The sequence below is a fragment of the Ruminococcus turbiniformis genome (assembly GCF_020687545.1).
GTDB lineage: Bacteria > Bacillota > Clostridia > Lachnospirales > Lachnospiraceae > Mediterraneibacter > Mediterraneibacter turbiniformis.
Genome location: NZ_JAJEQX010000002.1, coordinates 115,344 through 173,014 on the forward strand (window position 1 = coordinate 115,344; position 57,671 = coordinate 173,014).

The window sequence follows — 57,671 nt, forward strand, 5'->3', positions numbered from 1 at the left end:
TCATATTATCTTAACCACCTATAATCCTCATCCAGCATGGAATACGTCAGCCGCCTGTAATATTCGCGGTCTGACAGAATCTTACGGAGTCCTTTTACCGCGCACAGCTCCGGCTCCTCCACAGTCATCACCGGAACGCCGACGCTCTCCCTTAAGTATGTAGAAAGCCCCTTCAGATTCGCAAGCCCTCCCGTAAGGCAGATTCCCTGTTCCTCAATGGATCTGCGCACCGTGGGAGGCGTCCGGTCAATCATGGAACGAATCGCGCGGACGCATTCTTCCAGCGGTTCCTTCACAGCCGCGCGCACCAGACTGATGGGAACGTCTGCCTGGGCGGGAACCCCGCTCATCAGATCTCTTCCATACACGGTAAGCGCGCTGTCCGTGCTCTGATCGAACACACCGAACTCTCTTCTTAAGCGCTCCGCAGTGAGATTCCCGATCAGGAACTCCCTGTTGTGCCGCACCAGCGCGGCAATGGCATTGTCCAGATCCTCCCCGCCTGTTTTTAAAAGCCGGTTCATCACCATTCCGCCCGAGGAGAGCACGGAGAGCTCCGTTGTTCCCCCGCCGAAATTGGCGACGAAAATTCCTTTCGTGCTGATCACGTCCATGCCGAAACCGATCGCGTCCGCCAGGCCTCTCTCCACGATCCTGACCGACTTGGCCCGCGCCTCCGAGTGAAACACAAGATCATAAAACGCCTTTTTTTCCACTTCTGTCACGTCCGTCGGAACAGCAATCACATACTGGGCGCCCCGGACTGACCTGCGCTCTCTTCCCAGCAGGCTCCCGAGAAGATACTGCATGTCATCAAAATGAGAGATGACCCCGTTCTTCATCGGGAAGATCACCTCGATGCCTTCCGGCGATTTTTCGAACATTTCATATGCCTCATCGCCGATGGCAAATATATATTTCCCGTCTTTCATTGCAATGACGTCTTTCGCACGCCATATTCTGTCCTTTTTCCTGTCAAACACCTTGATCTCGTAAGTCCCGAGATCCAGTCCATAAACATTCCCCGCCATAGACACTCCCCCTTATCCGTATACTCCCCTGGCATCTGCTCTCTTACTGAAAGAACCCCTTTTCTTTCAGACTGACAAAACACTGATTCCCTATGATAATATGGTCGAGAAGCTCAATGCCGATCAGTGCTCCCGCCTCGGAAACCCTTCTTGTAATCCGCACATCCTCCCTGCTCGGCGTGGGATCTCCGCTCGGATGATTGTGAAGAAGGATGATGGCGACCGCGTTTGCCTGAAGCGCCTCCATAAATAGCTCTCTCGGCGAGATCAGCGCCATGTCGACAGTCCCCACCGACACATTCCGCTCCGCAATCAGGCGCGACTTTGTATTCAGAAGGAGCAGTTTGAGAAATTCCCTGTCGCGGTAGCGCATATCTTCCATATAATACTTTGCGATAGTCTCCGGAGAGGAGAAGTTCAGCCCCTCTGCCGCCTCCTCCTTTGCCATCCTTCTGCTGAGTTCCAGAAGACACCGGATCTGAATGGCCTTTACCTTCCCGATCCCCCGGATCTTCATCAGACTTTCCTTCGAGAGCCGGTTCAGCCCTGTCAGTCCTTCCCCTCCTGATTCCGGATGAAGAAGCCGGCGCGCCAGGTCAAGAGAGTTTTCTCCCTGAGTCCCGGTGCGCAGAATCACCGCCAGAAGCTCCGCGTCTGTCAGATTCTCCGGACCGAAGCGCTCGCATTTTTCATAAGGACGGTCTTCGTGATACATTTCCTTGATCGTATTGTTTTTCTGCATAATTGTAACCCTGCAATCAGCGCGATGATACAATACAACGATTTATTTTAGCACAATTTAAAAATTGTGTATAGGCGTTACAGATTAAAATTCTGTGAACTGTTACCGCGATCCGTACTCCCGGATCACCGCCTCCGCTGCCTTCATCCCGTCCATGGCTGCCGACGTGATGCCGCCCGCATATCCCGCGCCCTCCCCGCACGGATATATCCACGGCACGGAAGACCGGAACTGTTCGTCTCTCGGAATGCGCACCGGGGAGGACGTTCTGCTTTCCACGCCGGAAAGGATCGTGTCCCCGTCTGCAAAGCCTCTGATCTTTCTGTCCATAGCAGTGATTCCGTCCTGCACAGACCGTGCGATTTCCTCCGGAAATATACGCCGGACATTTCCGAAACGGTATGCTCCTTTCATATTCGGGCGGACCGTTCCCGTCTCTTCGGAAACTCTGTCCAGACAGTAGTCCTCAAATCTCTGTGCCGGAATCTTTCCCTTTCCTTCCTCCCAGGCCCTTTTTTCAAGCATTCTCTGAAACTCAACTCCGGCCAGCGGATGATCCGAGCCGTAATCGTCCCGCGACACAGTTACAATGACCGCGCTGTTGGCATTCTCTCCCGCTCTTCCGTGGTAGCTCATGCCGTTTACAGCCAGATGGCCTTCTTCGGAAGACGCATTCACCACATAGCCGCCCGGGCACATGCAGAACGTATAGACGCCTCTTCCGCTCTCTGACTTTTCCGCCAGCTTATAGGAGGCCGGAGGAAGGTTCCCCCTCTCTTCCCTCCCGTACATCGCCCGGTCAATCATCTTCTGGGAGTGTTCCACTCTGACTCCCACTGCAAACGATTTTGCTTCCATGGACACGCCGCGCGCAAGCAGCATCGCAAACGTATCCCTGGCGCTGTGCCCGACCGCCAGCACCGCAGCGCCGACAGAGACACGCTCCTCTCCATTAATCACAAGACATCGCTCTTCCGGCAGGATATCCGTCACCTGACTGTGAAAACGTACTTCCCCGCCAAGCCTTATTATCTCCTCCCGCATATTCTCCACAACGCGGATCAGAATATCCGTGCCGATATGGGGCTTCTGCTCCCAGAGAATCTCCTCCGGCGCACCGAACCGCACGAACGTCTCAAGCACGAAACGGTTCCTGCCCGCCGTATCTTTCACAAGTGTATTGAGTTTCCCGTCGGAAAAGGTTCCTGCGCCACCCTCCCCGAACTGTACGTTGGAGGCCGTGTCAAGAACGCCTGTCTCCCAGAACTTCTCCACATCTGCCTTCCGCTCGTGCACCGGCGCTCCTCTCTCTATAAGAATCGGGCGGTATCCTTCCGCTGCAAGAAGATACGCACAGAAAAGTCCTGCCGGGCCGCTTCCGATCACCGCAGGACGCCCCGGCATTTTCCCGGTTCCGTGCGGCGGAAGACTGTAAGTTTTTTCCTTTGTCTTCACTGCCTTTCCCCGGGAGTGTTTCATCGCCCTCTCCTCATTTTTTATTTTACAGTCCACCATATAAACGTAAAAAAGCTCCGGCTTTTTACGCGCGTCCAGAGAACGCCTGCGTACCGAAAAATCTTCCAATTCCTTTTCCTGTATTCCAAGGGTGCGCGCGATCTTTTTCTTCAGCTGCCCCGTCGTATGCTCTACAGGAAGTTTTATCTGACTGAGTGTAAGCATCAAAGCCCTCCTCTGTTCTCAGGTAATTTTTTGTTCCGAAGACGAGTATAGTGCAATTTTCCAAAAGGGGCAAGTAAAAAATGCCGCAGGGGCATTACGGCCGTCATTTGCCGAAATGCCCCTGCGTTTAAAAATCAGGGTACTCTTTTACCCATACTTCCATTTCGCCTTCTCCTCTGTTGTTCCAGTAAGCATAGGGTATAAATGTCATTTTTATGTCTTTCAGTTTTTCATCGTGCTCTGCATACAGCTCCGGACTTTTCCAGTTCTCTCTGACGATCTTTTTTCCGTCTGCCTCAATTACGAGCGTTCCTCCAAGTATGTCTTCCCAGTGGATGCGGGGAGGCTTTGAAGTGTCAACATAAACAGAAGAAAGATATTTCCCGTTATCCGCTTCTTCCGCGGCATAAATAAGAGGGCCGCAGGCGATGCAGACTTTTCCGGCATCCTCCCTGACCTCGGGATTCGCATGGAGAAACCGGGGACGGAAAGATCCCTCTTCTTTTCCGAATAAAACCGTATAAACAGTTCCGGCTTCGCACGGAAAATATGCGTATCCTTTCTCTATGCGTATATCTGCCGGGAGATCATTTTCTCCTGACGTTTTCTCCACATGGAATGCTTCCGCGTATTCAGGGATTCGGACAGCTAATTTTGCACATCCCGAAACGCCTGCCCGTTTTACTTCTATTTCAACTTTATTGCTCCAGGGAAAATCTGTGCGGATCTCAAGTTCTGTCTCTCCTGACTCCAGCATGACGGAAACACTTCCCGCCACAAAAAGATTGAGATATAGGGTGTCTTTTTCATAGCTGTATATATATTCTCCCAGAGATGCAAGCGTCCGGGAAATATTTGCCGGGCAGCAGGCTACGCCGAACCATTTTTGCCGTATACTTTTTACATGTTCTTTTGAAGTTCTTTCCATGCAGCTTTCAGGCCAGCATGAGAGAGGATTAACATAGAAAAAGTGTTTTCCGTCCTGGCTGATACCGGCCAGAACTGTGTTGTAAAGCGCCCGCTCCATAATATCCCCATACGCCCCGTCTTTTGTGATAAGAAGCATCCTGCGGGCAAACAGTGCCAGTCCTATGGAAGCGCATGACTCTGAGTATCCGTATTCATTCGGAAGATCATAGTCTGTGGTAAAACGTTCTAAAATACCAGACGAGCCGATGCCGCCTGTCACGTACATTCGTTTTGAAACGATATTTTCCATCAGTGTCTCACAAGCGTTAAAAAGTTCCCTGTCCTTATATTTTTCAGCCAGATCTGCCATAGCACAGTAAAGGTACACGGCGCGTACCGCATGCCCTTCTGCTGTTTTCTGTTCACGAACCGGAAGATGGGCCTGAGCAAACTCGGGGCAGTAATCAGAAAGTTCCGGGAAAAGGAATTTTTGTCCGGGGCGTTTCATCTCTTCCAGAAAATAATTTTTCTCTCCGGTTCCCCGCACATCAACAAAATATTTTGCAAGCTCCAGATATCTCTTTTTCCCAGTAGCGTCATACAGCTTCACAAGCGCCAGTTCAATCTCGGGATGTCCGGGCATCCCTGTTCGCTTTCCTTCTTCTTTACCGAATGTCTCGCATACAAGGTCAGCCATGCGGCAGACAATCTCCAGAAATTTCTGTTCTTGTGTCGCGCGGGAATACGCCACGGCCGCTTCGATCATATGCCCGAGTGTATAGAGTTCATGCCCCTCTCTTAAATTTGTAAATCTGCCAAGCGGATCTTCCAGAATATAGTAAGTATTAAAATAGCCGTCCGGCTGCTGTGCGCGTCCGATCAGACTGATCAGCTCATCCGCACGTCTTTTAAGTTCTTCATCCGGCTGTTCCTCCAGGCAGTACGCCGCCGCTTCCAGCCACTTGGCGGCGTCTGAATCCTGGAACACCGCCCCGTAAAATTTTCCGTTCTTCTCTCCCGCCGCAATTCTGAAATTTTCGATACAGTGACTTTTGGGTGCTCCCTCAATCTGATCATTCATGACTTCCCACTGGTAGTTCAGAATTTCTTTCCTGACTAATTTCCTGTATTTGTTCCAGAACCGGCTGCTGATCGTTACATCTTTTATATTTGCAGTGTGGGCCTTCATCTCCTTTTCCAATCTCCTTTAGGAAATGAACTTTTTAAATTCCGGAATATGTATCACTTTTCCGCCCTCCATCGCCGACTGATGGGCGCAGATTCCCGTACCCGTCCAATACGCCCCGGCGATATCGTCGGGAACCGGCTTTCGGTTTTCCACCACCGCACGCACAAACTCATGAATCATATGCGGATGGGAGCCTCCGTGTCCCCCTCCCTGTTTAAATGAAAGGTGGGTATTCTCGTCATTATATACGGTTTCTGTTGTAAAACCTGCGATGCTTTCAGGAAGCCTGCATCCGTAATCCGGGATTTTAATTCGCTGCTCCGTGATTTCCCCTCCTCTTTTGAATCTGTCCGGGTCTCCGTCGGCGTCCGGAATTTCTTCCTGGATATTTCCTGTCCTTGTATAGAGCACCGGATCTTCTGAGGCTAATTGCTGCCATTCAAAACTTCGTTCACTTCCGTAAATGCGAAAGCATTCCGAATAGCTTCTTGCCACGCCGTAAAGAAAACGTTCCACTTCTATCGCTACATCACTTGTTTCCATCGTGACAAAAGCGGCCTCAAAGGAAAACGGGGAATGGTACTTTTCTTCAAGTTCCTTTCTAATGCGCCCTGAGCCTTTGGCATAGACTTCCTTCGGCCAGTCGTTTAAGAGCATAAAGCATGTGCCGAGCGCATGTGTGGGATGCATAAGCGGCGGAAAGCCGTTCCAGTACGAAGGCCATCCTTCCATATCCTGATAATGCGCGCACGTCATATACTGAACTCTGCCGAACATTCCCTTTTCAAGCATCTCTCTGACATAAAAATATTCCCTTCCGAACACGGTTGTCTCCATAAACATATACTGCTTTCCGGAAGAAATTCTTGCCCTGATTACATCTTCCAGTTCTTTAATACTCATTCCCATAGGTATGGTACAGCCGCAGTGTCTTCCTGAGTTTAAAGCTTTTATGGAAAACTCTGCGTGAGTAGCCGGTGGAGTGACTATATGGACGGCATCTATTTCTCCATCCTTAAGCATCTCATCATAATCTGTGTAGCAGTCGCTCTTACTAAGGCCGAATTTTTCCCGGGCTGTTTTCAAAAGTTCCGGATTGAGGTCAACAGCAGCCACAGCATAGACATCCGGATGCCTCAGATAAATAGGAATAAATTCCATTCCGAAACTGATTCCAACAATTCCTACTTTTATTTTTCCGTCTTTCATTTTCTTTGTCTCCTCTAATCAAACAGCGGCATCTCCTGGGGATAATTTCCCATATACCCGGGCCGGGCCTTAAGTCCGCCGATTCTCTCTTTTGCGTCCATCAGCTCCGGAAGATTATTCTTTGGCCTGTCCAGATAAAAATAAGAACAGCACGACCAGTCATCTTCCCTTTCAAAGAGCAGCGGGCGTCCGTCCAGCATCGGTATGTTCATAAAATCTACGGTTTCCCCTTTTGTATCAATTACCTGGGTACCTGCTTTCAGATTCTTATAAAGGAGCTGGGCGTGGTGGAAATAGTCATCCCGGTCCACCGCTCCGATCTGCTGGATCACCGCGCGGAAATCAGTCTCAAAATAGATCGGATCGGGGACATGGAACCGGTAAAAACACAATTCCATATTTACCTTATCGTAGACCGGACATCCGCTGTACAGATCATAAAAATAGTCCTGTCCCCAGGCTGTCCCGACGTAATCCTCCACTCCTGTTCCGCAGATAGTCGGATAGTCTTTGTCCCCGTCTATGTAAGCCTTAAATTCACCTTCGCCCCACCATGTATCAGAGTAAAGTTTTGTATTGCACCGTACCCCCATATTTGTTCCGAGGAATCTTCCCTTTCCTTCTACATACGGCAGCAGTTCAAAATCCCGTTTCATCCCGGTCAAGTTCTCACGGTTGAAATAAGCGTGAAAATACATCATCTGATCGGAAAACACATCGCCAAGCGTGTAGTCAATGTCATAATAAAAATGTCTGACGTCAACGGACGACTCATTGGTAACGGTTATTTTCATCCCGGTTTTAAACGGCATCGGTATGCATGTACTAAAGCTGCGGCCTTCCGGATTTGTAAAGAGCGCGTTTTTAAAAACCGCCGTTTTACCAAGTCCGACACAGAAGAAATCTCCGAGAGGGACGCTCACCGCGGGCTGATCGCTGTTATCCCAGAACATTTCCAGACGGATTCCCCTTAAAGTTTCAGGAATCTGCTCACTGATTGTAATCCATATTCTTCTGATCATTCCGCTCGTATTTTCTGCATGTGCGAGTACATGGCTTTCCCCTTTATTCAGCCGGAACCAGGGAGAACCTTTCCTGCCGTTTCCGGCTTTTCCTCCCGCACCTTTTTCCCCGTCCGGATTTTCATGGCTTGCCCATCTTGTCACAACATTTTTCGGAAATGTATAAAATTCACTGTAATTCATCATAATCAAACTTCCTCCTTTTGTTTTATCAGTCTTTCATTCCTGTCATTTTAATTCCGTCCAGATAGTACCGCTGAAGCAGCGTAAAAAGAATGACCGTCGGAATCACGGCAACTACGGAAGCCGCGAGAATCAGATTCCAGGAGATTCTAAGAGAACCCATAAGCGTTGCAATCTGAATCTGAATCGTATATTTGCTCTCATTTTGGGCGACAATCGTCGGCCACAGATAAGAGTTCCAGTTTGTCACAAAAAACGATACTCCAAGTGTAATAAACATTGGTCTTGCCAGCGGTATAAATATTTTTGTAAATGTTTTCCACACCGAACATCCGTCGATTCGCGCCGATTCATAAAGTGCATCCGGCATTTCCACAAAATACTGTCTGAACAGAAACACTCCGTATGCGTGCGGAACCATTGGAAGAATAACTCCCCAGAGTGAATTGGCAAGGCCCATTCCCCGTATAATGAAGAACAGAGGAATAATAATCACCGGAAAGGGAATCATCATTGTGCTCAGTACCCACATAAACGCCCCCTTTTTTCCCGGAAAATCCAGCCTGGCAAATGCAAACGCCGCCATCGAATGGATGATCAGCGCGAGCACCGTTACCATCGCTGCGATAAAAAAGGAGTTCCAGATACCTGTAAAAACATCCATTGTCTTAAACACCTGCCGAAAAGCGTCAAGCGTAGGATGCTCCGGGATAATCCGGTAGTCAAACACTTCATTCTCCGGTTTGAGCGCCCCGCTTATAAGCAGGATGATCGGAAAAACGGAACATACAATAAACAGTGTTCCCACAAATATCTTCAATGCAGATATTCCATATTTTTTTGCCACAGTCTTCACCTACTTAAATTTCAACAACTTCATCTGTACAACGGTGACAACCATAATAATCAGGGAGAGCGCCACAGCGATTGCGGAAGCATACCCGAATCTGTACTGTTCAAACGCAAGCTGGAAAATATAATATACTGTCACTTCCGTCGCGCCCGCCGGTCCTCCTGACGTCATCACTCTGATTTGGTCAAATACCTGGAACGATGCAATCAGCGTCGTAATTAAAATAAAAATACTTGTTCCTTTAATCAGCGGGAACGTGATTTTGAAAAATCTCTGAACCGCATTCGCGCCGTCGATTCTTGCCGCCTCATAATATTCTGCCGGTACGTCTTTTAAAGCAGACAGAAAAATAATCATATTATAGCCGAAGGCGATCCAGATTCCCACAACAGCGACACAGATCAGCGCCTGGGAGGATGAGCCGAGAAAAAGCTGTCTTTCTCCTCCGAACAGCTCCACAATTCTGTTGATATACCCGTTTCTTGAGTTGAACAGAAAGGACCAAAGTGTAGCCGCCACAATAGTGGAAATTGTATTCGGCAAATAAATCGCGACTCTGCACGCCTGCTGGCGCCGGTTCCCTCTGATTGAATTGACGAATACCGCGGCGGCAAGAGAAAGGATATATACGGCAGCCACATAAATGACCGCGTATTTTACCGTCGTAAAAAGGCTTCCCCAAAAGGTAGCATCGTCCAGCATGTGCGAATAGTTATCCAGTCCCGCAAATGTTTTCGTCCCCAGAGCGTTCCAGTCAAAAAGACTGATATACAGCGCATATATAATCGGGATGAAAATAAAAATCAGCATCAGGATCATTTCCGGCGCGATCATAAGATAGGCTGTCAGCGCTTCTTTTTTTATTCGTCTTTGTTTCTTTTTTTTCATAAGCCTAACTCTCCTGTATTCCCTCCGGGCACGGATTTGGCCGGAGGAAATACGAATCCCGCAGTTTTTGCCTTAAGGCCTTCTTGTCAGCCAAAGAACACTGAACCGCTTTCCTCCTGATATTTCAGCATATCCTCCTGCGCGATTTCAGCCGCTTCCTTTGCACTCATACTGTAAAGCGCATTCTGAATCATCGTGGAGACAATCTCTTTTGCCTCTCCCGAGAGAGCAATCTCCGGTTTTGCAGTTGAAATCACTTCATCAGAAAATACGGCCGCATTGTCATTGCTGTAATAGATGTCTTCACCTGCTTCGATTACGGAATTTCTCATGGAGTATGAGAATTTTGCCTCCGTGTCAAACTCTTTTACATGATCTACATTCAGCCACAGCCATGATATAAAGTCTTTTGCTCCGGCAATCTCTTCCTCGCTGCTCTGGTTGCTTACAAGAACATTCCATCCGCCTGAAACACTGGCGCTGTTCCCTCCTTCTTCCGGAGCCGGAAGGGGAACTACTCCGTATTTTTCCGGGTCCGCACGCAGAACTGACCAGCTTCCGTTAATCTGCATCGCAGTCTCGCCGTTCGTCAGAATTGAGATATCTGAAACGGATCTTCCGGGAGTCTCATTGCAGTTTCCTGAATCAAGCAGATCTTTCCAAAGTGAAAGCGCATTGATCACTTCCTCTGAATTGAGATTTGCCATGCCGTCCTCGGTAAACAAAGTACCTCCCTGCATCCAGACAAACGGATAAAACGTAAAGCACTGCCAGTCTCCTTTGTCAACTTCAAAGGTAAATCCTGAATAATCATCCGTGTTTAATGCGGCAGCTGCTTCTTTTAATTCCTCCCATGTAGTCGGCGGTTCGATTCCATGTTCCGCAAGAATCTCTTTATTGTAATAGAGCGCTACAAGATCACTGTCCAACGGAAGGCCGTAAATATGTCCGTCTCTTGATACTGTATCAAACGCCGAGTCTGTAAAATCCGCCCGGATCTCTTCTGTGATAATATCGTCGAGAGGTTCGCATACTCCTGCGTCCAGATACTGCGTAATAATCGCCGGGCTGCACTCGAAAATATCCGGTGCCTCATTGGTCGCAAACGCCGTTGCAAGTTTCGTCGTCGTATATTCTTCAAACGGAATGGCAAGAAACGTTACATGATATTTGTCCTGGGAATTGTTGTATTCTTCAATATATTTCTCCAGGAATGCAGTCTCATCCTCCTGTGTCCACTGATTCCAGTAAACAATTTCTACCGGCCCGTCCACACTTTGTGAAGAATCGTCTGTTTTCCCGGCCTCATTTTCCTGGCTCTGGCAGCCGGCCATTCCGATCACCATCATTCCTGCCACCAAACAGGAAATTCCTCTTTTCACATATTTTCTTAGTTCCTGGTTCTTCATATTTTTCCTCCTTGCTGCACGGGCCCTGTGCTTTATGGTTTTATTTTATCGGCTGTAATCAGTTAATAAAATACCACTTTTTTTACAGGGTGCATTTTTTTTACTTTACCATTTCCGCTTCGTCATATAATATGATTACAAATACTGTTAACTTTACAAATATTTTTGGTAGGAAAATGCAATGAAAAAACTGAATCTCTCCTTAAGAAAACAACTTGTTATCATTTTCATATTTGCTGCTTTTATCCCAATGACATTTGCCGCAGCCTTGCTGTACAAAAGCCAGTACACCCGGACTCTGGAAAAAGAACTTTCCACACAGTCTCAGATACTTAAACTCGCCGCATCTAATATTCTGCAAAAGGTAAGCTATTTTAACCGTCTCACCGCATCTGTCTATTATAATGATGAAATTTTAAGATGCCTGGAAAATGGTGTGACCCGTCCGTTAACCTGGCAGGAAAAGCAGCAGGTTCAGCCTGCAGTAGATTCCATGATGCGGACAGATGAAATGATCCTTTCCTTTTCTCTTCTCACCGTCTCCGGAGACACATTATTCTGGAATGACGGCTACAGCGGTGTCTTGTCTTCAAATATGATTGAGCCTGATTTCCTGAAGAAAATATATGAGTATAACGGGCAAGGTGTTCTCTCAGACCCGATCACATATACAAAACGGCGCAGGTATCCTTCCTCCTCTACTTCAATTTATTACGGACGTCTTCTGCGCAGTGTTGAGCGCAGTTTCCGTCCCATCGGTCTGCTGATTATGGAAATTGATATTTCTACTTTTGAAGATATCATTACATCGACAGGATTTAATACAGATGCCGCCCTTCTTCTGACCACACAGAACGGTACTTTAGTCTGGGGATATCAGGAAGAACTGATCAATTTTCAGATCGGGGATGTTATTCCGAAAGAAATAGCAGGCAGACCGGAAAATAAATTTTCTGCTCTTCGCATCGGCGGAAGCGACTACTACTGCTTTTATTCTGAAGTGGGTACACTTGAATACGGCTGTTATTCATTTCTTCCCGCATCAGCTATTCAGGAATCTGTCCAGTCCGTCAGCCTGTTTATTTTCCTGATTTTCATGGTAAACTTCGTGTGCCTTGTTCTCGTTTTTATGATGTTTACCTGGAAAATTATCACACCCGTCCGTGCGCTTTCAGTCATCATGAAAGATCAGGATTTCATGCACTATCACCCTGTTCCGCCACTTACGGCTCACAACGAGATCGGGAATCTGTTCTATGCGTTTCATGAAATGAGCCAGCGTACGTTTACTCTTGTCGAACAGCTTAAAGAACTTTCAAAGAAAGAAGCCAGCCAGCAGCTGGCGCTGCTCCACGCACAGTTAAATCCGCATTTTCTGTATAATACGCTGGATGCAATCAGCTGGATGTCTCAGAACGGACATTCTGAAAAAATTCCCGATACCGTCAGCGCGCTCTCAAACATTCTGCGGTACAGCATCATCCGGAACACGGATTTTGTAACGATCAGTGATGAGCTTTTCTGGCTGAAAAACTATGTATATATTCAAAAGATCCGTTTTCCCGATCTGTTTACGGTTGACTACAATGTTCCGCAGGAAGCGAGGAATTGCAAAATTCCCAGATTTATCCTTCAGCCGTTTATTGAGAACTCGATTCTGCACGGCTTTTCCGAGAAAAGCAGCGGCGGACGAATTATACTGAAGATTTTTTTACGTGAAAAGAGAATCTTTATTACAGTAACCGATAACGGGAAAGGAATGTCGAAATCCAGCATTTACTCTGCTTTATACAGGGAAACCAACCACATCGGTATTTACAATACTAACGAATATATCAGAAAAAAATTCGGCAGTTCTTTTGGAGTTTATATCGAATCCAAACAGAATCAGGGGACAACAGTTACTGTCTGCCTGCCGTTTCAGAAATGAGGAATACTATGAATCGTGTAATCATTGTTGATGATGAAATACAAAGTCGTACCGGGATCGCTGAAATCTTTCGCAGACATACTCCGTCATGGGAAGTCTGCGGATTATTCGCGGACGGCCTGTCCGCCCTTTACTATCTTCAGGATCATCCTGAAATTGATCTGATCGTCACTGATATCCGTATGCCCAGATTTGACGGCCTTGAACTGATCAGTAAAATCCGGGAGATTAATTCTTCTCTTCCGATTATCATTATCAGCGGATATTCAGAATTTTCATATGCAAAAAAAGCGGTTGACTATCATGTCTTCCGCTACATCTTAAAACCGGTTTCTCCGGCTGAATTTGACGCCGAGGTCACTGCTGTAGAAAATTATCTTCTTTTAGAACGCACATCTTCCGGGCAGTGTTTCCGCCCGGAAGAATATGAACAGTTTATGGATCTTCTATTCTCGGAAGCCGTGTCAAAAAGCAACGGGAAAGCTGTTCAAAAGCTTGAAGAACAGTGCGGTTTTTCCTTTTCCGGCACATGGTTTCTGCTGTTTGAAGGAAAAGAAGCATTTGAAGATCAGATGAGCGGATTCCGAATGCAGATGCACCGGTTTTGCAAAAAAATTTCCGCAGATCACTTTTATGTATTTCTTTTCTGCCAAAAAATTTACTGTGTTTTACTCAAGCAAAGCAGCATTTCCATCGAAGAGATGAAAAAACAGGTTCAGATCTTTCTCTGGAAGTTCCCGGCAGATGCGAGGATGCACGCAGGAATTTATCGAAGCGTCCCTGATGACACTTTCAGAAATGCGTTTTACAGCGGGATGTCCGCATTGAAACAGTATTTATATATATCCTCCCCTGTTCATATTTATCAGGATCAGCTGCTGTGTGCCTTTCCTCACACCTATTATCAGAACCTGCAGCTTTATCTTGAGCAGAACAGTCCGCTTGACGTAAGGGATTCCGTATATTCCTTTATGGATTATATCAAAAAATCCAGGCCTTCCTATTTTGAACTGCAATCCTGGATTAACCGGATTGTCCTGTCGGTCACTAAGTTCTGCGCTGACAATAAACTTCCGTCTTCATGTTATATCGATTATGCAGAAAGCCTGAATTTTCTTTACAATTATCATTCTCTTGAGGAAATAGAAGACTCTTTGCTTGCTCTGACGGAAAGCGCTATGAGTGAAGCCGCAAACCGTGCCGGACACTCTGAAAAATGGCTGGTCCGGCAGGTGCAGGCGTATCTGGCCGAACATGTAAAAGAAAATGTCACTCTGTCAGAGTTAGGGGAAGTTTTAGGCGTAAACTATACGTTTTTAAGCAGCGTGTACAGTTCGAAAACCGGCCAGACGATCATCGAAACACTGACCGCTTTAAAAATATCCCGTGCAAAAGAGCTTCTGATAAACACAGATAAGAAGATCTATGAAATCAGTTCCGAACTCGGATATAGTGAACCGAAGTATTTTGCCCGGAGGTTTCGCCAGATTACAGGCGTCACTCCGAAGGAATATCGGAAGATTTATTCTTCATACCAGTCCAGGTAGCGGCCGCTTTTCCCGCCGCATATCCGCTGGCCCACGCCCACTGCAGGTTGTACCCGCCGCACATTCCGTCCACGTCCAGTATCTCTCCTGCGAAGTGCAACCCCGGCACGAGAAGCGACTCCATTGTCTTTTGATCTACCTCCCGGGTGTCGATTCCCCCGCAGCACACCTGCGCCTGTTCAAAGGAATTGGTACCCGTCACCCGGACACAAAGCTCTTTGATCAGGTCGGTAAGAAGAGAAATTTCTTTCTCTGTCAGATCAGCGGCCTTCTTTTCCCTGGGGATGCCCGCCATTTTCACCCACAGGTCGGAGAGCTTTTTGTGAAACAGGCCGATCAGGAACATGGAAGCCGGTTTTTCCGGCCGGGTATTGGCGCGCGCTTTCAGAAACGCTTTCGTCTGTTCCGCCGTAAAATCCGGAAGAAAGTCAAGAACCGCGCTTGGACTTTTTTTCTCGTACAAAAGCCGGGACACGTACCGGCTCACCTGAAAAACCGGAATCCCGGAGATTCCGTAAGCGGCAAGCTGAATCTCTCCTCTGTCTTTCGCGATGCACGTTCCGTCTGACCATACGGACACTTCCCCGTCCGCTCTTACGCCGGATACCGACCGGAAGAAGTCCCCCTCGCACTGAAGCTGTACAAGCACCGGAAGAACCGGGATCAAGCGGTGTCCCAACTTTTTGGCCAGGCTATACCCGGATCCATCGGAGTCGGTAAAGGGAGCGGCTTTGGAACCCGCGCACAGAATCCCCCGGTCAGCGCGCCGGTTTTCCCTCTGTCTCAACGGTAATCGACAACGTTCCACGGGAACATCGACTGATCTGTTCTGCGCTTATCACGTCTTCGTCGATCACAGACTGGGATGTTCGCGCTCTTTGCCGGAACGAAAGAGCCGATCTGTGCCATCAGTGCGATCAGCGCCGTCTAACGCATATAGGTGGATTTTCCGGCCATATTCGGACCTGTGATGATGGAGATTCTGTGCTTTTTTCATCCAGGTATGTATCGTTTGCGATGAACATGTCGTTTGGAATCATCCGCTCCACAACAGGATGGCGTCCCTCTTTGATATCGATTACGCTCTTCTCGTTGATCTTCGGGCGGACATAATTGTTTCGCTCTGCCACAAGGGCCAGGGATGCGAACACATCCAGATTTGCCATCGCCGTCGCCGTCTGCTGAATCTGCCCCACCTCTCCCGCAATTTTGTCGCGGACACTGCTGTAAAGCTCATACTCCAGAGCGTAAAGCTTGTCCTCCGCCCCGAGAATTATCCTCCAGCTCTTTGAGCTCTGGGGTGAGAGTGCTCTCCAATCCTGAAGCAAGCGGAATTCCGGGGCTATTTCCAGCGCATCTCCAGCACAGCCGTACAGATGAGCAGGCCGCCCGCCCCTGCCATGATCCACGGAAGCGGCACCTCATCCGCCAGCGGCCCGAACACTGCCATTCCCGCCGGATAGCAGAACGCATACGCTGCGCTCATCCGCCCGAATATCCTTCCGTGAGAGGCCGCATCGCTGTTCTCCTGGAGCAGTGTGGTGATCGTCGTCTGCACTACCGTCAGGGCAATGCCGTACACTGTCATCAAAACGAGATAGAGTCCGAAATTTCCCACCGCACCCATCCCGGCCGATGCCGCGCCGAACAGCACAAGTCCCGCGGAAAGCACAGGTTTCTTCTGTTTTTTTGCCCATTGGCCTGCCGCCGCAGCCATAAGCATGCCGCCCGCCGTCATTCCGCCGAAGCCGCAGACCTCGGCTGCCGTCAGATACAGGTACGAGTTTCCATATGTTCTGCTCACAAACAGCCCGGAGAGATACCCGGCAGGGACACACAGAAACGTAACCGCTCCGTAAAGGATCAGCAGGCCTCCGGTTTCCCCGCGGACACAGGCAAAGGGGATGCCCGGACTTCGCTCTTCTCTGCATTCTGTACCGCTGCGGTTTTTGCGATTACGACGGGCCCGGTTCTGATTTCTGTGAGCCTTTTCCGGCCCGGGGACGGATACCAATGCAAGGATTCCGACACCGGCCGCAGCGGTAAAAACATCTATCAGCAGGGTCGTCCGCAGGGATCCTGCCGAAAGAACGGCTCCTGCCGCCGCAGGTGCTGCAAACTGCACAGCGGACTGCATTGCCGCGTTGATCCCGTTATACCGCATCAGATGTTCTCTCGGGACAAGCCCCGGGATCGCCGCATTCACTGCCGGCGACTGAATCCCGGCTCCGGCAGAGCGGAGGACACACATGACAAGAAGCACCCACAGCGTCGTCTGCTCTGAGGAAATACCCGGCAGCAGGCAAAACACCACGACCGTAACCGCCGCGGTCATCATATCTGCGCCGATAATAAGCCGTTTACGCCGGTATCTGTCCGCCCACTCCCCTCCCGGAAAGGAAATCAGAAACTGGGGCAGATAGGAACAGACAGAAAAAGCGGCCGCCCATGCGCCGCTTGATGTAGAAAGAGTAATATGCCAGACAACCGCCATCTGAACAATCTGCGTACCGAAAAGAGTAATACTCTGGCTTATGAAAAACAGAGCCGCTCTCTGTCTCCACCTTCCGTTTATCCGTACCCCTGTCTTTTCTTTGTCCGCCGTCTTTCTGTTCTCTTCCCCTTTATTTATTGTCCCTGTGTTCACCTTCTCTGTATTCGCTTTCTCTGTATTCGCTTTCTCTGTATTCGTCGTCTCTGTATTCAACGTCATTTTTTCCTTCCTCCTTCTGCTTCGGAGGAAGCACAAGCCGCTGTACCGGATAGCCGTATTCCGTAAGCAGCTCTCTTCTTTGAAATCCAAGATCCAGATAAGTCCTGCGCCAGCCCGTATCCGCCTTATCCCCCGCGCAGAATGTTGTCACGCTGATCTCTTTTCCCCGGAACACGCCGTCCGCAAGCCAGTTTACAAAGATTCCTTCTATGCCGGCCCCTGCACTCCGATACCGGGGATGCACCGCAAGGAAATCGATCCTTCCGTCCCCGGAAAAGCCCATGATCCCGGCAGCCTCTCCTGCGTCTCTTAAAATCACAGCGCTCCGGTTCTCAATGTGCAGATACAGGTTCTCAAGATATTCCTTTTCATCCAGCCGGGGATATCCGTCGATGGAACGATATACAAGCTCCATCCAGTCGCTGACGTCCTCCCGGACAACATACCGGATCCCATCTCCTGTCAAAATTCCCTTTTCTTTCTGCACAGTCTGCCTCATTTTGTTCTTCTGTTTCCATTCAAGAGAGATCTCAAGCTGAAGCGGGTAAAACGCACCGGCTGCTCTGAAACGAGCCGGAGTTATCTTGTACATTTTCCTGAAAACATCCGAGAACGCCTGCTGACTTTCATACCCGCTCTCCAGTGCGATTTCAAGAACCGGTTTTTCCGAAAAGACAAGCATGCGGGCCGCCTCAGTCAGGCGTCTTCTCCGAACATAACTGTGCAGCGTCATCCCGGCCGACTTTGCAAAAAGACGGTGCAGGTGGTATTTTGAGCAGCAGGTTTTCTCCGCCATCGTATCCAGATCAAGGGGTTCGTCCAGATGATCTTCGATATAGAAGATCGCCTGGGAAACCATGTCAACTGTCCGGTTCTGCATCCGCGCCTCCTCCTTTTTGACTCGATTCTATCAGAAAAACGGATCTGTTTTTTCATCATTCTTGCTCATTTTGCATCGATACAGCGCATCGTCATCTTTGTCATCAGCTTTCCCATCTTTACCGGGAAAAGATAGCAGACACTCATCTGAAGTTTCTGTACCATGCTGTGGCAGATAACAAACCGTCCGGAAAAGGCATTCTTTGCCAGCCCTCTCCCCACTTTTTCCGGATCTGCCATAAATTCTTCCGGCACCGGAAGGGATACGGAAGACTGCGTCCGCGTAAGCGGAGGATGGACTTTGGTTGACGCATAGGCAGAAATCCCGGCAAATCCTGTCACACCCACGCCGGAACTTGTAAAAATCACTCTGCCGCCTTTCCGCGCCCGCATATGCGGCAGAACGCATTTCGCCAGCCGGAGCGCCCCGTAATAATTCACGTCAAACGCCTTTTCATATACCGAAAGAGCAGCATCTTTCTCCCATACAAACGGGCAGCAGCACGCGTTGTGAACAGCCGCATCCACCTTTCCGAATGTTTCCACTGCCGCATCCACAGCTGATTGAATCTGCTTTTCCTCTCTCACATCTGTCCTGTAAAAGACCAGCCGTCCGGGGAATCTCCGGGCCAGCTTTTCAAGGCCGTCCGTCTCTGTGTCCAGTACTGCCACCCGGTTTCCATCCTCCAGGAACTGCTCCGTCATAAAATATCCGATTCCCCGGCCCGCACCTGTAACAATGATATCCGCCACTATTCTCCCGCCTTTATCTCCGCAAAAAATCTTTCTATATGGTAATATGCCTCTCTTCGGAACATGCCCTTCTTCTCCTCGGTCAGCTCCCCGGCAAAAAGCCATCGCCTTGCAAACATGCTGATCGGGGCATAATACTTAACAGCCAGATAGACGCTGTCCGATTTTGCAATAACTCCCGCCTCCATCAGCATCCGAAACACTTTCCCCTGAAAAGCCAGAGGCTTTTCAAACATCCAGCAGTCGTATATCTCCCGGACTTTTTCATTGCCATACTGTTCAATCTGCAGAAGACGCATCACTTTATTGCAAAAGTCATCCATAAGATAGTTTTCAAAAAAAGCGTCGCACACATTTCTGTAAAAGTTCCCATTTGAAGGAAAAATTCCGCCGTTCAGCCCCTCCTCGAGCCGTTTCATCATCTCCTCCGCTTTTTTCTCAAAAAGAGAGACCAGCTCGTCAAAAACAGCCTGCTTGTTCCTGAAATAATAATAAAGCGTACTTTCCTTGATCTGCACCCGTCCGCAGATATCACGGATTGACACTGCCGAAAATCCTTTTTGAGAAAACAGCTCAAGAGATACTTCGAGTATTCGCTGCCGTGTATTATTCCTCAAAACTCCACCGCCTCTTTTCTAACACTTGTTAGATACATTATATCTAACGATCGTTAGATTGTCAATAAATCACCGGAAGTGCCCAACGGCACAGGCCAGGAATGTAAGCGGTCGCCAAGTCCCCGGCCAGACCCAGACTTATAAGCGCCGTTTCTACAAAATATGGCACCATGAGCTGTACAATCTGTACATTCATGATGCCATTACTTTTATCACCTATTATTTACAGTATTATATTTCCTGTCGTGCCGCTCTCCTGCTGTTCATCTCCCGCTCTCTATTTCTGAAGCAAACTGCTCCATGCTCTTTGCGCGCGCCGCAAGCTTGAGCCATTTTTTCAGCGTGTCCAGATCCTGTTCCTGTCTGAGCTTCTCTTTTATCTCCTCCGGGATGTCACCAAGATCACTCAGGAGATCGGTTATGTCTTCTGCCCGTGCTTCGGCTTTACTGATTCTTCGGGTTTCCTGCACATCATATGCTTCAAAATTCTCAAACAGCATCGTAAAATTCCTCCGTTCGATCTGATCTGTAAATACTTCCACCTCATCTTTTGGAACATTCAGCCGCAAAAGAAGCACTGTAATAATCTTTCCAATCAGTTTCAGGACAGATTCCGGCGAATTTCTGCTCAGATTCTCAAAATACTCTGCCGGTATCTCCTTAAGTTTCTGGAAGTCAGCTGTACTGCGGAGCTTGTCAATTAGCATGATCAGTGAAAGTTCGTCGCTCTTATCCACCAGCTCCTGATTCGTGTATCTTGAAAGCGGAACAACAAGATAGCGGAAGTCCGGAATATACTCTCCCAGCACTTCGTTGAGATATACTTTTTCCCGGAAGTTCGTCGCCGCAGTCCAGTTTCCGATTCCGTCATAAAATACAATTGGAAGAATCGGGGGATATCTGAAACTTTTCTTTTTTGTGATCCCCGTGCATTTTTCTTCCTGCTCCTGCGCATAATCTGTCAGAATCTGTACAATATAGCGCAGAATGCGAAATGCCATATCATGATCCACAGCGGACTGGTGCTCAATCATTGCAATAAGGAACAACGTGTCGCTCTCTGCATTACGGTTGAGATGAATTTTCTTTACGGAGTCAGAATCTCTTCCCTCCTGCCACATCCACAGAAAGCGTTCCGAAATATCCTCTATGTCTTCCGGCTGCACATTTTCCAGAAGCTTTACATCCGTATACCCCCGCAGAAACTGCGCACATAAAATATGATTGTCAAAGATAAGCTTTGCACCGCTGTCTTTCGTCCTTGTGTTCTATATTCTTTTGTCTTTCGTTTTTTCCTCCATATACTTCTCCTTTTCATCTGAAGGAATACATAAAGAATATATGGAGGATAATCAAAATATTTTATGTCTACGCTTTTATTGTAGCAACATGATCCAGGAAAAACAAGCCCGGTTCCTCTCACATATTCACAACGTATTCTGTATTTTCTGGCTGCCTTCCATTTTTAAAAGAGGGAGTTTCCGACGGTTCCATCCGGACCGAATATCCTGAGCAGCTCGCGGAGATGATTGTGCTTCTGACAAATATCTGGATGAATCCCATGATCTTCGGAAGTACGGAGGAAGAAACGTACAAAAAAGTCATGGTATATAATCAGATGATGTGCGGACTTGGACTGGATATCCTTGACGATGAGATGATCGGGCGAATACAGGAACTTACGTCCATCTATCAGAAAAACAAATAAAGGCGGGGATCCTCTGCCCTGCCCGATAAAAATCTGCCCTGAAAAACGGGCAGAAAATTTTCTTCTTTTATACATACCGTCGTGCGGTATTAAAACAAGCTCTTAGAAATGGAGGTTTAACACAAGAATCAGAAACTGTTTTCCCGAGATTTCACACTCGTCGTCATCGGACAGATTATCTCCCTGTTCGGCAATGCCACGATCCGGTTTGTCCTGCCCCTTTATCTGCTGAACCTGACAGGCTCTTCCGCGCTTTACGGAACTGTGACAGCCTGCGCTTTTATCCCTTCAGTCCTTCTCTCCCCCGTGGGCGGAATCATCGCGGACAGGGTAAACAAGCGGAATATCATGGTTGTACTTGACTTCTTTACTTCCGCGGTGATCCTTGTATTTTCTTTCCTTATGAACGGGACTGACATTGTCCTTCTCACAGCGATCACGCTCATGCTTCTGTACGGGATTGCCGGCGCATACCAGCCGTCTGTGCAGGCCAGCATCCCGGCCCTTGTACACGAGGAACAGTTTATGAAGGCAAATTCTGTCATCAACACGGTCAGTTCCTTTTCCTCCCTGATCGGTCCCGCCCTCGGAGGAGTGCTGTACAGCGCATACGGACTCCGGCCGATCCTGTATGTCTGTGCGGTCTGCTTTTTTCTCTCCGCGGTTATGGAAATTTTCATCCACATTCCGTTTCAGAGACAGGAATCCGGCGGCAGTATGCTGAAAACCGCAGCTGCAGATTTCTCAGAGAGCGCCCGCTTTATCCGGAAGGAAAAGCCCGTCATCGGAAAGGCCGTCCTCGTCGTCTGCGGCATCAACCTCTTTCTGTCCGCAATGATTATTGTCGCCCTCCCCTATCTTGTCACCGAGGTGCTGGATCTGGAGTCCGGGATCTCCAACACCCTTTACGGGTTCTCCCAAGGTGCGCTCGCGGCGGGCGGACTGACCGGCGGCATCTGCGCAGGTATATTCTCCCGCAGGCTTTCCTTCCAAAAAGCCGGAAATCTACTGATTCTCTGTGCTGTATGTGTATTCCCCATGGGCGCTTCACTGCTGCTAATTTCCTCCGCCGTTGCAAATTACATCGTAATCACCGTATGCTGCTTTGCCATCATGCTGTTCTCCTCGATTTTCACGGTGCAGATCATGTCCTTTATCCAGGCGGAGACGCCGCAGAATCTTGTGGGAAAGGTGATCGCGGTGAGCCTGACACTCTCCATGTGCTCCCAGCCTCTCGGAAATGCTTTTTACGGCATCTTTTTCGAGCTTTGCAGCCATGCGGAATATGTCCCTGTCATTTTCTCCGGGGCTGTATCGCTTCTGATCGCCGCCGGAGCGGGAAGGCTGTTCCGAAAAGGCCGGTAATTATCTGCTCATCGCCGATACCCCGGAGGCAGCTGCGCCGCCGCGGTCTCCCGCTGCTGCTTTTCCTGCCGCGTGCCCGCTGGCCCACGCCCACTGGAGATTGTATCCGCCGCACATTCCGTCCACGTCAAGGATCTCTCCTGCAAAATACAGCCCCGGCACGATCAGCGATTCCAGCGTCTCCGGATTTACATCCCGGGTATCAATGCCGCCGCAGCACACCTGAGCCTGTTCAAAAGAGTTTGTCCCTGTCACTCTGACGCGGAAATTTTTGATCAGACCGGCAAGGCGGCCAATTTCTACCTCTGTCAGGTCCCCGGCGCTTTTCTCCCGGGATATCCCTGACATTTTGATCCAGAGATCGGATAGCTTCTTGTGAAACAGGCCGATCAGGAACATGGAAGCCGGCTTTTCCGGGCGGGTGTTCGCGCGCGCCTTTAAAAACGCCTCAGTCTGGTCCAAAGTAAAATCCGGAAAGAAATCAAGCACCGCCGTCACCTCCCGCTTTTCGTACAGAAGGCGGGACGCATACCGGCTCACCTGAAAGACCGGGATGCCGGAGATACCGTAGGCGGCAAGCTGAATCTCCCCCCGGTCTCTGGCAACGCACTCTCCGTCTGACCACACAGACACTTCTCCGTCTGCCCTCACACCTGCGATTCCTTTAAAGAATCCGCCCTCGCACTGAAGCTGAACAAGCGCGGGAAGGACCGGAACCATCCGGTGCCCCAGCTGCTTTGCCAGATCGTACCCGGAGCCGTCAGATCCGGTGGAGGGCGCAGCCTTTGAGCCGGCGCAAAGGATCACCCGGTCAGCGCGCACCGTCTTATTGTCTGTCTCTATGGAAAACTGCTTCTTACCCGGACGGATCTGCGTACATTTCACCCCGACTGCAACCTCCACGCCGAGTCGGTCCAACTCCATGCGCAGAGCGTCCAGCACTGCGGACGCCTGGTCGGAGTTGGGGTAGATATAGCCATTCCGGTTCTTTGAATATACCCCCAGGCTGAGGAAAAAGGAGATGCTTAGGCGGGCGTCGAACTTCTCCACGATGCCCCAGGGAAACGCCGGCTGGTCCGAGTGATAACAGATCGGTTCCTGACGGATGTTCGTAAAATTGCATCTCCCGTTTCCGGTGGAAAGGATCTTCTTGCCGATCCGGTCTTTCTGCTCCAGAAGGATTACACAGGCCCCTTCTGAGGCTGCCGTTATGGCTGCCATCATTCCGGAGGCCCCTCCTCCGATGACTGCGACTGTTCTCATGTTCTCTCGCATCCTCCTTCCTTTTCTTTCCGACGGTATTTTCTCACAGAAGTGCCTTCACCTGCTCGATCTTCACCACGCCCGCATCAATCATGCTCTGGAGGGATTTCAGGATGCCGAGCTTCGCGTGATACCACGTAAGTCCTCCCTGAAAATATACGGCGTAGGGCGGCTTGATCGGACCGTCGGCAGAAAGTTCGATGGAAGATCCCTGCACGAATGCTCCCGCAGCCATAATCACATCACTGTCATATCCCGGCATGGCCCACGGCTCCGGAGTCACATAGCTGTCCACAGGCGCCGCGGCCTGGATTCCTCTGCAGAAGGCGATCACTCCCTCTGCCGTGCCCGGCGTCACCGCCTGAATAATATCGTGCCGGGATTCCCTTCCGTTCGGAACAACGGGGAATCCGAGGCGCTCATACACATTTGCCGCAAACACAGCTCCTTTGAGCGCGCCGCATACGACGGTTGGCGCTAGGAAGAATCCCTGATAGAAGGACTGCATAACGCCAAGCGATGCACCCACTTCCTTTCCAAGTCCCGGTGAGGTCAGCCGGTACGCACAGTTCTCGATCAGATCCTCCCGTCCGGCAATATATCCTCCGATCGGTGCAAGCCCGCCGCCCGGATTCTTGATCAGCGATCCAACAATCATGTCCGCTCCCACGTCGCTTGGTTCGATCCGCTCTACAAACTCTCCGTAGCAGTTGTCTACCATACAGATGACATCCGGACGGCGCTCCTTGATAAAGGCGATCAGCTCCCCGATCTTCTCCACCGAATAGCTCGGGCGTGTCTGGTATCCTTTGGAGCGCTGGATCGTCACAAGCTTTGTCCGCTCATTTAATGCCGCCTCGATGGCCGGATAGTCAAAATAACCGTCTTCCAGCAGCTCTACCTGACGGTAAGTGATGCCGTACTCCGCAAGAGAACCTTTGGACGGACGGATACCGATCACTTCCTCCAGCGTGTCATACGGCTTCCCGACCGGCGAGAGAAGTTCATCTCCCGGACGAAGATTTGCCGCGAGGGCAAGAGCAAGGGCGTGGGTGCCGCATGTGATCTGCGGGCGCACAAGGGCTGCCTCTGTGTGAAATGCGGATGCATAGACGGATTCCAGTGTATCCCTTCCCAGATCATTGTATCCGTAACCGCTCACATAGTTAAAGCATGCCTCGCTGACCCGGTTTTCCTGCATGGCCCGGATAACTTTCATCTGGTTATACTCCGCTGTCTCGTCAAATTCACGGAAGCGGTCTCTTAACTCTTCCTCAATCTTCTGCCCGTACTGCCACACTTCCCCGGAAATGCCGAGCTCTTCGTACATGTATCGTGATTCCGTATGTTCCATTTCTGTTTCTTTCTCCTCTCTTGCCTTCCATTCCATCTATACCGTTTCCGCCGCCAGGCCTGTTAAGGCGCACTTTTTCTTCGGCAGCAGACCCGTTTTGCTGCGGGTTCTCAGTTTCCGTACAGTCCCCGTGCTTTTAAATTTTCTATCATAAATTCAAGCAGACGATCCTCATCCTGCCCGATCACGGAGCGGTCCGCCCAGATGACGTCGCGCTCCCGCTTAAACCAGGTGAGCTGCCGCTTTGCAAAATGTCTTGTATCCCGCTTAATCACGCGCACCGCCTCTTCCAGGTCATACGCCCCGTCAAGATACGCGTAGAGTTCTTTATAGCCGAGCCCCTGCATGGCAGTGGAATCCCGTCTTACCCCGCGTTCTTTCAGTTCCCGTACCTCCTCAAGAAGCCCCTGCTCCATCATCAGATCCACTCTCCTGTCGATCCTCTCGTAGAGCCTGCTCCTCTCGTCCGTGAGCACAAAATAGGCGAACTCATAAGGAGATTCCTTCCCCCTCTCCTCCTCATTGTGCTCCGAGATCCTCTTTCCTGTCTGCTGATAAAACTCCAGCGCCCGAATGACCCGCTTCACATTGTTCGGGTGAATCTGCTCCGCCGCTTTCGGATCCCTCTCTTTTAACAGGTCATGAAGATACTCGCTTCCTTGCTCCTTTGCCGTCTGTTCCAGTTCGCGGCGGAAGCTGTCATCCCCATCATTCTCCGTAAAATCAATGTCATAGAGGAGAGCCTGAACATAAAACCCGGTCCCGCCTACCACAAGCGGGATCTGTCCCCGGGCGTAAATCTCCTCCGCCGCCTCCTTTGCCATCTGCTGGAAACGAACCACGCTGAACTCTTCCTCCGGCTCCAGCACGTCCACCAGATAATGGGGCACGCCGTCCATCTCTTCCGGGGTGATCTTTGCGGAGCCGATATCCATATGGCGGTAAACCTGCATGGAGTCCGCAGAAATGACGGAAGCGTTAATCTGTTTTGCAAGGCGAACCGACAGATCCGTTTTCCCAACGGCTGTCGGCCCGGCCAGTATAATCAAAGGTCTTTTCATTGTGTCACCCTCTGCTGTGCGTGTTATACAATCCTTTTGAATTTCTTCTCAAGCTCCCGCTTTGTCATCGCGATGATCGTAGGTCTTCCGTGTGGACAGTGATACGGGTTGTCCAGGGTTAAGAGTTCCCCAATCAGGGCGTCAACCTCCTGTGCGGAGAGCCTGCTGTTTCCTTTCACCGCGGCCTTGCACGACATGGAAGCCACTTTTTCGTCGATCAGATCCGGTGCCATATTCGTGGAAATTCCGTCTGAGAGATCGTCAATCATCTCCATCAGAAGTTCCTTTTTCGCGATACCGAAGAGATTGTCCGGAATAGCGCGGACAGCAAACTCCTCGCCTCCGAACGGCTCAATCTCGAATCCGATCCGGGTAAACCGGTCCATGTGCTCATTTAAGAGCTGTGCCTCCTGCATGGACAGGCTCAGAATGATCGGCGGGCTTAAATACTGGGAGGTGTATTCCCTTGTCTTCATTTCCTTTAATGTCCGCTCGTACAGCACTCTCTCGTGAGCTGCGTGCTGATCGATGATGTAAAGGCTGTCCTGGAACTGGACGAGCCAGTACGTGTCAAAGACCTGGCCGATCAGGCGGTACTCGGCGCGCACTTCGCGCTTTAGGAAGTTCTCTTCAAAGAGATCCATCTGGCGGGGCTTTCCCGTTCCTTCCATCCTGTCGTCCAACTGGGGGGCTTCCGTCTGTCTGTCCGGCTGCACTGCCTTCACGTCTGTTCCCGTGTCCGGCTGCGATGTCTCCACATCTGTCTCCATACCTGACTGCATCATTTCCTGCACTGTCCCGGCACTGGATTCTTCCCGGCTGTCCGGCTGCGCTGCCTCCCCGTGGGATTGCAGCTGTCCGTACGTCTGCACTGCCTCTGTCTGAGAGTCCGGCTGTCCATCCGGCTTCATACCGTAGGACACAGTTTCCCGTATGCGGTCTGCCTGTTCTTTCGGACGGTACATTCCCCCTCTGTCCGCCACTTCCTGGGAGGACATCCTGTTATGATACGCCATGACTCTCTCCCGCATTTTCCGGATGAAATAGTCCTCGTCGCGGATCTCGTCCTTCTCTTCTTTCTTTTCTTGTTTTTCTTCTCTCTTTGCTTCCCCGTTTTTCGTCTCTCCCGATGCTGCAGGAGCCGGGACAGTCCCGTCTCCGGACTTTAATCCGGATCTCGATCCTGGCCTTAAAAGGAAGGGGCTTGGGGATTCCGCTCTTGATCCTGCTTTCGTTTCCGCCCCGGATGCGACCGGATCGGGCACCTCCGCCTTCTGGATCAGTTCCGGTTCCAGAAGCCTCCGGTGAACCGCCTCGTAGACCGTGCCGTATACTTCCTGCTGTCTCTGGAACCTGAGCTCCATTTTTGTGGGGTGGACGTTGACGTCGATCTCCTCGCCGTTTACATGGAAATGCAGTACCGCAAAGGGAAATTTATGCTGCATGGTAAAGTCTTTATATGCGTCCTCAAGAGACTTTGAGATCATGGGGCTCTTTACATACCGGCCGTTTACAAAAAAGTTTTCAAAGTTCCGGTTTCCCCGTGTTATAACCGGTTTTCCGAGATATCCCGTGATCCTTAATCCCCCTTTTTCGTAGTCGATATCCAGAAGATTCGCGGCCACTTCCCGCCCGTATATGCTGTAGATCACGTCTTTTAACTTCCCGTTTCCGGACGTGCGGAGCTTCTCCTGCCCGTTGCTGATAAAGTGAAACGACACTTCCGGGTGAGAGAGGGAGAGATGCATGAGCAGATCCTGCACATGTCCCGCCTCGGTCATCGGCGTCTTTAAAAATTTTCTCCTGGCGGGAACATTATAGAAAAGCTGCCGCACAAGGAAGGTCGTGCCGTTCGGCGCGCCGGTTTCCTCGAGGGACACCTCTTTTCCTCCCTCGATCACATACCGGGTGCCGAACTGTGCATCCTCTGTCTTTGTGATCAGTTCGGTCCTCGTCACCGCGGCGATACTTGAAAGGGCCTCCCCGCGGAATCCCAGCGAGCTGATATGCGTCAGATCCTCCACGCTTCGGATCTTGCTCGTGGAATGTCTTAAAAAGGCGCTTCTCACCTCATCCCCCTCGATGCCGCAGCCGTTGTCCATGACGCGGATCAGAGAAATCCCCCCGTCACGGATCTCCACGGTCACAGAGTCCGCCCCCGCGTCCACGGCATTCTCCACCAGTTCTTTTACGATGGAAGCGGGTCTCTCGATCACTTCCCCCGCTGCGATCTTGTCTATTGTCACCTGATCCAGTACCTGAATATGCGGCATATCTGTCTCCTTTTTTATCCTTCCACTTTTATCCTACCACCGGTTCTTCAGCTTATTCTGCAGGCGGTAAATGGTGTTTAACGCGTCGATGGGCGTCATATTGCCGACGTCCAGATTCTTGAGTTCTTCCAGAACGTCTCCGTCTTTTACGGTATCGAAGAGGGACATCTGCGCCATGTCCACCTCATCGTATTTTTTCATTTTCGGCTTTTTGCCGCTTCCGCGCTCTTTGACTTTGATCTCGCTGACTCTGGCGGTGATATCCTCATCGGCAAGCTCTTCTACGATCTCCTTTGCCCGGTTGATCACAAGATCCGGCACACCGGCAAGCTTGGCCACCTGGATTCCGTAGCTTTTGTCCGCACCGCCTTTTACGATCTTTCTGAGGAAAACGATGTCATCGCCCTTTTCTTTTACCGCGATACAGTAATTGTTTACATTGTCGATCTTTCCCTCGAGTTCTGTCAGCTCGTGATAATGGGTTGCAAAAAGCGTCTTCGCGCCGAGAAGCCGGCTGTCGCTGATATACTCCACCACGGCCCAGGCGATGGAAAGTCCGTCAAAAGTGCTCGTTCCCCTTCCGATCTCATCGAGGATCAGAAGACTCTTTGAAGTGGCGTTTCTCAGGATGTTCGCGACTTCAGTCATCTCCACCATAAACGTACTCTGCCCGGACGCCAGGTCATCCGATGCGCCGACTCTTGTGAAAATCCGGTCAGACAGGCCGATGTTCGCGCTCTTTGCCGGAACGAAAGAGCCGATCTGTGCCATCAGTGCGATCAGCGCCGTCTGACGCATATAGGTGGATTTTCCGGCCATATTCGGACCTGTGATGATGGAGATTCTGTGCTTTTTGTCATCCAGGTATGTATCGTTTGCGATAAACATGTCGTTTGGAATCATCCGCTCCACAACAGGATGGCGTCCCTCTTTGATATCGATCACGCCCTTCTCGTTGATCTTCGGACGGACGTAATTGTTGCGCTCTGCCACAAGGGCCAGGGATGCGAACACATCCAGATTCGCCACCGCCTTCGCCGTCTGCTGAATCCGTTCCACCTCTCCTGCAATTTTGTCGCGGACGCTGCTGTAGAGCTCATACTCCAGGGCATAAAGCTTGTCCTCCGCCCCGAGAATCATATCTTCCAGCTCTTTGAGCTCCGGGGTGATGTATCGCTCCGCGTTTGCGAGCGTCTGCTTGCGGGTATAGTATTCGGGTACGAGATCTTTGTAGGAATTGGTGACTTCCAGATAGTAGCCGAACACCTTATTGTACTTGATGCGCAGGTTCTTGATCCCGGTCTTCTCCCGCTCTTCGTTCTCAAGCTTTGCCAGCCAGTCCTTTCCGTCAGACTTGGCGCGCCTTAACTTGTCCACTTCCTCGTTCCACCCGTCCCGGATAATATTTCCTTCCTTCATGGCGATGGGCGGCTCGTCCCGGATGGCGTCTTTTACCAGAGTGCAGAGATCCTCCAGCGGGTCCATGTCCCCGCATATATTTTTCAGGAGAGTGCTCTCCATATCCTGAAGAATGCAGCGGATCGCCGGCAGCATCTCAAGAGACGTCCGGAATGCGGTCAGATCTCTCGGGTTTGCCGACCCGTATGTAATCTTCGTGATCAGACGCTCCAGGTCGTAAACCGGACCCAGATATTCCCGCATCTCTTCCCTTGCAATGGCGTCTTCCTTTAATTCCGCCACCGCATCCAGACGGAGCTGGATCTCCGCCTTGTCAATCAGAGGCTGCTCCACGTATTTACGCAGCGTGCGCGCTCCCATGGCGGTCTTTGTCTTATCAAGCACCCAGAGAAGGGATCCTCTTTTCTGCTTTTCCCTCAGCGTTTCGCAGAGTTCCAGATTCCTTCTTGTGGAGCTGTCCAGCATCATATATTTTCCCGCTGTGTACGGAGTGATATGAGTCAGGTTGGACAGAGAGTTCTTCTGGGTCTCAAGGAGATAGATCAGAAGCGCCCCCGCGCTTATAATCCCGCAGTCGTAGTCTCCGAGTCCAAGCCCCGCAAAGGAGGATACATGAAAATGTTCCAGAAGTTTCTGCCTGCATACATCATCGTCAAAATACCAGGAATCCAGAGCGTAGATCGTGATGCCGAGCCGCTCTTTCATGCCGTCCAGGTCCATCCCGCTCATGTAAAACGCCTCGTTGCAGATAATCTCGGAAGGAGAGAAACGGTAGATCTCATCCATCAGCTTTGCGCTGTCCGGAATCTCCGTCACAAAATAGTCCCCTGTCGTGATATCCGAGATAGCCACTCCGTAGCGGTCCGCAATGTAGACGATACACATGATATAATTGTTCCTCGTCTCATCCAGCGCCTGTGTGTCAAGATTCGTTCCGGGAGTCACAATGCGGACAACCTCGCGCTTTACGATTCCCTTCGCAGTCTTCGGGTCCTCCACCTGCTCGCAGATAGCCACCTTATATCCTTTTGACACCAGCCTGTTGAGATAGCTGTCCACAGCATGATAAGGGACACCGCACATGGGTGCCCGCTCCTCCTGTCCGCAGTTTTTTCCGGTCAGTGTGATCTCAAGTTCCCGCGATGCGGTCAGGGCGTCATCGAAAAACATCTCATAGAAATCGCCCAGTCTATAGAACAGAATGCAGTCCTGATATTCGGACTTCGTCTCCATATACTGCTTCATCATTGGTGTTAATTCAGCCACATTCTTACTCCTTTTCTTCCTTCTTCTGCCACTTTTCATCTGCTTTTTCTTCTGCTGGTGTATTATAGCATTTTTAAATTTTGTCTTCAACCGCTGAATCAGAGTACGCGGAAGACCGGTTTCTTCTCCCCGTACAGCCAGTGCAGCAGGTATCCGCTTAAGATGATTCCCAGAGCGCACAGCCCGGAAAACAGAATGGTAAAGGGAAGGCAGATCTGCCCCATAATCTGGAACGGCTGGTCTGCATAATCCCACACATTCCACCGCATAATCCGGTTCACGAAAATTCCCGTGATAAACTCTCCCGCAGTCACAAAAGCAGTACACCAGAGCACCTGTTTCCACATGGGCTCTCCCCACCCTGTCCATATTCCCTGCTGGGCAAAAAACACAAGGCAGACGCCGCCCAGGAAGAACATGGACCAGTGGGAAAATCCCCGCACCAGTACTTCAAACGTGTAATAGATCGATCCGCCCAGAGCCCACAGGAATAAGTATTCGCTCAGTTTCTTCAATATGATACCTCCTCATAATGATCCCTATCGGCTGTCATATAGGTATAGTCTGAGCCTGTCCCGGATATTTTATAAGTGGAATTTTTCTCAATCTTATTCCTCTTCCCGGGCTTCCCGAAACTTCCTGATCGCTTCCAGGCGCTTCGCCGTCTTTTTTTCATCCCCCTGTTCTGTCGGGTGATAGTAAGTCCTGTCTTTTAACCGTTCCGGCATACACTGCATATGCGTCAGTTTTTCCTCAGTGTCATGCGCATACTCATAGCCTTTCCCATATCCCAGCTCTTTCATAAGTCCGGTCGGGGCATTGCGGATCTGCATGGGAACCGGCTCCGCGGGCATACTGCGGACATCCTCTTTGCACAGCTCGCATGCTGTATAGAGTGCGTTGGACTTTGGCGCCATGGAGAGATACACGACCGCATGGGTCAGGTGAACATCACACTCCGGCATTCCGAGGAAATGGCACGCCTGATATGCCGCCACCGCAACCTGCAGCGCATTGCTGTCCGCCATCCCCACGTCCTCGCTTGCGAAACGGATCAGTCTTCTCGCAATATAGAGGGGATTCTCGCCCCCTTCCAGCATCCGCATCATCCAGTAGATGGCTGCGTCCGGATCGCTGTTCCGCATGGATTTGTGGAGGGCGGAGATCAGATTATAGTGTTCTTCCCCGCTCTTGTCATAGAGAAGCGACTTTCTGCTGATGCACTGGGACAGTCCTTCCTCTGTCACAGTGATGCCGGACGCACTGATCTCTCCGTTTAACACCGCCATCTCAAGCGTGTTCAGCGCACTTCTGGCGTCCCCGTCGGCAAACGCCGCGATGGCTCTTAAACTCTCCCGGGAGATCTGCACATTCTCGTTTCCGAATCCGGCCGGATTTCTGACCGCGTTCTCAAGAAGCTGAACAAGATTGTCCTCGGTGAGCGCTTTTAAGACAAACACCCGGCACCGGGAGAGAAGCGCCGCATTGATCTCAAAAGAAGGATTTTCCGTCGTCGCGCCGATCAGGATGATGCTTCCTTTCTCGACATACGGAAGGAAGGCATCCTGCTGTGCCTTGTTGAACCGGTGAATCTCATCGACAAAGAGTACGGTACGAAGCCCCACTCTCCTGCTTGCTTCCGCCCGGTTCATGACGTCCCGGATCTCCTTGATCCCGCTTGTCACCGCGCTGAAATTGATAAACTCGGATTTCGTCTGTCCGGCAATGATGCTGGCAAGCGTCGTCTTGCCCACTCCCGGAGGCCCCCAGAAGATCATGGAAGAGATCTGATCTTTCTCGATCAGTCTGCGCAGAATCTTCCCCGGCCCGAGCAGGTGCTCCTGTCCCACAAATCCGTCCAGCGTATCCGGCCTGAGCCGGCTCGCCAGCGGAGCCATGGCACGGCTGTTTCCGAATAAACTCATCTGTTCCATAACATCACCTCCCGGTCTGTATGGATTGGAAAAGAAAGACCACGCCGGAACCGCGCCGCACATTTCGCACCGGCAGAACTTCTGTCCCTGTCCGGCTCATGCAGCCGGAATTCCGGCGTGAATGATGTCTTTCCTATCTCTGATCTCTAACTTCTCTTGCTCATCTCTTACTCAGCCACATCTCTGATGCTGAAGCTGAATCTTCCCATTTTATCTTTTCCGAGGCAGACTGCCTTTACCACATCGCCGAGCGCGAGCACGTCTTCCACTTTGTTCACTCTCTGTTTTGCGATCTTTGAGATGTGAACGAGTCCTTCCTTGCCCGGAGCGAACTCGAGGAATGCGCCGAAGTCCTTGATGCTGACAACCTTTCCTTCAAATACCTGTCCGGCCTCGAACTCTGTCACAATGATGTGGATCAGCTTCGCAGCCTTCTCCATTGCCTCTTTCTCTGTGCCGCAGATCGATACGGATCCGTCGTCCTCGATATCAATCTTCACGCCGGTCTGCTCGATAATGGCGTTGATCGTCTTTCCTCTCTGTCCGACCACATCGCCGATCTTCTGCGGATCAATCTGCATCTGGATGATCTTCGGAGCGTACGGTCCGACTTCCGGACGCGGCTCTGCGATGGCCTTGTTCATCACTTCGTCGATGATGTATGTTCTCGCCTTCTTCGTCGCTGCGATAGCTTCCTCGATAATCGGTCTTGTCAGTCCGTGGATCTTGATATCCATCTGGATCGCCGTGATTCCCTTGTGTGTTCCGGCAACCTTAAAGTCCATGTCCCCGAAGAAATCTTCAAGTCCCTGGATATCGGTGAGCACAAGGTAGTCGTCGTCCGTCTCCCCTGTCACAAGTCCTGCGGAGATACCTGCAACCGCTGACTTGATCGGCACGCCTGCTGTCATAAGCGACATACTGGACGCGCACACACTCGCCTGGGATGTGGATCCGTTGGACTCAAATGTCTCGGATACCGTACGGATCGCATAGGGGAATTCCGCCTCGCTCGGGAGCACCGGAAGAAGGGCTCTCTCTGCAAGAGCACCGTGTCCGATCTCGCGGCGTCCCGGTCCTCTTGACGGCTTCGTCTCTCCTACGGAGTAGGACGGGAAATTGTAGTGGTGCATATATCTCTTGGATGTCTCCGCCTCGTCAAGTCCGTCCAGTCTCTGTGCCTCGGACAGCGGAGCCAGTGTCGTCACCGTACAGATCTGTGTCTGTCCTCTTGTGAACATTGCGGAACCGTGTACTCTCGGGATCAGGTCAACTTCCGCGGCAAGCGGACGGATCTGATCGATGGCGCGGCCGTCCGGACGCTTGTGGTCTTTTAAGATCATCTTGCGCACCGTCTTCTTCTGGTACTGGTATACCGCCTCGCCGAGCACATCCAGCCACTCTTCCTTCTCAGCGAACGCTTCTTCGAGCTTCTCTGTGATCTGACGGATGTTCTCTTCTCTTGTCTGCTTGTCATCTGTGAAAACCGCTTCCTCCATCGTTGCGGGCGGAACGATCTCCATAATCGCGTCGAACAGCTCCTGGGGAACCGCGCAGCTCTCATACTCATGTTTTTTCTTTCCGCACTCTGCCACAATGGTGTCGAAGAATGCGATTACTTTCTGGTTTAAGTCATGCGCCGCAAAGATCGCCTCGATCATCTTATCCTCCGGAACTTCGTTTGCCCCGGCCTCGATCATGATGACTTTTTCCTTTGTGGATGCGACGGTCAGCGCCAGATCGGAAACATCTCTCTGATCTGCCGTCGGGTTAAAGACGAACTCTCCGTCCACAAGTCCTACCTGCGTTGTGGAGATCGGCCCGTCAAAAGGAATGTCTGAAATACTTGTCGCGATAGAAGCGCCGAGCATTGCCGTAAGCTCCGGGCTGCAGTCCTGATCCACCGACATGACAAGGTTCTCAAGCGTCACATCGTTTCTGTAATCCTTCGGGAAGAGCGGACGCATGGGACGGTCAATGACACGGTCTGTCAGAATCGCGTTCTCGGACGCCTTTCCCTCTCTCTTGTTGAATCCGCCCGGGATCTTCCCGACCGCGTACATTCTCTCGTTATACTCTACACTCAGCGGGAAGAAATCAATCCCGTCTCTCGGCTTTTCAGATGCTGTAGCGGTACAGAGCACTGTCGTGTCGCCGTAGTGCATAAGAACCGCGCCGTTTGCCTGTTTTGCAACTCTGTCCACATCAACGCGCAGGGTGCGCCCTGCCAGTTCCATTTCATACTTTTTGTACATGGTTTTCTCCTTTTTCTTCAATCTGCTGCTTTGGACAGAAGTCTCCGAAACTACTGAAAAACCCGCAAAATCCGCATTTTTCTGCCGCTTTTGGCGAATCATCCGGCAAAAAGACGGATGGCTTGTGTGCTTTTCAGTGGTCTCGGCACTTATCTCTGTCCGCAATCTAAAATATTATATCATACCGGGATAAGATAGGCAATTACTTTTAGAAAAAACGGGACAGATCTCTCTGTCCCGCTTTCGTTCATTTCTGCTGAGATACGGACTATTTTCTGAGGCCGAGTCTCTCGATCAGTGAACGGTATCTTTCGATATCCATTTTCTTAAGGTATGCAAGAAGTCCTCTTCTCTGACCTACCATCTTAAGAAGTCCTCTTCTTGAGTGGTGATCCTTCGGGTTAGCCTTGAAGTGCTCTGTCAGCTCGTTGATTCTCGCTGTCAGGATAGCTACCTGTACTTCCGGAGATCCTGTATCTCCCTCGCTTCTTCCATACTCTTTGATGATTGCCTGTTTCTTTTCCTTTGCGATCATTTTCATTTCCTCCTTAAACTTTGTCAAACGCCTGATATTAAGTAATGGCCGGAGTAATCCGATTACCGAACATCGGCTTGTTTTGTGACCTGAAACAGTATAGCATACCGGACTGCTTCTGTAAAGAAAAACTTACAAATTCCCGTCCGGAAAAATTTCCTCTTTTGTTTCTCCGCTCAGTTCATCGCTCCAGCGGCGAAAATATTCCTCTCCGTACGCCTTGTCTTTTGTGACATGTTCTTTGAGCTCCTCCACAGAGCCGAATTTTGTCTCCGGCCGCTCGAACGCGCAGAAATGCGCTGTGATCTCTTTTCCGTAGGCGTTGCCCTCGTATCCGTAGACAAACACCTCCAGAAGCCGTCTCTGTTCATCCGTCACCGTGGGCTTTATGCCCGCGTTTCCAATGGCGCCGTACCATTTGCCGTCGATCTTTACCCGGCAGGCGTACACCCCGTACCGGGGCATGATCTTTCTCTTTTCCGGTTCGATGTTCATCGTCGGAAATCCGAGCGTGCGCCCGAGCTGATTGCCGTGCACAACGGTTCCGCTCATCCCGTAAGGATAGCCGAGAAGTGTCCGTGCCAGCTCAACGTCTCCCTGCATCAGTGCGTCTTTGATATATGTGCTGCTGATCACTGTCCCCCGGTAGCGCTCCTTCTCAATGACATCCAGCGTATAGCCGTACTGTTCCGAAAACTCCGCGAGCATCCGGACGTCGCCCCTCTTGCCGTGGCCGAAGCAGAAGTCCGTCCCGACGACAATATGGGCTGCATGGAGCTGTTCCGCAAGGACTTTCCGGATGAACTCTTCCGCCTCCATCTCCCGGACTTCCCGCGTAAACGGATACTCGATCAGACAGTCCACTTTTCCCTCCAGATGCTGCCGCCTCTCCTTATTTGTCATCAGAGAGTCCCGGCCCATATCAAAAGCGCACACTACGCTTTCGCAGTCATCGGACGCATACTCCCGGATCTTATCCACCAGCTTCTGGTGTCCCCGGTGAAGCCCGTCAAATTTTCCGAGCGTCACCGCCGTCTTTTTCTCTCCGTGATAGGATTCTATTCCTCTGTAATATCTCATGTCTGTCTCTTCCATCCTCTTTCCTGGCACATCAGCGTATCATTTCCGTGCAGTGCTCTTTCCTGCATCGCGGCCCAGTGCAGTTCTTCTCAGTACGGTTTCTCTCAGTGCAGCTCTTCCGGGTCGAGAAACATTTTGACCGGGCGGAACCTGTCCCTTCCGCTGCTCCGGTAAATGCCGATGAACCGTCCCTCTTCGTCATAAACCCGCACCTGACCGTCCGTGCAGTCTGCCTTCCCGCCGGAAGCAGTCTGTTTCCCGGACTGCATGGCTTCCCCGGCGGTCGCCTGTTCCCCCGGCTGCCGGATCTCCCCGGCGATGACCTGTTTTCCCGACAGCGGATTGCCGTTGTACGCCAGGGCGGCATACTGCTTCTTCACTGTGATCTTCGGAAGATCGGAGAACATCCCGTCCATGGGTGTAAGAATCTCGCAGAGTCTTCCGTCCTGAACCGCCCGCTCTACCTCAGAGAGCTTCCGGCTGTCCTCAAGGGCAAAGCGCTCCACCTTTGTGCGCAGAAGGCGCTCCATACATCCTCCGCACCCAAGCTTCTCCCCGATATCGCTGCAAAGCGTGCGGATGTACGTGCCTTTTGAGCAGTCCACCTCCATGCGGATGTGCGGAAGGCTTACTTCTTTGATCCGGATGTCGTATATCTTCACCCTGCGGCTCTTGCGCTCCACGGTCTTTCCCTCTCTCGCCAGCTCATAGAGTTTTTTCCCGTTCACCTTGAGAGCCGAGTACATGGGAGGGATCTGGTCATATTCTCCGATAAATTCCCGGATGCACGATATGACCGCCTCCTCCGCAACGGACGAAACGTCTCTTTCCTCGATCGTCTCTCCCGTGATATCCTGGGTGTCCGTTATGCGTCCCAGGAGGAGAACCGTCTCATATGTCTTGTCCTTGTCTGTGAGCATCCCGCACACTTTTGTGGCGCGGCCCAGACAGACAGGAAGCACCCCCTCCGCATCCGGATCAAGGGTGCCTGTGTGTCCGATTTTCTTCTGCCCGACAATGCGCCGCAGACGGGCGACAACGTCGTGAGAAGTATATCCTTTTTCCTTGTATATATTCAGGATGCCGTTTACCATCACGCGTCCCTTTCTTCCTGCGCCTGCTTTAACTGGATGGCGATCCGTCCCGTGATGTTGTTGATCACGTCGTGGCTTGATCCCTTCATGGTGACGCCGGCCGCTCTCGCGTGTCCTCCGCCTCCGAAATATTTCGCCACCTGGCTTACATCCACGATGCCTTTGGAGCGCAGGCTAACTTTATATTTCTGCGGCTCGGTCTCGTGAAGGAAGATCGCAACTTCCACGCCCTTTGTCAGCCGCAGCTGGCTTACAATTCCCTCCAGATCGGACGGCTGTGCCTGGAAAAACTCCATGGATCTTCTGCGGATCACGGAGACGATGCACTGCTTATCCATGATCAGCATGCTCTCCAGAAGCGCCCGCCCGAGAATCTGGTTCTGTATGTAAGTCTTTTCATAGTACGTCTTGTCAATGATCTCGCTGGAATTGATTCCCTTGCGCATCAGTTCCGCGGCGATCTCCATCGTCTCAGGTGATGTACAGGAATACTGGAAAACTCCGGTATCATGGGCGATTCCCATGTAGAGGGCCTCCGCGCACGCCTTTGATATCTTCTCCCTGTCAAGAAGGGTGAACACAAGCTCCGATGTGGAACTTGCATCCGGAACGATATAATTGATATCCGCAAACGCCTCGTTGCTCACATGGTGATCGATGCACAGTGTCTCTTTCGCACTCTCAAACAGAGGCATGGAAAAACCCAGTCTCTGCGCGTCGCCGCAGTCCAGGCAGATAAACAGGTCGTAGGGCTCCCCTTCCGGCAGCTCTGTTCTCACCCGGTCCGTCCCCTGGATCAGCGTATACGCATCGGGAATCGTTTCGAGGTAAACGTGAGTCTCCACATCCGGATACTGTTCCTCAAGGTAGAGAAAAAGTCCCAGACAGGAACCCACACAGTCGCCGTCCGGGCGGACATGACCGCCCAGAGCGACTTTCTTTTTCCCCTTCAGTACATCGTCTAACACAATTCTGTTCATTTTATTCCTCAGCTCCATTATCCATGTCCCGGGTCACTTCATCGATCTTTCTGCTGATGTTCACTCCGTATTCAATGGACTGATCCACGATAAATCTGATCTCCGGGGTGTTCCGAAGGTTGACCGTGCGTGCGAGCTCTCTGCGGATATAACCTTCCGCACTCTGAAGACCTTTTAACGTATCCTGCTGTGCCTTTGCATCGCCGAGCACACTGATATACGCTTTGCATGTCTTCAGATCCGGCGCCACTTCCACGGCAACCACGGAAGTCATCGGTGCCACCCGCGGGTCTTTGATGCCTTCTCTTATGATATTGCTCAGCTCCCGCTGAACCTCTGCGTTGACCCGCGTATTTTTTATGCTGTTCTTTCTCATTTTATTTCAAGCTCCTTTGGGCTGTTATTTTACAGCCGCCCGGCCGCGCTCTGGCAGCGCAGGCGCCTGCTATTTTCTCTCAGCCTCTACCATCTTGTAGGCTTCCACATTGTCGCCTTCCTTGATGTCATTATAGTTCTGGAATACGAAACCGCACTCGTAGCCGGCTCTTACTTCCTTCACATCGTCCTTGAAGCGCTTTAAGGATGCCAGCGGTCCGTCGAACATGACGATGCCGTCGCGGATCAGACGGACAGAGCAGTTTCTCTCGAAAATACCGTCCTGAACATACGCTCCCGCGATCGTTCCGACGCCGGACGCCTTGAATGTCTGGCGCACTTCCGCGTGGCCCAGTATCTTCTCCTCGAATACCGGATCGAGCATCCCCTTCATGGCTGCCTCCACATCCTCGATGGCGTTGTAGATGACGCGGTAAAGTCTTAAATCCACGCCCTCTCTCTCCGCAATATCCTTTGCGGTCGCATCCGGACGCACGTTGAATCCGATGATAATCGCATTGGATGCGGACGCCAGGATCACGTCGGATTCGTTGATCGCGCCCACGCCTCCGTGGATGATCTTGATTACGACCTCGTCGTTGGAGAGTTTTAAGAGGCTCTGCTTGATTGCCTCCACAGATCCCTGTACGTCTGCTTTCACGACAATGTTGAGTTCCTTTAAGTTACCCTCCTGGATCTGGTTGAACAGGTCGTCAAGGGACATTCTCGACTTCGTCTCGTCAAGCAGCTTCACCTTGTTCTGTGCGATGAATGTATCCGCGAAGTTTCTCGCCTCTTTCTCCGAGTCGCATCCCACGAACACTTCTCCCGCGTTGGGAACGTCGTTGAGTCCGAGGATCTCTACCGGCTGGGACGGCCCCGCCTCCTTGACTCTTCTCCCCCGGTCATCCATCATGGCGCGGACACGTCCGTGTGCGCTTCCCGCCGCGATGGCGTCTCCAACGTGGAGTGTTCCCTTCTGTACGAGAACTGTCGCCACAGATCCCTTGCCCTTGTCGAGCTCTGCCTCGATCACAAGACCTCTTGCCGCACGGTTCGGGTTCGCCTTAAGCTCCATCACCTCTGCGGTCAGAAGGATCATCTCGAGAAGTTCCGGAATACCTTCCTTCGTGTGTGCGGATACCGGTACGAATACCGTGCTGCCGCCCCAGTCTTCGGGGATCAACTCATACTCGGTGAGTTCCTGTTTTACTCTCTCCACGTTAGCGCCCGGTTTGTCGATCTTGTTGATGGCAACAATGATCTCCACTCCCGCCGCTTTCGCGTGGTTGATGGCCTCAATCGTCTGCGGCATCACGCCGTCGTCCGCTGCAACTACGAGAATTGCGATGTCCGTCGAGCTGGCGCCGCGCATACGCATCGCCGTAAACGCCTCATGTCCCGGTGTGTCAAGGAAGGTGATCTTCTCTCCGTTCACCTCAACGACATAGGCTCCGATATGCTGTGTGATTCCGCCTGCCTCGCGGTCCGTTACGTTCGTGTGTCTGATAGCGTCCAGAAGGGACGTCTTTCCGTGGTCAACGTGTCCCATGACACAGACAACCGGCGGGCGCTTCACCATAAGGCTTTCGTCCTCCTCATCCTCTTTTAAGAGTTCCTCGATCACGTCCACGACTTCCTCTTTCTCGCAGAGCACGTCGAACTCAAGAGCGATCTCTTCCGCTGTGTCGTAGTCGATCTCCTGGTTTACTGTCACTACCTTTCCCTGAAGGAAAAGCTTCTTGACGATCACCGAAGGAACGACTTTCATCTTGTCGGCAAGCTCTTTGATTGTGAGAACTTCCGGAATAACGATCTGTTTGATCTTCTCTTCCTTCTTCTCCTCCTGCTTCGGCTGCGGCTTCTTCGCCTCTGTCACCTGTTTCTGCTTTCTTCCCTTCTTGCCTTTGCCCTCGAACGCTTCATCTCTGTATTCCTTCTTCTTGTTGTCGCGCTCTTTATCCTTTGCCTTGTTTCTCTGGCTCTTCTGCTGTTCCACCATGGAAGATCCCATGTCATCCCTGCGGGTATCGCGTCTGTCGCCGCGCGGTCCTACTCCCCGCTGGTCTCTTCCATCTCTTCCGTCTCTTCCGTCACGTCCGCCTCTCTCCGGGCGTCCTCCCTGACGGCCGCCAAAGGAACGGTCTCCCTGTCCCGGGCGGTCTCCTCTTGCAGGACGGTCTCCTGCGGGACGGCCTCCTCTTTCGCCTCTTTCGCCGCGGTCACTGCGCTCCCCGCGCTCTCCGCGGAACGGGCGGTCTGAGAAGCTGCGGCCTCCCTGCGGTCTCTCGCCCCGTTCGCCTCTCTCCGGACGGTCCGCGTGTACCGGGCGCTCTGATGATCTCTCCGGACGGTCCGCGTGTACCGGACGATCTCCGCTTCTCTCCGGGCGGACCGGATGCGCTCCTGCGCTGCCCGGTCTGCTCTCAGCTGCCGGGCGGGTTCCCTGTGCCGGTCTCTCGGCTCTTGGCATGCGCTCTCCTGCCGGTCTGTTCTCTGCGGCCGGACGGGTTCCCGGTACCGGACGTGCTCCTGCCGGTATGGTGCGTCCTCCCTGGGCGGGTCTCTCCTGATGAACCGGACGCGCTCCCGCCGGTTTTCCTTCCCCTGCCTGACGGCCTCCCTGGGCCGGGCGGGCCTGCCCCTGTCCCGGGCGGGCATTTCTCTGCGCCGGACGGTTTCCCTGAATCCGGCTGCTGTTCTTGGAATTCTGCGGGCGGATTACAAAGGCAAGATTTTTCTTCTTCGGAGCCGCATTCTCCTGCGCCTCGCCCTGTTCTGTCTTCTCTGCACTCTCCGGCCCGTTCTCATGTGTATCTTTCGGCGCCTGCTGTTTTGTCTGCGAAGACGCCGCTTCTCTTCTGATTTCCTCAGCCACGCTGTCCTCCAGTGTGCTCATATGGTTCTTTACCTCCACATTTTTCTTCTGTAAAATCTCCAGCAGTTCCCTGTTGTCTATGCCCAGCTCTTTCGCCAGCTCATGTACCCTCATTTTCGTCATATCACTACCTCCTTATGCATTCAAGATCCGCTCATACTGCTGTCAAGCTCTTTTTGAATTCCGCCTGCAAATCCTTCGTCCAATATTGCCAGAGATGCACGGAATTCTTTTCCCATTGCATGCCCTAAGGTATCTTTATCTCCGTAAATATAAATTGGAACTCTGTAAAATTCACACATATTCTGAAACTTTTTCTTTGTGTTTTCCGATGCGTCCGAGGCCACGATCACAAGAGCCGCCCTCCCGGACTTCGTCTCGCTCTCGGTCTTCGCCTCTCCGCTTACGCACCTTCCGGCTCTCACTGCAAGCCCGATCAGAGACAGGACCTTATCCCTCTTTCTCAATCTCGCCCATCTCCTTTTCCAGTCTTTCATACACATCGGCAGGGATTTCCTGCTTAAACGACCGCTCAAGCCCCCGGCTTTTAACCGCCATCCGGAAACATCCGACGGAGCGGCAGATATAAGCGCCCCGGCCGTTTTTCTTTCCTCCGGCGTCCACCTCGAACTCCCCGCTCTCTGTGCGGAGGATGCGCATCAGTTCTTTCTTCGGCTTCATCTCGCCGCATCCCACGCATTTCCGCATGGGAATCTTTTTCTTCACTGCCAAACAACCCACTCCTTCAGATTCTGATCTGTCTATTCGTTTCCGTCCGTCTCGATGAACTCAAACTCTTCTGTGTCCTCTTCTCCGGCCGGTTCCTCATACGCCGCATCTTCTTCGTATGCGCCGTCGTAGTTTTCGTCATAATTTTCTTCGTATCCGTCGCCGTAAGCTCCGTCAAATTCCTCGAATTCACCGTCCTCCGTATACTCCTCGTCGAAGTCTCCGGTGTATCCTTCCTCACCCATGAGACCCATCTGCTCCATGTAGTTCTCCGGAAGGTCGCCCGCCTCGATGGCCTGAGTCTCGCTCTTGATGTCGATCTTGTATCCGGTCAGCCGGGCTGCAAGTCTTGCGTTCTGTCCCTCTTTTCCGATGGCAAGGGAAAGCTGGTAGTCCGGAACAATGACGCTTGCGATCTTCTCCTCCGGATCCGCCATAACGGAAATGACTTTCGCCGGGCTTAACGCGTTCTCGATCAGGAGCGCCGGGTTTTCATCCCAGTTGATGATGTCGATCTTCTCGCCTCTTAACTCCTGAACGACCGCGTTGACTCTCGCGCCGTTCATTCCCACGCAGGCTCCCACCGGATCCACATTCGGATCGTTGGACCAGACAGCCATCTTCGTCCTTGATCCCGCTTCCCTGGCGATGCTTTTGATCTCCACGGTTCCGTCTCTTACCTCAGCCACTTCCGCTTCAAAGAGGCGCTTCACCAGTTCCGGATGGGTACGGGACACGAGGATCTTCGGTCCCTTCGGCGTGTTCTTCACTTCCACCACGTAGAGCTTAATGCGCTCCGTAGGTTTAAACGTCTCGCCTTTCACCTGCTCGTTTTCCGTGAGCATGGCGTCGGCTCTTCCCAGGTTGATGCTGATATTCTTTCCTACATAGCGCTGAACAATACCTGTCACGATATCCTTCTCTTTCTCAAAGTACTGGTCGAACACAACTTTCCGCTCTTCTTCTCTGATCTTCTGAAGGATGAGGTTCTTCGCATTCTGTGTGGCGATCCGCCCGAACTCCTTGGAGTGAACCGGGATCTGCGCCACATCGCCGATCTGAAGTGCGGAGTCGATCTGCTCTGCTTCCTCGAGACTGATCTCGAGAGCCGGCTCCTCCACCTCTTCCACAACTTTCTTCTCCGCGTAAACCGCATAGTCGCATGTCTCACGGTCCATGATCACCTTGATGTTCTCCGCCGTTCCGAAATGGTTCTTACAGGCGCTGATCAGCGAATTTTCAATAGCGTCCATCATGACGTCCCTGCTGATGTTTTTCTCCTTCTCCAGAATTGTCAAAGCTTCCATTAATTCTGTGTTCATTCTTGCTTTCCTCCTAATATAATTAAAAATCCAAAGCCAGACGGATCAGCGCAATGTCTGAGCGTTCAAATGTCTGTTCTGTCTCATCCTCATACCCGATCGTCACGGTGTTCTCATCGTATCTCAGAAGAATTCCGACGAATTCTTTCTGTCTGTCAACCGCCCGGTAAGTCCTTATCTCCACTTCCTCACCGATGCTCCTCTTAAAATCTTTCTCTTTTTTGAGCGGTCTCCCGAGTCCCGGAGAGCTGACCTCAAAAACATAGGAATCCGCGATATAGTCTTTCTCGTCAAGGATATCGGAAAACTCCCGGCTCACCGCCTCACAGTCGTCCACCGTGATTCCTCCCGGCTTATCAATGTAAGCTCTCAGGTACCAGGTTCCCCCTTCCTTTACATACTCCACATCAACCAGCTCAAATCCCAGCCTGTCGACAATCGGCGTCAGGAGCTCTTCTGTCTTCTGTTCGTAATCTTCTTTTCTGGACACGCTATACTTCCTTTCTTATTCAAAGCCCCGCCAGATGCCGCTGTCATCCTCCTGCAGATGCACTGCAACAAAGAAGAGTGAACTTTCGTTCACTCTTCTGCCGGGTTCCTTATGTAACTATTGTGTAGTATACCACTGTTTTCCTGCGATTGCAAGGGGGTTTTCGGCAAACTTCCGGGATTTTTCAGGGATTTTCAGCCGTTTCGGGACCTATCCTCTGTATTTCGTCCCCACTCCGTCACGTTTTGCCTGTTTTAAGCGGTTGAGCGTGACTTCTTTTTCATTATAGAGGATCTTCGTCTCCGTCCCCTCCTCGAAGAGCCACACGTTTTCCAGTTCGTCCTTCTTCTGAAGCCGGATGCCTCTCACACCTACGGCAGCCTTCTTCTTCACCGGGACTTCCGCCGCGGCAAATTTGAGGAAATAGCCGTTTCGCGTCTGGAGCACAACATTTAAGTTGTCTGTAATCACCCGGACGGCGATGAGGGAATCCCCTTCCTGGAGCTTCGTCGCCGCAATGGTCCGCTTGGACACCTGGAACTCGCTCCCCTCCACTTTTTTCACCATACCCTGAGCTGTGGCGAAAAGAAGCATGGCGAAACGCATCTGTTCTGAATCGCAGACCATGATGATCTGCTCATCGCTGCTTGTATAGTTGCTCACATTGTCGATGGGCGTTCCCTTGTCCCGGAACCTTCCATATGGAAGATCCTGCACCCTTACCTGATGCATCCGCCCCGTATCGGTAAAGAGACAGAGCTTTCCGGTGTTCATGCAGTGGACCACATACCGGTTCTCATGGTCCGCAGCCTCCCTGTTTCTCTCATAGACCGCAGGATCTACGGTTTTCGCATATCCGAACCGGTCCATGAGGAAGACAACCTCCTGCTCCTCAATCTTCTTCTCCTCGAACACGGCTTCCTCCGCGTTCTCTATAGCCGTGCGGCGTTTTCTGCCGAACTCTTTTTTATACCCGTCCAGTTCCTCCATGATCACCCCTGCCATGGAGTCATAATTGTTCAGGATATCCTCGTAGCGGGCGATATTCTGAAGCGTCTGCTCATGTTCTGCGCGGAGCGCCTCGATCTCAAGACCGATCAGGCGGTACAGTCTCATCTCCAGGATTGCGGTGGCCTGCCGCTCGGTAAACCGGAGCATGGCCGCCATCTTTTTGGAAATGTTTGACTTGAATTTAATATTGTCCGTCACGCCGTTTACAAGACACGCCCGGGCGTCTTTTACCGACTTGCTTCCCCGGAGGATCTCGATAATCAGGTCGATCACATCGCACGCCTTAATCAGTCCTTCCTGAACTTCGCTCTTCTCCCGTTCTTTTGCGAGCAGTGTGTTGTATTTTCTCGTAGCAAGCTCAAACTGGAAGTCCACATGGTGCTCGATGATCTTCTTAAGTCCCAGCGTCTCCGGACGCCCGTCGGCCACGGCAAGCATATTGACGCCGAAGGTGTCCTCAAGCCGCGTCTTCTTGTAGAGCATGTTTTTTAAGTTCTCCACGTCCGCGCCCTTTTTCAGTTCCAGGACGATCCGGATTCCCTCTTTGGAAGACTGGTTCGAGATATCCACGATATCCGTCGTCTTCTTCGTCTCCACAAGCGCTGCCACATCGTTTAGGAACTTTCCGATGCCGGTTCCGATCATGGTGTAGGGGATCTCGCTGATGACGAGCTGTTTCTTCCCGCCTTTTAATTCCTCCACTTCCACCTTTCCGCGGATGCGGATCTTTCCCTGTCCGGTCTCATAGATCTCCGGCAGGTCGTCCTTGTTGACAACGATACCTCCTGTGGGGAAGTCCGGCCCCTTGATGTATTTCATGAGCTGCTTCGTGCTGACGGCGTCGTTTTTCATATATGCCTTCACCGCGTCGATAACTTCACCCAGGTTGTGCGTCGGGATGCTCGTGGCCATTCCCACCGCGATTCCCTCCGCGCCGTTTACGAGCAGATTCGGCACGCGCACAGGAAGCACCAGCGGCTCTTTCTCCGTCTCGTCGAAGTTGGGGCCGAAATCCACGATATCCTTGTCCAGGTCTCCCAGACACACTTCCTGGGTAAACTTCGTAAGACGCGCCTCGGTGTAACGCATGGCGGCCGCGCCGTCCCCCTCGATGGAGCCGAAGTTTCCGTGGCCGTCCACAAGGATCTGGCCTTTCTTAAAGTCCTGGGCCATGACCACAAGCGCCTCGTAGATGGAACTGTCCCCGTGGGGGTGATATTTACCCATCGTATCTCCCACGATACGGGCGCACTTCCTGTACGGCCGGTCATAGCGGATGCCGAGCTCGTACATATCGTAGAGGGTGCGCCTCTGCACCGGCTTGAGCCCGTCTCTGACGTCCGGCAGAGCCCTGGCAATGATTACGCTCATGGCATAATCGATATATGATTTTTTCATAAGGTCCGAATACTCGGTCCTTATGATCTGTGATTCACTGTTCATGTTCTGTCTCCTTTATCTTAACGGAAGCCCCTTCTTTCTGTACCGGCAGCGGGTTCTGCGGCCGGGCAGCCGGGCGCCGCATCAAATGTCAAGCTCCGCCTCTGTCGCGTTCTCATAGATAAATGCCCTTCTCGGAGGCACTTCTGTTCCCATGAGCATCTCGGTCACGCTTGACGCCATCCGCGCGTCCTCGATCTCCACAAGCTTTAACAGACGTCTTTCCGGGTCCAGCGTCGTCTCCCAGAGCTGCTCCGCGTCCATCTCTCCCAGACCTTTGTACCGCTGCAGGGTAAATGGCCCTTTGTGGGTCTTCCTGTATTTCTCCAGCGCCTTGTCGTCGTAGAGGTATTCTTCCCCGCCGTTTTTCGGCATGGCTTTATAAAGCGGCGGCATGGCAATATACACATGTCCCTCGTAGATCAGCTCCGGCATGAACCGGTAGAACAGCGTGAGCAGAAGGGTGGAGATATGGGCTCCGTCCACATCTGCATCGGCCATGATGATGATCTTGTCATACTTCAGCTTCGTGATATCAAAATCGTTGCCGTACCCTTCCGAGAATCCGCACCCGAAGGCATTGATCATCGTCTTGATCTCCGCGTTTGCCAGAATCTTGTCGATGCTCGCCTTCTCCACATTTAAGATCTTTCCGCGGATCGGAAGGATCGCCTGGAAACTTCTGTCCCTGGCCGTCTTTGCGGAACCGCCGGCGGAATCTCCCTCTACGATGAAGATCTCGCACTTCTTCGGGTCTCTGCTCTCGCAGTTGGCCAGCTTTCCGTTGCTGTCAAAAGAGTATTTCTGCTTTGACAGAAGATTCGTCTTTGCCTTCTCCTCCGTCTTCCGGATCTTCGCCGCCTTCTCCGCGCTTGAGAGAACCGATTTCAGCGTGTCCAGATTCCGGTCAAAGTACCGGACGATCTCCTCTCCGGTGACCTTGCTGACCGCCTTGGACGCGTCAGGGTTGTCCAGCTTCGTCTTTGTCTGCCCCTCGAACCTCGGGTCCGGGTGCTTGATGGAGATAATCGCGGTCATCCCGTTCCGGATGTCGGCACCGGTGAAATTGGCGTCCTTCTCCTTCAGGATTCCCAGCTCGCGGGCGTACTGGTTCATCACCGTCGTGAACATGGTCTTGAATCCGGTCAGATGGGTTCCGCCCTCCGAGTTATAGATATTATTGCAGAAGCCGAGCACGTTTTCGTGGAACTCGTTCACATACTGGAAGGCAGCCTCCACCTCGATGCCATCCGCTGTTCCCTTGAAATAGACGGGTTCATGGAGGGTTTCCTTCTTCCGGTTGAGATCCCGGATAAAACCGAGAATCCCGTCCGGCTCATGATACTCGATATGCTCCGGCTCCTCCGGCCTCTTGTCGTCAAAGATAATCGTAAGCTCCGGATTTAAGTAGGCGGTCTCATGGAGACGGCTTTTCACCTCCTCCGCCCGGAACTTCGTCTTCTCGAAGATGGTGTCATCCGGGAGGAAATTCACAGTCGTCCCCGTCTTTCTCGTCTTCCCGATCTTCGGCAGCAGTCCGTCCTCCAGTTCAATCACCGGCACGCCCTTCTCATACCGGTCGTGGTGGATGTATCCGTCTTTGCTGATCTTTACGTCCATGTAGGCGGACAGCGCATTTACGACCGAGGAACCAACACCGTGAAGTCCTCCGCTTGTCTTATATGCAGTATCGTCAAACTTTCCTCCCGCGTGAAGCGTAGTGTAGACGACCCGGGCCGCGGACACCCCTTTCTGATGCATGTCCACCGGAACCCCGCGCCCGTTGTCCGATACGGTTGCGGAACCGTCCTTTTCCAGTGTGACATGAATCTCCGAGCAGTACCCTGCCAGATGCTCGTCCACCGCATTGTCCACAATCTCGTAGATCAGATGATTGAGTCCTTTCGTGGACACACTTCCTATGTACATGCCCGGGCGTTTGCGGACTGCTTCCAGTCCTTCAAGGACCGCAATGCTGCCCGCATCATATGTGCTGTTTCCTGCCATTTTCATTCTCCTTCTCTTTTCGTCCGGGCGGAACAAAAAGCGCTTCCCTTTCGCCCCGTCCGCACCGTCATCCTGCTTTCGCGCAGAACAATCCATTTCATACTATATCACCAGTCCTTGTGGTTTTCAACAGAAAAAACACAACATGGATGAGCGCATGGATGAACGCCCCCGTCTGAAACAGTCTGAAATGAACCTCACTCTTCCATAATCACATGGTACAGTGTATCGGCCAGCACTTCCATGGCGTTCATCATCTCCTCCACCGTGTTCGTCTGGGCCCCCGCCTCCACAAGGAGGGATTTCGGCAGCAGGTGCAGATTGTACCGGTAGGCTCTTAAATAGATATGCCGGACAAATCCCGGGTAAAGGCTCTCGGAGGCAAGCTGCATCTGGAGAGAAAAAGCCAGGTTATCCTGTATGTACGGATTGTACAGATAGTCAATGTCGCCGTTTGTTCTGGACCGGCTCAGCCCGTTGAAATACATGATCTTCGCGGTCGGCTTCCCGTTGATCTCCGTCACAAGATGGGTCCCTTCCGCGACGCCGTCGCGGTGCAGGTCAATGGCCACCTCGATCGTCGGGTTTGCCTCCAGGATCGGGCGCACTCCGGCCTCCGCGTACTCGTAGGCGTTGCTCCGGTCGAGTTCTCCGTTTATGATGTCATACACGCCGGTATCGTGGATCGTCTCAATTCCTTTCTCATTTAAAAGCTGCGTCAGATATTCCCCCACGCCGACGATGCTCGTAGCCGGGTCCCCGGGCGTGGAATCAACGAACTCTTCCTGAGAGTGGGTATGGAAGATCAGAATCTTCGGTCCGCCTGTCGTGTTGTCGATCTTCATGCTGCGTCCGAGAAGATCATCCGCGTTCAGCTGGTCCGGCCCGATCATGGTGGAGCTGTCCACAGTGTAGAAGTTGCTCAGCAGATAGTCGAAGTCTCTTAACTTCTCAATGGACATATCCACTGTCGGCGTCACCGTCTGCGCTGCGGCTTCCGACTCGTCCGGCTCCCCCACAAGGTTGCCGTTCTCATCCACTGCATTCTCGTCGCCGGCCTGTGCTTCGAGGATTCTGGCAATGGTCTCCTCGTCTTCAATTGACGTGGAAATCTCCGCGTTTTTCTCCACGTAACTGATAATCGGAAACCATGCCAGAGTCCGCTGTCTCACCCACTCCAGTGGTTCTTCCCCAGGGGTTCGGTTCACCCATGTAAATACAGGCATGTATATTTCCTGTGCTTTGGTGAGGATCTGCTTCTGAATGCCGTACCTCCAGTTTTTCCCGAACCCTTCCGAGCTGATACAGAGTGTGCAGAACAGAAGAACCGCTGCAAGAGCTGCGGTGCCAGCCTGTCTGAAATTTCGTTTTCTCAGTCTGTCCATATCGCGGCGGCGCCCTTTCCTGTGTTTTCTGTAATCCTATGCTGCCTTCCGTCCTCTTATTCCTTCTGTTTCTTTATCCGTTCCCTTTCTGCGGCCGCCGTCCTGAGCCCATTTTCTGTACCGCCGTCCTGAGCCCGTCTTCTGCGCTGCCGCCTCACGCCTGCGTCACAAGCATGTTTATGGCCTCCGAGATCGTATGGCTGATCTGCCGGATCATCTCGTCCACATCCTTCGGAGTGACAAACATCCCGTTCAGGTGCGGAGCGATCAGTTCCTTTACAAACTCATACTTCTCCCCCGCATTGTATGAGCGCAGCACCTCCCCCACTCCTTTAAATGATTCTGAGGACTCCAGCGCTCTTATGAAATTCTCCATCGTATCATTTACAATCGTTGCTGCGTCCACTACCGTCGGTACCCCAATCCCGATGACAGGCACACCCAGCGACTCCTCCGTCATCCCGCACCTGTGGTTTCCAACCCCGGAACCGGGATGGATTCCTGTATCCGCAATCTGGATCGTCCGGTTCAGTCTCCTGCTGTTGCGCGCGGCAAGCGCATCAACGGCAATGACAAGGTCAGGGTTCGTCTCCCTCACGATCCCTCTGATAATCTCCGCGCTCTCCATTCCCGTCTGTCCCATCACACCGGGAACAACGGCGCTGATCACAGGGGCGTGTTCCATATTCATGGCATATTTTCCGTACTCTTTCACAACATGCCGGTTCACTGCCAGATGATCTGCCACATAGGGCCCCAGGGCATCGGGAGTCACTTCCCTGTTTCCAAGTCCTGCCACAAGAACAGACAGACCGTCCTTCTCTTCTTTTCTGTGCCGTCCGATCAGCTCGCGGATACACCGGCACAGTTCTTCCGCGACTTCTCTCCGGTTTTCCTCATCAGGCAGCGCCAGATTCGGCGTCTCAAGAGTCAGATAAAGGCCGACCGGCTTCCCCATGGCTTTCGCCCCGTTCTCTGTCCGTATTTCCACCCGTGTCAGGCGCATCTCCCGTTCCTCATCATAGCGTTCATTAAGAACAACACCCTGGATCTCCACATCGTCCGACTCAAAGCGCTCTTTTTCCTCGAGCGCAAGATCGGTACGCACACTGTAATTTCTCAGCATGTCACATCCTCCTCCGTCACTGCGGGCTTATCCGCTTGTTTCCTGCTTTCCGTAACAGTTTTTGCAATAATTCTCAATTTATGTATTGACAACCCCTGCCGGTTAGCATAAAATGAATGAGTATGTTTCAGCGGAGCGTCCGTGTCCGAATCTGTTGAAGCACATGATTCATTTTTGATATTTCATGTATTTGGAGGTGTACAGGTTGGCTAACATTAAGTCTGCTAAGAAGAGAATTTTAGTAAACGAGACAAAGGCTGCAAGAAACAAGGCAATCAAGTCAAGAGTTAAGACTGCAGTAAGAAAAGTGGATGCTGCGGTTGCGCAGAAAGACGCTGAGGCTGCAAAGGCTGCCCTTCATACAGCGATTGTTGAGATTTCCAAAGCAGGAAGCAAGGGTGTTTATCACAAAAAGACTGTTTCCAGAAAGATTTCTCGTCTGTCAAAAGCTGTAAACGGCATTGCTTAATTTGATAGAGATAGAAAGATAAGAGACATCCGTTCCCGTCAGGCGGATGTCTCTTTTTGTACTGGCAACGTTCATAAGTCCGGGCTTGCCCGGGGCCTTGGCGAGCGCTTACAATCTCACGTACCCGAAGCTGTTTATGAGCCCGTCCAGGCGGTGGTTTTCCCTGCACAGCGGGCACTCATGCGCGTTATACACATGGTAATCCGGCAGATCGGAGCCGGTGAAAATTGTCTTCACTTCCATCCCCGCCACTTTTGATATGGCGCTGAACACCGCGCAGATACCGCAGACCGTTCCGCCGTAGTAGAGAACGGACTCGATTGCCTGCATCGTCAGGCTGCCTGTGGCCATGGAGTCAGTCAGGATGAGCACCTGCTTGCCCTCGATCATTCTCTGGTTGTTGTCACGGAAAAGGATCTGGCCTGTAGCGTCAAATTCCGGGGTTACAACAGAGATATTATTTCCCGCACTCATGGACATGTTGGACGCGTCCGCCAGATGTTCTGCCATAAAAGTCCCGATCACTTCCGTGTTCTTCATGCACACGATCGTATCTACCATTGTGTTGGTGATATACTCATCCGCAAGCGTTCTGGCAGTCTCTCTCGCATTGTTGTGACGCGTCTTCACAGTCGACATATCAATATATGTATTAACGTGTGAATTTTTCGTCGCGAAATGTCCGCTCAGCATTTTGATACGTGCTTTCGGGTTTTTTGTTGATCTCAGATCTACAAATCTTTCATCCATACCTCATTCTCCCTTCTGTTTCACATATTTTGATTCTCATATTCTGATATATTCATTTTATCACATGCGAAAGGAAAAATCAGTAAATATTTTATATTTTTCAAATATTTCAGACAGTTTTTACTCATTCCGGACAGCAGAGCTTTTCTCTTCTCTCAGCATCGGCCAGACGGTAATGAGCATTGTGACAAAGCAGGCCGTGCCTCCAATCACGTTTGAGACAGGCTCCGCCAGAAAGACACCCATCGTCCCCAGGTTCCCGACCATCGGCAGAATCAGCGTCAGCGGAACAACGATGATCACCTTTCTGAAGATGGAGAAGAAAACTGCCTGCTTCGGCCGGTTCAGTGCCACAGAGACGGCCTGTCCCGCAAACTGCAGCGCCATCATGAATATTCCGCAGAAGTACACTCTCATCGCCGGGATGCCCTGCCCGATCAGCTCTGTCTCCTGGGTAAACAGATGCAGGAAAAACCGCGGCTCGAAAAAGAGCAGCGCCCACACAATCACGGAAAACACGATACATCCGGCGGACATAAACTTGATGGCGTCCTTCACCCGTCTGTAGCATCCCGCTCCGTAATTGTATCCGATCACAGGCTGAGCGCCGGATGTCAGTCCGGTCACAGGCATGGTGATAATCTCTCTCACGGAATTGATCACTGTCATGATTCCCACATACAGATCTCCGCCGCTTCTCGCAAGCACCGCGTTGCACACGATCTGTACGATTCCGTTTGTGACGGACATGGCGAATCCTGACGTTCCGAGCAGGGTGATCTCTTTGATCAGAGAGAGATCCGGCTTCATGGACCGGCGGCTCAGTTTTAAAAGCGCCTTCTTTCCAGTCAGAAACTTCAGCACCCACGCAGCGGATGCCCCCTGGGATATCACTGTCGCTATGGCGGCTCCCTGCACTCCCATCCCGAATACAAAGATAAAAAGAGGGTCCAGAATAATGTTCAGAACCGCCCCGAGAAGCACTGTGAGCATTCCGATTCTCCCAAACCCCTGGGAATTAATGAAGTTGTTCATTCCCAGACTTGTCATGACAAACAGAGTGCCGATGAGGTAAACTGTGATATACTGATCCGCATAGCCGTACGTCGCACTGCTCGCGCCGAACAGATACAGAAGAGGCCTCCTGAAAATAAGACAGGCTGCCATCAGAATCACGCCTGAGAGAATCAGCATGAAAAACGAGTTTCCCATAACTTTCTCCGCGCGTTCCTCCTCGTGGCCTCCCCTTGCAATCGAGCACAGCGGCGCACCGCCCATGCCGAACAGATTCGCGAACGCGGAAATAATCGTAATGACCGGAAGGCAGAGTCCGATGCCGGTCAGAGCCTCCGCCGACGCATGGGGAATATGTCCGATGTAGATCCGGTCCACCACACTGTACAGCACATTGATGAGCTGGGCGAGCGTCATGGGGACGGCAAGACCGAGAATATTCTTCGCGATACTGCCCTGGCTGAAATCGTTCTCTTCCTTTTTCTGGACTGGTTCGTCCTCTTTCTGAACAGGTTCATTCTCTTTCTGAATGCATTCGCCCTCTTTGTGAATATGTTCCTCCACTCAGATCTTCCTCTCTAAAAGCAAGGCCAGACTTTCTTTAAAGAGAGCCTGGCCTGTACTGAATTTCTTTCTCAGATAACAATTCCCGGATGAATCGTCCGTTTGCTGCAGATTAGTTGTTGATCAGCTTGTCCTCATCGCTCCAGCTGTAGAGTTTTCTGATTTCCTCACCGATCTTCTCCGACGGATGCTCTGACGCAAGTTTTCTCATTGCGCGGAAGTGAGCCTGTCCGCCTGCCTCTGACATGTCAAGCAGGAAGTCTTTTGCAAATGTTCCGTCCTGGATGTCTTTGAGGATCTGCTTCATCGCTTTCTTTGTATCATCTGTGATGATCTTCGGTCCTGTGATGTAGTCGCCGTACTCAGCTGTGTTGGAGATGGAGTATCTCATTCCGGCGAATCCGGACTGATAGATCAGGTCTACGATCAGTTTCATCTCATGGATACACTCAAAGTAAGCGTTTCTCGGATCGTACCCCGCCTCAACGAGAGTCTCAAATCCTGCCTGCATCAGCGCGCAGACACCGCCGCAGAGAACTGCCTGCTCACCGAAGAGGTCTGTCTCTGTCTCTGTTCTGAATGTTGTCTCAAGGATACCTGCTCTTGCTCCGCCGATTGCAAGTCCGTATGCCAGTGCTTTGTCAAGAGCCTTTCCTGTGTAGTCCTGCTCTACCGCTACAAGGCACGGAGTTCCCTTTCCTGCCTGATACTCGCTTCTTACTGTGTGGCCCGGAGCCTTCGGAGCGATCATTGTAACGTCAACATATGCCGGCGGAACGATCTGGCCGAAGTGAATGTTGAATCCGTGAGCGAACATCAGCATATTGCCCTCCTCCAGATTCGGCTCAATGTCGTTCTTATATAATGCAGCCTGTTTCTCATCGTTGATCAGGATCATGATGATATCGGCTTTCTTCGCAGCCTCAGCCGCGGTAAACACTTCAAATCCCTGAGCCTCAGCCTTTGCCCAGGATCTGCTTCCCTCATAAAGACCGATGATAACGTTGCAGCCAGACTCCTTTAAGTTCAGCGCGTGAGCGTGTCCCTGGCTTCCGTAGCCGATGATCGCGATTGTCTTTCCCTCGAGAAGAGAAAGGTTACAGTCTTCCTGATAATAAATTTTTGCTGCCATTTTGCATTCCTCCTAAATAAATAATTATAAATATGCTACATCCTTACTTCCTCTTGAGAGGCCTGTGATTCCGGTCCTTGCCAGTTCCAGTATCTCATAGCCTTTCAGAAGATTCAGGAATGCTTCCAGTTTCGTCTGCGTGCCGGTAAGCTCCACGATCAGGGAGTCCTCCTCCACGTCCACAATCTTTGCGCGGAAAATATCCGCGACGGAGATAATCTCTCCTCTCTGCGCGGCGTTGGCGCGCAGTTTCACCATAATCAGTTCCCGGCATACGGACTCGTCATCTTTTAACACTTTGATCGCGACGACATCCTCCAGCTTTCTGACCTGTTTCTCGATCTGGGACAGGATCAGTTCGTCTCCGGACGACACAACCGTGATTCTTGTGAATCTCGGATCAGCCGTCATGCCTGCGGTAATGCTGTCGATGCTGTATCCGCGGCGGCTGAACAGGCCCGAAATACGGCTCAAGACACCGGGATTGTTGTCTACAAGCAGGGAAAATACCTGTCTTCTCATTCATTCCTCTCCTTCCCGTTTCAGGAGAATCCCCGCTGCGGGATACTCCCTTGAAGCGGATCTTTCACATCCGCTTTGCACCCCGTTTTTAAAAAACAGAGTGCATTCTGTTTTTGTCTTCCTTAATATTACCAACTGTCACATTCTTTGTCAAGAATCTGTTGGCATTTTTGTCAGATATTTCTGTTGACAGTTTTGTCAGGTATTTTTCAGCCCGTTCATCTCTGCTGTTCGATCCGCTCGGCCAGATCGTTTAAGTAAACCCATCTCTCCGTCTTCCCATCAAGCTCCGCCTGCGCTTTCTCCTGCTCTGCCATCAGTTCCCTCAGTTTGACGGAGTTCGTCGCGTTGGCCGCGATCTGCCGCTCTATGGATGCGATCTTCTCCTCCAGCGCCGCGATCTCATCGTCGATGGTCTCGTATTCTCTCTGCTCCTTATAGGTAAACTTCAGTCTGGAAGAGCGCTGTTTCCACTCTTTTGACGGCTCCTTTTCTCCGCTTTCCGAGCGGGCGGCATCCTTTCCCGCCTGTTCGTCCTTTCCCGTTCGTCCGTCTTTTCCCTCTGCTTTCGTCTCCAGGGCAGCCTCGCGCTGTTTTGCCGCCAGATAATCCGTATATCCACCCTCAAACTGACGGATTCCTCCTTTTCCGTCCATCTCCAGAATACGGTCAGCCACGTTGTCAAGAAAATACCGGTCATGGGACACCGTGATCACGATCCCGGAAAAGGAATTCAGATAGTCCTCCAGAATCGTGAGGGTGGGGATATCCAGGTTGTTGCCCGCCTCGTCGAATAGAAGCACATTGGCATTTTCCGCCAGCACGCCCAGCAGATAGAGACGGCGCTTCTCGCCGCCGGAAAGCTTGCCGATGGGCGCGTACTGCATGTCCGGCGTGAAGAGAAACCGCTCAAGGAGAGCTGACGCGGTGAGTTTTCCGTCCGTCGTTGTGATGTACTCCCCGATGTCCTTTACATAGTCGATCACCCTCTGGCTGTCGTCCATGTGCTGTTCCTCCTGGGCGAAGTAGCCGATCTTTATCGTCTCCCCGATCTCCACTTCCCCGCTGTCCGGCTTCAGGATTCCGGCGATCATCTTAAGCAGCGTGGACTTTCCGCATCCGTTTGGCCCGATAATGCCGAGCCGCTGGTTTTTCAGCGCAATATATGTAAAATCCTCGACAATTTTCTTCTCCCCGAAGCGCTTGCTTACGTGGTGAAGTTCAATCGTCTTCTTCCCCATGCGGGTACTGACACTTCCCAGCTCCACCGTCTGGTCCTGCACCGGCGCCTTTTCGTTTTTCAGCGCTTCCAGCCG

Annotated in this window: 48 protein-coding genes and 1 pseudogene (2 of these 49 cut by a window edge); 5 read left to right on the forward strand and 44 right to left on the reverse strand. The window is 51.5% G+C overall.

The features are described from left to right. The 10 genes from mreC to LKD70_RS01840 form a co-directional block, all read right to left on the reverse strand. Positions 1–4, reverse strand: the beginning of a protein-coding gene (gene mreC / locus LKD70_RS01795) for a rod shape-determining protein MreC (RefSeq protein WP_227706343.1). The gene continues 866 nt to the left of window position 1, outside the view; only the first 4 of its 870 coding nucleotides appear in the window; it begins with the start codon at positions 2–4; its stop codon lies off the left edge, out of view. Between the two features lies 1 nt (position 5). After that, positions 6–1,031: a rod shape-determining protein gene (locus tag LKD70_RS01800; RefSeq protein WP_227706344.1), complete on the reverse strand. Its 1,026-nt coding sequence runs from the start codon at positions 1,029–1,031 to the stop codon at positions 6–8. 43 nt (positions 1,032–1,074) lie between these two features. Then, positions 1,075–1,773, reverse strand: a complete 699-nt coding sequence (radC, locus tag LKD70_RS01805; RefSeq protein ID WP_227706345.1) for a RadC family protein — start codon at positions 1,771–1,773, stop codon at positions 1,075–1,077. Positions 1,774–1,875: 102 nt separating this feature from the next. Further along, a complete protein-coding gene (locus LKD70_RS01810; RefSeq protein ID WP_227706346.1) occupies positions 1,876–3,453 on the reverse strand; it encodes an NAD(P)/FAD-dependent oxidoreductase in 1,578 nt (525 codons plus the stop codon). Positions 3,454–3,580: 127 nt separating this feature from the next. Further along, on the reverse strand, positions 3,581–5,563 hold the full coding sequence (locus LKD70_RS01815) for a glycoside hydrolase family 127 protein (RefSeq protein WP_320442575.1): 1,983 nt from the start codon (positions 5,561–5,563) through the stop codon (positions 3,581–3,583). A 6-nt stretch (positions 5,564–5,569) separates the two neighbouring features. Further along, the gene (locus LKD70_RS01820) at positions 5,570–6,760 is read right to left on the reverse strand and encodes a Gfo/Idh/MocA family protein (RefSeq protein WP_227706347.1); all 1,191 of its coding nucleotides are present in this window, start codon (positions 6,758–6,760) and stop codon (positions 5,570–5,572) included. Positions 6,761–6,774: 14 nt separating this feature from the next. Further along, positions 6,775–7,968, reverse strand: coding sequence for a glycoside hydrolase family 172 protein (locus LKD70_RS01825; RefSeq protein WP_227706348.1), 1,194 nt, complete (start codon positions 7,966–7,968; stop codon positions 6,775–6,777). Positions 7,969–7,993: 25 nt separating this feature from the next. Next, on the reverse strand, positions 7,994–8,812 hold the full coding sequence (locus LKD70_RS01830; RefSeq protein WP_227706349.1) for a carbohydrate ABC transporter permease: 819 nt from the start codon (positions 8,810–8,812) through the stop codon (positions 7,994–7,996). Positions 8,813–8,821: 9 nt separating this feature from the next. Next, positions 8,822–9,706: a carbohydrate ABC transporter permease gene (locus LKD70_RS01835; RefSeq protein ID WP_227706350.1), complete on the reverse strand. Its 885-nt coding sequence runs from the start codon at positions 9,704–9,706 to the stop codon at positions 8,822–8,824. A gap of 86 nt (positions 9,707–9,792) precedes the next feature. Next, positions 9,793–11,115 carry an ABC transporter substrate-binding protein gene (locus tag LKD70_RS01840; protein ID WP_227706351.1) on the reverse strand — a complete coding sequence of 441 codons (1,323 nt, stop codon included), beginning with the start codon at positions 11,113–11,115 and terminating at the stop codon, positions 9,793–9,795. A gap of 181 nt (positions 11,116–11,296) precedes the next feature. Between LKD70_RS01840 and LKD70_RS01845 the strand changes: the two genes are divergently transcribed. After that, on the forward strand, positions 11,297–13,045 hold the full coding sequence (locus LKD70_RS01845) for a cache domain-containing sensor histidine kinase (RefSeq protein ID WP_227706352.1): 1,749 nt from the start codon (positions 11,297–11,299) through the stop codon (positions 13,043–13,045). Positions 13,046–13,053: 8 nt separating this feature from the next. Further along, positions 13,054–14,592, forward strand: coding sequence for a response regulator (locus LKD70_RS01850; RefSeq protein WP_227706353.1), 1,539 nt, complete (start codon positions 13,054–13,056; stop codon positions 14,590–14,592). On the opposite strand, the gene LKD70_RS01855 is transcribed toward LKD70_RS01850, so the two are convergent. The 7 genes and pseudogenes from LKD70_RS01855 to LKD70_RS01885 all read right to left on the reverse strand — a co-directional run bounded on the left by LKD70_RS01855 (position 14,543) and on the right by LKD70_RS01885 (position 20,789). Beyond that, entirely contained in the window at positions 14,543–15,379 is an 837-nt protein-coding gene (locus LKD70_RS01855) for an aminoacetone oxidase family FAD-binding enzyme (protein WP_265104700.1), read from the reverse strand. The two genes, LKD70_RS01850 and LKD70_RS01855, sit on opposite strands and share 50 nt — an antisense overlap. A 62-nt stretch (positions 15,380–15,441) precedes the next feature. Next, positions 15,442–15,906: pseudogene (locus LKD70_RS01860) on the reverse strand (MutS-related protein); the annotation flags it as partial. 28 nt (positions 15,907–15,934) lie between these two features. Then, positions 15,935–17,305: an MFS transporter gene (locus LKD70_RS01865; protein ID WP_227706355.1), complete on the reverse strand. Its 1,371-nt coding sequence runs from the start codon at positions 17,303–17,305 to the stop codon at positions 15,935–15,937. Continuing rightward, a complete protein-coding gene (locus LKD70_RS01870) occupies positions 17,217–18,185 on the reverse strand; it encodes a helix-turn-helix domain-containing protein (RefSeq protein ID WP_227706356.1) in 969 nt (322 codons plus the stop codon). Before LKD70_RS01870 ends, LKD70_RS01865 begins: the two co-directional genes overlap by 89 nt. A 65-nt stretch (positions 18,186–18,250) precedes the next feature. Continuing rightward, positions 18,251–18,937: an SDR family NAD(P)-dependent oxidoreductase gene (locus tag LKD70_RS01875; RefSeq protein ID WP_227706357.1), complete on the reverse strand. Its 687-nt coding sequence runs from the start codon at positions 18,935–18,937 to the stop codon at positions 18,251–18,253. Continuing rightward, positions 18,937–19,554 carry a TetR/AcrR family transcriptional regulator gene (locus LKD70_RS01880; protein WP_227706358.1) on the reverse strand — a complete coding sequence of 206 codons (618 nt, stop codon included), beginning with the start codon at positions 19,552–19,554 and terminating at the stop codon, positions 18,937–18,939. The genes LKD70_RS01875 and LKD70_RS01880 overlap by 1 nt, the downstream gene beginning before the upstream one ends. A gap of 263 nt (positions 19,555–19,817) precedes the next feature. Next, on the reverse strand, positions 19,818–20,789 hold the full coding sequence (locus LKD70_RS01885; RefSeq protein ID WP_227706426.1) for an Rpn family recombination-promoting nuclease/putative transposase: 972 nt from the start codon (positions 20,787–20,789) through the stop codon (positions 19,818–19,820). A 296-nt stretch (positions 20,790–21,085) separates the two neighbouring features. On the opposite strand from LKD70_RS01885, the gene LKD70_RS01890 reads away from it, so the two are divergent. Then, positions 21,086–21,262, forward strand: a complete 177-nt coding sequence (locus tag LKD70_RS01890) for a hypothetical protein (RefSeq protein ID WP_227706359.1) — start codon at positions 21,086–21,088, stop codon at positions 21,260–21,262. 135 nt (positions 21,263–21,397) lie between these two features. Continuing rightward, positions 21,398–22,627: an MFS transporter gene (locus tag LKD70_RS01895; RefSeq protein WP_265104711.1), complete on the forward strand. Its 1,230-nt coding sequence runs from the start codon at positions 21,398–21,400 to the stop codon at positions 22,625–22,627. On the opposite strand, the gene LKD70_RS01900 is transcribed toward LKD70_RS01895, so the two are convergent. The 22 genes from LKD70_RS01900 to gpr all read right to left on the reverse strand — a co-directional run bounded on the left by LKD70_RS01900 (position 22,628) and on the right by gpr (position 51,904). Next, positions 22,628–23,890: a BaiN/RdsA family NAD(P)/FAD-dependent oxidoreductase gene (locus LKD70_RS01900; RefSeq protein WP_227706360.1), complete on the reverse strand. Its 1,263-nt coding sequence runs from the start codon at positions 23,888–23,890 to the stop codon at positions 22,628–22,630. Between the two features lie 43 nt (positions 23,891–23,933). After that, positions 23,934–25,244 carry a methionine gamma-lyase family protein gene (locus LKD70_RS01905; RefSeq protein WP_227706361.1) on the reverse strand — a complete coding sequence of 437 codons (1,311 nt, stop codon included), beginning with the start codon at positions 25,242–25,244 and terminating at the stop codon, positions 23,934–23,936. A gap of 110 nt (positions 25,245–25,354) precedes the next feature. Next, positions 25,355–26,305, reverse strand: a complete 951-nt coding sequence (gene miaA / locus LKD70_RS01910) for a tRNA (adenosine(37)-N6)-dimethylallyltransferase MiaA (RefSeq protein WP_227706362.1) — start codon at positions 26,303–26,305, stop codon at positions 25,355–25,357. 23 nt (positions 26,306–26,328) lie between these two features. Beyond that, positions 26,329–28,578 (reverse strand): DNA mismatch repair endonuclease MutL, encoded by a 2,250-nt coding sequence (mutL, locus tag LKD70_RS01915; RefSeq protein ID WP_227706363.1) that lies wholly within the window; start codon positions 28,576–28,578, stop codon positions 26,329–26,331. Positions 28,579–28,611: 33 nt separating this feature from the next. Next, entirely contained in the window at positions 28,612–31,245 is a 2,634-nt protein-coding gene (gene mutS, locus LKD70_RS01920; RefSeq protein ID WP_227706428.1) for a DNA mismatch repair protein MutS, read from the reverse strand. A 116-nt stretch (positions 31,246–31,361) separates the two neighbouring features. Continuing rightward, positions 31,362–31,778 carry a putative ABC transporter permease gene (locus LKD70_RS01925; RefSeq protein WP_227706364.1) on the reverse strand — a complete coding sequence of 139 codons (417 nt, stop codon included), beginning with the start codon at positions 31,776–31,778 and terminating at the stop codon, positions 31,362–31,364. A gap of 93 nt (positions 31,779–31,871) precedes the next feature. Beyond that, positions 31,872–33,197: a replication-associated recombination protein A gene (locus tag LKD70_RS01930; RefSeq protein WP_227706365.1), complete on the reverse strand. Its 1,326-nt coding sequence runs from the start codon at positions 33,195–33,197 to the stop codon at positions 31,872–31,874. 167 nt (positions 33,198–33,364) lie between these two features. Beyond that, positions 33,365–35,452 carry a polyribonucleotide nucleotidyltransferase gene (locus tag LKD70_RS01935; RefSeq protein WP_227706366.1) on the reverse strand — a complete coding sequence of 696 codons (2,088 nt, stop codon included), beginning with the start codon at positions 35,450–35,452 and terminating at the stop codon, positions 33,365–33,367. Between the two features lie 268 nt (positions 35,453–35,720). Further along, a complete protein-coding gene (gene rpsO, locus LKD70_RS01940) occupies positions 35,721–35,987 on the reverse strand; it encodes a 30S ribosomal protein S15 (protein ID WP_227706367.1) in 267 nt (88 codons plus the stop codon). Positions 35,988–36,119: 132 nt separating this feature from the next. Next, entirely contained in the window at positions 36,120–37,067 is a 948-nt protein-coding gene (locus LKD70_RS01945; protein ID WP_227706368.1) for a bifunctional riboflavin kinase/FAD synthetase, read from the reverse strand. A 104-nt stretch (positions 37,068–37,171) separates the two neighbouring features. Continuing rightward, positions 37,172–38,161, reverse strand: coding sequence for a tRNA pseudouridine(55) synthase TruB (gene truB / locus LKD70_RS01950; protein WP_227706429.1), 990 nt, complete (start codon positions 38,159–38,161; stop codon positions 37,172–37,174). Then, positions 38,161–39,141: a DHH family phosphoesterase gene (locus LKD70_RS01955; RefSeq protein WP_227706369.1), complete on the reverse strand. Its 981-nt coding sequence runs from the start codon at positions 39,139–39,141 to the stop codon at positions 38,161–38,163. Before LKD70_RS01955 ends, truB begins: the two co-directional genes overlap by 1 nt. 1 nt (position 39,142) lies before the next feature. Then, positions 39,143–39,517, reverse strand: coding sequence for a 30S ribosome-binding factor RbfA (rbfA, locus tag LKD70_RS01960; protein ID WP_227706370.1), 375 nt, complete (start codon positions 39,515–39,517; stop codon positions 39,143–39,145). 69 nt (positions 39,518–39,586) lie between these two features. Further along, entirely contained in the window at positions 39,587–42,517 is a 2,931-nt protein-coding gene (gene infB, locus LKD70_RS01965; protein ID WP_227706371.1) for a translation initiation factor IF-2, read from the reverse strand. Between the two features lie 20 nt (positions 42,518–42,537). After that, the gene (locus tag LKD70_RS01970; protein ID WP_407690878.1) at positions 42,538–42,861 is read right to left on the reverse strand and encodes a L7Ae/L30e/S12e/Gadd45 family ribosomal protein; all 324 of its coding nucleotides are present in this window, start codon (positions 42,859–42,861) and stop codon (positions 42,538–42,540) included. After that, a complete protein-coding gene (gene rnpM, locus LKD70_RS01975; RefSeq protein ID WP_407690883.1) occupies positions 42,845–43,120 on the reverse strand; it encodes an RNase P modulator RnpM in 276 nt (91 codons plus the stop codon). Before rnpM ends, LKD70_RS01970 begins: the two co-directional genes overlap by 17 nt. Positions 43,121–43,155: 35 nt before the next feature. Beyond that, positions 43,156–44,445: a transcription termination factor NusA gene (gene nusA / locus LKD70_RS01980; protein WP_227706373.1), complete on the reverse strand. Its 1,290-nt coding sequence runs from the start codon at positions 44,443–44,445 to the stop codon at positions 43,156–43,158. A 22-nt stretch (positions 44,446–44,467) separates the two neighbouring features. After that, positions 44,468–44,935: a ribosome maturation factor RimP gene (gene rimP, locus LKD70_RS01985; RefSeq protein WP_227706374.1), complete on the reverse strand. Its 468-nt coding sequence runs from the start codon at positions 44,933–44,935 to the stop codon at positions 44,468–44,470. Positions 44,936–45,145: 210 nt separating this feature from the next. Beyond that, positions 45,146–47,389 (reverse strand): DNA gyrase/topoisomerase IV subunit A, encoded by a 2,244-nt coding sequence (locus LKD70_RS01990; RefSeq protein WP_227706375.1) that lies wholly within the window; start codon positions 47,387–47,389, stop codon positions 45,146–45,148. An 81-nt stretch (positions 47,390–47,470) separates the two neighbouring features. Beyond that, complete coding sequence (locus tag LKD70_RS01995) at positions 47,471–49,393, reverse strand: DNA gyrase/topoisomerase IV subunit B (RefSeq protein WP_227706376.1); 1,923 nt, start codon at positions 49,391–49,393, stop codon at positions 47,471–47,473. A 197-nt stretch (positions 49,394–49,590) separates the two neighbouring features. Then, entirely contained in the window at positions 49,591–50,778 is a 1,188-nt protein-coding gene (gene spoIIP, locus LKD70_RS02000; RefSeq protein WP_227706377.1) for a stage II sporulation protein P, read from the reverse strand. A 154-nt stretch (positions 50,779–50,932) separates the two neighbouring features. After that, positions 50,933–51,904, reverse strand: coding sequence for a GPR endopeptidase (gene gpr, locus LKD70_RS02005; protein WP_227706378.1), 972 nt, complete (start codon positions 51,902–51,904; stop codon positions 50,933–50,935). 205 nt (positions 51,905–52,109) lie between these two features. Here gpr and rpsT point away from each other — a divergent pair, with 205 nt between their 5' ends. Then, entirely contained in the window at positions 52,110–52,373 is a 264-nt protein-coding gene (rpsT, locus tag LKD70_RS02010) for a 30S ribosomal protein S20 (RefSeq protein ID WP_227706379.1), read from the forward strand. A gap of 108 nt (positions 52,374–52,481) precedes the next feature. On the opposite strand, the gene LKD70_RS02015 is transcribed toward rpsT, so the two are convergent. The 5 genes from LKD70_RS02015 to LKD70_RS02035 form a co-directional block, all read right to left on the reverse strand. Continuing rightward, positions 52,482–53,123: a type I phosphoribosyltransferase gene (locus LKD70_RS02015; RefSeq protein ID WP_227706380.1), complete on the reverse strand. Its 642-nt coding sequence runs from the start codon at positions 53,121–53,123 to the stop codon at positions 52,482–52,484. A gap of 120 nt (positions 53,124–53,243) precedes the next feature. After that, positions 53,244–54,587, reverse strand: a complete 1,344-nt coding sequence (locus LKD70_RS02020; protein ID WP_456115005.1) for an MATE family efflux transporter — start codon at positions 54,585–54,587, stop codon at positions 53,244–53,246. 226 nt (positions 54,588–54,813) lie between these two features. Further along, the gene (gene ilvC / locus LKD70_RS02025) at positions 54,814–55,833 is read right to left on the reverse strand and encodes a ketol-acid reductoisomerase (RefSeq protein WP_227706381.1); all 1,020 of its coding nucleotides are present in this window, start codon (positions 55,831–55,833) and stop codon (positions 54,814–54,816) included. Between the two features lie 24 nt (positions 55,834–55,857). Then, a complete protein-coding gene (ilvN, locus tag LKD70_RS02030; protein ID WP_227706382.1) occupies positions 55,858–56,355 on the reverse strand; it encodes an acetolactate synthase small subunit in 498 nt (165 codons plus the stop codon). 218 nt (positions 56,356–56,573) lie between these two features. Beyond that, positions 56,574–57,671, reverse strand: partial view of an ABC-F family ATP-binding cassette domain-containing protein gene (locus LKD70_RS02035; RefSeq protein ID WP_227706383.1) — the 3' portion only. The gene runs 738 nt beyond the window's last position; the window shows 1,098 of its 1,836 coding nt (coding positions 739–1,836); its start codon lies beyond the right edge, outside the window; it ends in the stop codon at positions 56,574–56,576.

Bases quoted from the DNA above. Each gene is read 5' to 3' on its own strand.
- rpsO (WP_227706367.1), bottom strand. From the start codon at position 35,987: ATGATCGCAAAGGAAAAGAAACAGGCAATCATCAAAGAGTATGGAAGA.
- LKD70_RS01810 (WP_227706346.1), bottom strand. From the start codon at position 3,453: ATGCTTACACTCAGTCAGATAAAACTTCCTGTAGAGCATACGACGGGG.
- LKD70_RS01865 (WP_227706355.1), bottom strand. From the start codon at position 17,305: ATGACGTTGAATACAGAGACGACGAATACAGAGAAAGCGAATACAGAG.
- mutL (WP_227706363.1), bottom strand. From the start codon at position 28,578: ATGCCGCATATTCAGGTACTGGATCAGGTGACAATAGACAAGATCGCA.
- gpr (WP_227706378.1), bottom strand. From the start codon at position 51,904: ATGCTGAGAAATTACAGTGTGCGTACCGATCTTGCGCTCGAGGAAAAA.
- LKD70_RS01945 (WP_227706368.1), bottom strand. From the start codon at position 37,067: ATGAGATATTACAGAGGAATAGAATCCTATCACGGAGAGAAAAAGACG.
- LKD70_RS01995 (WP_227706376.1), bottom strand. From the start codon at position 49,393: ATGGCAGGAAACAGCACATATGATGCGGGCAGCATTGCGGTCCTTGAA.
- LKD70_RS01835 (WP_227706350.1), bottom strand. From the start codon at position 9,706: ATGAAAAAAAAGAAACAAAGACGAATAAAAAAAGAAGCGCTGACAGCC.
- nusA (WP_227706373.1), bottom strand. From the start codon at position 44,445: ATGAACACAGAATTAATGGAAGCTTTGACAATTCTGGAGAAGGAGAAA.
- LKD70_RS01800 (WP_227706344.1), bottom strand. From the start codon at position 1,031: ATGGCGGGGAATGTTTATGGACTGGATCTCGGGACTTACGAGATCAAG.
- LKD70_RS01820 (WP_227706347.1), bottom strand. From the start codon at position 6,760: ATGAAAGACGGAAAAATAAAAGTAGGAATTGTTGGAATCAGTTTCGGA.
- LKD70_RS01935 (WP_227706366.1), bottom strand. From the start codon at position 35,452: ATGTACAAAAAGTATGAAATGGAACTGGCAGGGCGCACCCTGCGCGTT.
- LKD70_RS01850 (WP_227706353.1), top strand. From the start codon at position 13,054: ATGAATCGTGTAATCATTGTTGATGATGAAATACAAAGTCGTACCGGG.
- LKD70_RS01955 (WP_227706369.1), bottom strand. From the start codon at position 39,141: ATGAACAGAATTGTGTTAGACGATGTACTGAAGGGGAAAAAGAAAGTC.
- LKD70_RS01930 (WP_227706365.1), bottom strand. From the start codon at position 33,197: ATGGAACAGATGAGTTTATTCGGAAACAGCCGTGCCATGGCTCCGCTG.
- LKD70_RS01845 (WP_227706352.1), top strand. From the start codon at position 11,297: ATGAAAAAACTGAATCTCTCCTTAAGAAAACAACTTGTTATCATTTTC.
- ilvC (WP_227706381.1), bottom strand. From the start codon at position 55,833: ATGGCAGCAAAAATTTATTATCAGGAAGACTGTAACCTTTCTCTTCTC.
- LKD70_RS01840 (WP_227706351.1), bottom strand. From the start codon at position 11,115: ATGAAGAACCAGGAACTAAGAAAATATGTGAAAAGAGGAATTTCCTGT.
- ilvN (WP_227706382.1), bottom strand. From the start codon at position 56,355: ATGAGAAGACAGGTATTTTCCCTGCTTGTAGACAACAATCCCGGTGTC.
- radC (WP_227706345.1), bottom strand. From the start codon at position 1,773: ATGCAGAAAAACAATACGATCAAGGAAATGTATCACGAAGACCGTCCT.
- LKD70_RS02015 (WP_227706380.1), bottom strand. From the start codon at position 53,123: ATGGATGAAAGATTTGTAGATCTGAGATCAACAAAAAACCCGAAAGCA.
- spoIIP (WP_227706377.1), bottom strand. From the start codon at position 50,778: ATGGACAGACTGAGAAAACGAAATTTCAGACAGGCTGGCACCGCAGCT.
- LKD70_RS01905 (WP_227706361.1), bottom strand. From the start codon at position 25,244: ATGGAACATACGGAATCACGATACATGTACGAAGAGCTCGGCATTTCC.
- LKD70_RS01825 (WP_227706348.1), bottom strand. From the start codon at position 7,968: ATGATGAATTACAGTGAATTTTATACATTTCCGAAAAATGTTGTGACA.
- miaA (WP_227706362.1), bottom strand. From the start codon at position 26,305: ATGAAAAGACCTTTGATTATACTGGCCGGGCCGACAGCCGTTGGGAAA.
- mutS (WP_227706428.1), bottom strand. From the start codon at position 31,245: ATGATGAAGCAGTATATGGAGACGAAGTCCGAATATCAGGACTGCATT.
- LKD70_RS01990 (WP_227706375.1), bottom strand. From the start codon at position 47,389: ATGAACAGTGAATCACAGATCATAAGGACCGAGTATTCGGACCTTATG.
- truB (WP_227706429.1), bottom strand. From the start codon at position 38,161: ATGGTAAACGGCATCCTGAATATATACAAGGAAAAAGGATATACTTCT.
- rbfA (WP_227706370.1), bottom strand. From the start codon at position 39,517: ATGAGAAAGAACAGCATAAAAAATACGCGGGTCAACGCAGAGGTTCAG.
- LKD70_RS01870 (WP_227706356.1), bottom strand. From the start codon at position 18,185: ATGCAGAACCGGACAGTTGACATGGTTTCCCAGGCGATCTTCTATATC.
- infB (WP_227706371.1), bottom strand. From the start codon at position 42,517: ATGACGAAAATGAGGGTACATGAGCTGGCGAAAGAGCTGGGCATAGAC.
- LKD70_RS01900 (WP_227706360.1), bottom strand. From the start codon at position 23,890: ATGAGAACAGTCGCAGTCATCGGAGGAGGGGCCTCCGGAATGATGGCA.